Raw genomic sequence first — 55,003 nt, forward strand, 5'->3', positions numbered from 1 at the left:
GGTCCACCGGTGACCGCCACCCGATGGCCGGCGGCGGTGAGCACCCGGACGATCCGGGCGGCCAACTCGGGTGGCACGGCCCGGCTCGGCACCGCCGAACCGGGGTGCAGCACCAGATAGCCGGGGCCGCCGAGCCCGGCCGGAGTGGCCGGCAGCCGGTCGGTGCGCACCCGCAGCCGCAGGTCGTCGCCGTCGGGCAGGGCGAAGCCGGCGGCGACGGCCAACGACAACGCCCGTTCCGGCTCGGGCAGCCCGTCGGGGACCCGGTGCCGGACGTCGAGCAGGGAGCCGGGGTAGTCGTCGCTGATCGCGCTGACCCTCGGCACACCGGCCATCCGCAGCAGCAGGGCCAGCGGCAGGGGCGACTGGTGGAAGGAGGTGAAGACGACCGCCTCGTCGGCGCGGACGGCGCGCAGCCGGGTGGTGAGCCGGTCGATGTCCTGCGGGTCGACCGGGGCGGGTGCGCCGTCGATCCAGGGCAGCGGCCACTCGATGATCTCGTCGACGCCGGGCAGCAGGGCGGCGGCGTCCCGGCCCCGGGGACCGCAGAGCAGCACGACGCGCCCGGCGTACCCGGCGACGGCGCGGATGGCCGGGCCGGTGACCAGGACGTCCCCGGCGGAGTCGCTGCGGACCACCAGCACGGTGCCGGTCCGGCGCGGCGGCGGACCGGCGACCAGGGCGGCGCGGCGCAGGATCAGGTCCACGGCGGCGGGCAGGTCGGCGGCGACGTGTCCGGCGGCGGCCACCTCGGCGGCCCGGGTGGTGGGGGTGGGCACCAGGATCGCGGCGGCGCCGGCCGCGGCGGCGGCGGCCTGGTCGGCGTCGATGTCCCCGACCAGCACGCAGCGGTCCGCGGTGGTGCCGAGCGCCCGCGCGGCGGCGTGCACCATGCCGGGGGCGGGTTTACGGCAGCCGCAGCCGGCCCGCTCGTCGTGCGGGCAGTACTGCCAGGTGTCGAAGGGGCCGAGCAGCTCCTCGACCCGGGCGTTGACGGCGCGCAGCTGGGCCGTGGAGAACAGCCCCCGGGCCAGCCCCGACTGGTTGGTGACCACCCCGAGGCGCAGACCCGCCGCACGCAGCCGGTCCAGTGCCGCCCGGGCCCCCGGCACCGGCCGGACCTTGTCCGGGTCGCCGTTGTAGGGGACGTCCTCGATCAGGGTGCCGTCGCGGTCGAGCAGCACCGCGTCGTACAGCGCGGGACGACCCCGGCCAGTGACCGGGTCAACCCGGCCTGACCTGCACTGATAAGGCTCCGCGTCCCGTCGCACGGGCGGCGGGTTCCCGAGGCCCAGGGGAGTAAACCTGACCCTACCGGGCGGTACGACGGCTCACCCGTGCCCTTACCCCCCGACCCGGAGAAGCTAACGCGACGGGTTAGGCCCGGGCGGCCCGGGTACAGGGCAGCGGTGGCGATTGTGGAGAGAGTGATCGATGCACCCCCGCAGCAGGTCTTCGACGTGCTGGCCGACGGTTGGACGTACAGCGACTGGGTGGTCGGCACGGTGCACGTGCGGGACGTCGACGCGCAGTGGCCCCGGGTGGGCACCCAACTGCACCACCGGGCCGGGCCGTGGCCGTTCTCACTGGAGGACGCCTCGACGGTGCTGGTCTGCGAGCCGCCCCACCGGCTGATGCTGCGGGCCGGGCTGTGGCCGGCCGGAGAGGCGGTCGTGGTCTTCACCCTGACTCCGGAGGGTGACGGCGCGACCCGGGTGCGCATCGGCGAGGACTTCGCCGCCGGCCCACTGCGCTGGTTCCGCACCAAGCTCAACGATCTGGTGCTGTACCAGCGCAACAAGGAGACCCTGCGCCGGCTCTCCGACATCGCCGTCCGGCAGAAGGCCGACGAGCGCGCCGATCGGTGACGGGACGGTCGCGGGGAGCCTAGGCGGGGTCCCGGCCGACTCTTGGCTACCCTGTGGGGGAATGCCGTCCGCCGACTGAGGATGTCCGACATGATCGAACCCGTGGAGCTGCCGTCACCGTGGCGGGACGCACGCCTGACCGTCGTGGTCCCCACCTACAACGAGGCGGGCAACCTCCCGGTGTTGGTCGACCGGCTGCTGGCCCTGCCGCTGCCGGGATTGAAGGTGCTCGTCGCCGACGACAACTCGCCGGACGGCACCGGTGAGGTGGCCGACAAGCTGGCCATCGAGCACCCGGACAAGGTGCAGGTGGTGCACCGCGCCGGCAAGGAGGGCCTGGGCCGGGCGTACGTGGACGGCATCGGCCGGGCCCTGGACGGCGGCGCGGAGTACGTGGCGCAGATGGACGCCGACCTGTCGCACCCGCCGGAGGCGCTGCCCGGGATGCTGGGGGCGCTGCTCTCCACCCAGGCCGGCGTGGTGATCGGCTCCCGGTACGTCCCCGGCGGCCAGCTCGACGAGGCGTGGCCGCTCTACCGTCGCGCGCTCAGCGGCTGGGCCAACCTGTACGTGCACACCCTGCTGCGGGTGCGCATCCGCGACCTGACCGCCGGTTTCAAGATCTGGCGGGCCGACGCGCTGCACGACATCGGCCTGCACCGGGTGCAGTCGAACGGCTACAGCTTCCAGGTGGAGATGCACTACCTGGCCACCAAGCTGGGGCACACCATCCTGGAGGTGCCGATCCGGTTCGAGGAGCGCCGCGACGGCTTGTCCAAGATGACCACCGCGACCAAGGTGGAGAGCGCGCTGATGCCGTTCAAGCTGCGTACCCGGCACCGCAACCTGGACTCCTGACACCCGCGACGTCGGCCCGGCGCGACCCGCCCCGGGCCGGCGGGGTCGTCACCGGTGAACGCCCCGGCCGGCCGGCTCAGCGGTCGTCCCGGTAGAGCGTCCGGTGCGCGGCGTCGATCACCCCGGCGTAGAGGCCACCGGTGACGGCCCGGTCGCGGGCCAGCGCCGCCCGGGCGGCGTTGGCGCCGGGCGCGCCGTGCACCCCGCCGCCGGGGTGCGCCGACGCGCTGGCCAGGTAGAGCCGGTCGATCGGGGTGTCGGCCCGACCCAGGCCGGGGATCGGGCGCAGGAACAGCTGCTGGTACGCCGCCGCGGTGCCACCGCCCAACGCCCCGCCGACCAGGCTCGGGTCGCCCTGCTCCAGTTCGGCCGGCCCGGCCACGTGCCGGCCGACGATCCGGCTGCGGAACCCCGGGGCGGCGGCCTCCAGCACGTCCTCCATCCGGTCCACCTGCCGGGCGATGTCCTCGGCCCGCCAGTGCCGCCGGAACGGCAGGTGGGTGTACGCCCAGAGCGACTCGGTGCCGGCCGGCGAGTGCGTCGGGTCGGCGGTGCTCATCTGCCCGACCAGCAGGAACGGCGTCGCCGGGATCTCGCCCCGGGCCAGTTCGGCGGAGTAGGTGGTGAGCCCGTCGAGGTCGGCGCCCAGGTGCACGGTGCCGGCGTCGGCCACCGCCGGGTTGGTCCACGGCACCGGGGCGGACAGCGCCCAGTCGACCTTGAGGGTGGAGCCGTCCCAGCGGAAGTGGGCCAGGTCCTCCACCAGTCGGGGTGGCAGCAGTGCGGCGCCCACCAGGTCCAGGTAGAGGGCGGGGGCGGGCACGTCGGCGAGCACCGCCCGCCGGGCCCGCCAGGTGGCCCCGCCGACGGTGCGGACCCCCATCGCCCGACCCCGGGCGGTGAGCACCCGGTCGACAGTCGCCCGGTAGGAGATCCGGCCGCCCCGCTCGGTGAGCCGGGCGACCAGCGCGTCGGTGATCCGCTGGGCGCCACCGACCGGCACCGGCCAGCCGACCTGCTGACCCAGCATGGCCAGCAGCCAGCCGTACACGCCGGAGCCGGCCTCCTCGGGGGACAGGTCGGTGTGCAGGGCGCAGCCGGCCAGCAGCACCGGGCCGCCCTCGCCGGTGAACAGCTCGGCACCGAGCTTGCGCACCGGCAGGACCAGCCGGCGGGCCAGCCGCAGCGCACCGCCGACCCGTAGCTGGCGCAGCAGGCCGAGCCCGCCGCGCACCGGTGGGAACGGGGTGGTGATGGCGTCGAGCATCGGCCCGGAGACCTGCGCCCAGTCGGCGTACGCGTGCCGCCAGCGGTCCCCGTCGCCGGGGGCGAACGTCTCCAGCGAGGCCGCGGTGCGGTCCAGGTCCCGGTTGATCACCGCGGCCCGTCCGTCGGGCAGCAGATGGGCCAGCACGTCGGGGGCGTGCGTCCAGGCGAGACCGTAGCGGGGCAGGTCGAGGCCGGCCAGCACCGGGGAGGCGTACCCGAGGGGGTAGAAGGAGCTGTAGAGGTCGCTGAGGTAGCCGGGGGCGGTGACCTCAGCGGACTGGACCGCCCCACCGGGCATGGCGGTCGCCTCCAGCACCACGACGTCCCAGCCGGCGTCGGCGAGCAGGTTGGCGGCCACCAGGCCGTTGTGGCCGGCGCCGATGACGACGGCGTCCGCGCTGTCCGTGCCGGTCGAGATCATCAGATCCGGCTACCCGGCCGGCAACCGGGCGAAACGCGTTTGCATCGCCGGGAGCCGGGCATCCCGCCGCATGTACCGGGTGGAGCAGCTCATCGGTGGAGTATGGGGCGCGGGCGGTGCGGGCGGTGAGTTGACGGTCCACGATCCGGCCGACGGCTCCCCGTTCGGCACGGTGCCGGTGGCGACGGTGGACGAGGTGGCCAAGGCGGTCGAGGCGGCCCGGGAACTGGCCACCGAGTGGGCGGCCACCCCGACGGCGCAGCGGGCCGAACTGCTGGCCCAGGCGGCGGACGCGGTGGCCGCGGGGGCGGAGGAGTTGGCCGCCGCGACGACGGCGGAGATGGGCAAGCCGCTGGGTGACGCCCGGGGCGGGGTGGCGGCCGGCGTGGGCACCCTGCGCCAGTACGCCGAGCTGGGCCCGCTGCGGGGTGGTCGGACGCTGCACGGCGGCGTCGACGCGATCGACTTCATGACGCCGCAGCCGCGCGGGGTGGTCGCCGCGATCACCCCGTGGAACGACCCGGTCGCGGTCTCCTGCGGCCTGCTCGGCGCCGCCCTGGTCACCGGCAACGTGGTGCTGTTCAAGCCCAGCGAACGCACCCCGGTGACGGGTTGGCTGCTGGCCCGGCTGCTCGACGGGGTGTTCCCGGCCGGGGTGCTGTCCCTGCTGACCGGGGGTGCGGAGGTGGGCGCGGCGCTGGCCGCCCAGCCGGTGGACGTGGTCGCGCACGTCGGTGCCACGGCGACCGGCCGGGCGATCGCGGCGGCCTGCGCCCGGAGCGGGGCCAAGGCCCTGTTGGAGAACGGCGGCAGCGACCCGCTGGTGGTCGACGCCGGGGTGGACCCGGGCTGGGCGGCCGGGCAGGCGGCCCTGGGCGCGTTCGCCAACGCCGGGCAGCTCTGCACGGCGGTGGAACGGATCTATGCGCACCGGGACATCGCCGAGGACTTCGCCGACGCGCTGGTGGAGCGGGCCGGGGCGCTGGTCGTCGGGCCGGGGCGCGACCCGGCCACCGAGCTGGGCCCGCTGGTCGACCGGCGACACCGCGACCAGGTGCACGGGCAGGTCACGGCGGCGGTGGCGCAGGGGGCGACGCTGCGCGCCGGTGGGGTGCTGCCGGACGGGCCGGGGGCCTTCTATCCGGCGACGGTGGTCACCGACTGCCGCCAGGAGATGACGCTGGTGCGGGAGGAGACGTTCGGGCCGGTGGCGGCCGTGGTGACGGTGGACTCGTTCAGCGAGGCGCTGCGCTGCGCCGCCGACTCGCCGTACGGGCTGGCCGCGACGGTGCTGACCGGGTCGATGAGCCACGCCCAGCGGGCCTGGCGGGAGCTGCCGGTGGGCACCGTCAAGGTCAACGCGGTGTTCGGGGGCGCGCCGGGTGGCGCCGCGCAGCCACGCCGGGGCAGCGGCCACGGCTTCGGGTACGGCCCGGAACTGCTGGACGAGTTCAGTACGGTCAAGGCGGTCCACCTGGAACCGCCGGCCGGCGGCCACTGGTGAGCCGGGCCGCCCCGGTCGGGGCGGCCCGCGTCGCGCGTACCCGCTGGTCAGTCGCCACGGGCCTTCCGGGTGGCCCGGTCGTTGGCCTTCCCGATCGCCGTGACCAGTTCCGGCTTGGTCATCCGGCTGCGGCCCGGCACGTCCAGTTTCCGCGCCACCTCCATCAGGTGGTCCTTGGTGGCGTTGGCGTCCACCCCGCCGGCGGTGGGGGCCCGACGGCCCGGACCGCCGCCTTCGGCCTGCCGGTCGCTGGGTCCCTTACGTCCCTTGGGCTCCCAGTGGTCGCCGACCTTCTCGAAGCTGTGCTTGACGGCGGCGAAGGCGGCGCGGTGCGCCCGCTCCCCCTCGCCGTAGGTCTCCACCGCCGAGTCGTGCGTCTTCTCCCAGGTGCGCTGCGCCTTCTCCGGGGAGCGTCGCAGCGTGCTGGGCAGTACCTCGCGCCCGGGCATCTCGTCCTCCTCCGCGTCGACTGTCCGGCTGCCTGAACGGTTCCCTGCGTCCGCACCGGCAAACGCCGGCGTCGGGTTTGTCGATTTCCGCCGCCGGGTACCGCCCGGCCCAGACGCGCGCCGGACGTCGGGTCCGTCGGGTCGTCGGGTGACGAGGAGCCGAGCATGGCAGCGACGACGGAGCCGACCGCGCTCGCCGATGACGGACCGCAGCTGCGGCTTCCCCGGCGGATGCGCCAGTTGAGCTGGTCCACCTGGCGGGGTGTGCTGATCCGCAGCGGGCAGGGTTTCGTGAAGGACAACTGCGCCGACTGGGCGGCGGCGTTGACCTACTACGGGGTGCTCGCCCTGTTTCCGTCCACGGTCGTGGTGGTCGCCCTGGTCGGTCTGGTCTCGGACGGCGAGCGGACCGTGGACACGGTGCTGGACCTGGCCCGCGACATCGGGGCCGGTTCGGTGGTCGGCAACGAGGGTTTCGTCTCGGTGGTCCGCACGGTGGTCGACCAGCAGAGCGGCACGAAGGTGCTGCTCAGCTTCGGGTTGGCGGGCGCGTTGTGGTCGGCGTCCGGGTTCATCGGCGCGTTCACCCGGGCCTCCAACGCGATCTACGGGGTCGAGGAGGGCCGGCCGTTCTACCGGTTGCGCCCGTTGCAGATCGGGATGGCCGCGCTGTCGCTGCTGTTGCTCGCGGTGGTGGCGCTGGGCCTGATCGTCAGCGGCCCGGTCACGAACGCGGTGGGCGACCTGGTGGGTGCGGGCGGAGTGGCCCGGACGACGTGGAGCGTCGTGAAGTGGCCGGTGCTCGCCATGGTGGTGATGGCCCTGTTGTCGCTGATGTTCTGGATCGCGCCGAACGTCCGGCAGCCCCGGTTCCGGTGGCTCACCCCGGGCGGGGCGGTGGCCCTGCTGTCCTGGATCGTCGTCTCCTTCGGCTTCGGCCTGTACGTGGCCAACTTCGGCTCGTACGACGTCACCTACGGCAGCCTGGGCGCGGTGATCGCCTTCCTGGTGTGGCTGTACCTGTCCAATTCGGCGCTGATGTTCGGGGTGCAGATCAACGCCGAGTTGCAGCGGGGGCGCAGGTTGCAGGCGGGCCGGGACGCCCCGGGTGAGCCGGCGCTGCCGGCGAAGGCCACCGCCGGCTCGTGACCGGTCGGGTTCCGTGTCCGGCCCGGCGTTTCCCCGCACCGACCGCGGGTAGCACACCAGACATGGAACGTGGCAGCAGCAAGCACGCGCCGAGGGTCGACGACCAGATGAGCCAGGAGGTCCGCGGCCTCGTCCAGGGGCCGGGCACCGGGGGCTCGCGGGTCGAGGAGTTCCGCGAGGCGGAGCCGGCCGGCGAGGACCAGCCGGGTGCCACCACGGCCCCGGCGGGCGACCTGCGGACCGGCACCCCGCAGGGGATGACCTCGCAGGACGTGGAGGCGCGCAGCCGGTTGGGCCGGTTCATCACGATGACGGCCCTGCCCGGGGACCGACTGGCCCTGATCGCCAACGCCCGGGAGAACGAGGCGCCCGACGACCTCGTGGCCGCCCTGGAGCGGCTACCGGAGGGCACCCGCTACCAGACGGTTTCCGAGGTGTGGGCCGCCCTCGGGCATCGAAACGAGACGACACGCTGGTGACCGGATCGGCCCACGGTCCGGACGACCACCAGCGGGCAGAGGAGGACTTCCAATGAGCGGCGTTATCGAGCATGTGGACGTGTCCGTACCGGTACGGACCGCCTACGACCAGTGGACCCAGTTCGAGGAGTTCCCCCACTTCATGGAGGGGGTGCAGGAGGTCCGGCAGTTGTCGGAGACGATGACCCACTGGACGGTGGAGATCGCCGGGGTCAAGCGCGAGTTCGACGCCGAGATCACCGAGCAGCTGCCCGACGAGCGGGTGGCCTGGAAGTCGACCGGCGGCACCCAGCAGGCCGGCGTGGTGACGTTCCACCGCCTCGACGAGAGCAACACCCGGGTGACCCTCCAGATGGACTTCACGCCGCACGGCGTGGTCGAGCAGGCCGGCGACAAGCTCGGCGTGGTCGACCGGCGCACCAAGGGTGACCTGGAGCGGTTCAAGCAGTTCATCGAGCGTCGCGGTCAGGAGACCGGCGCGTGGCGCGGGTCGGTCGACCGCCCGCAGCCCTGATCCACACCCCCGCACGCATCCTGCGCTCCACCGACGGCCGCCGGCTCCCCCGGCGGCCGTCAGCGGTGCCGGGGGTGTTGCGGTCCGCCCCGGAGTTGGCCGTTTGCGATCATCGGGTCGGGGTACCGCGAAGGGATGACGGACAACGACGGCAGGGTCTGGCGGGACGAGGAGAAGACGCCGCTGGAGGAGTTGGACCGGGCGATCGCGCGGTCCACCATCGACGGGCAGGCCGACGATCCGACCGGCAACGACGCGGGTGAGGAGGCCGCCTTCGGGCACGGCCCCGAACCGGTGGACCGGGGCGCCGGCCCGGAAGCCGAGCGTCGGGAGATGACCGACACCGAGCGCGCCTACCGCCCCTCCACGACGGGACGTACCGGCCCGGACACCATGTGACCCACCGGTCCCCTCAGTCGGCCGGTGCGGCGGTGCGGCGGGCGGCTGCCGCGTGCGCCACCAGCAGCGCCACCGCCAGCACCGTCAGCACCGGGCCGAGCAACCGCACCGACGTGTCGCCGAGCAGCACCCCGAGCCCGGCCGGGATGAGGGCCGCCCCGATCCCGGCGGCACCGATCTGCACACCGATCACCCGGTCCGCGTGCTGCCGGCCGACCCGCTCCGCCGTGGTCAGGGTGAGCAGCGGGAAGACCGGCGCGGCGGCGAAGCCGAGCACGACCAGGCCGGCCACCGACACCCAGCCCGGGGCCGGCAGCGCGATCAGCACCGCCCCGGCGGTCATTCCCAGCAGGCTGCCCCGTAGCACCCGTGCGGTGCCGAGCCGCTCGGCGACGAGGCCCTGCACCACCCGGCCGACGAAGAGGCTCCCCCAGTAACCGGAGACGCTCAGCCCGGCGACCGTGGCGGGCAGCCCCCGCCCCTCGGTGAGCAGCAGGAAGGCGTAGAGCCCGGCGGACACCTCAATGGCCACGTAGATGGCGAAGGCGAGCGCGCCGAACCAGACGGCGGGCAACCGGAGGGTCTCGGCGATCCGCATCGCGGCCGGCTCCGGCGCCCCGGCCCGCGCCGCCGCGTCGTCGACCGGCCCGCCCGGCACGTGGCCGACGGGCCCGCCTGTGGTGTCGTCGAGCGGTGCGCCTGTGGTGTGGTCGGCGGGCGCGGCGCGCTGCGGCGACGTCGGGCCGCCCGTGCGGTCCCGCCACGCGCTGACGGTGAGCGCGAACGCGGTGGCCAGCACGAGCTGGGCGGCGGCGGTGACCGCGTACCCCCAGCGCCAGCCCGCGCCGGTGCTCAGCATCGCGGTCATCACCAGGGGACCGATCGCCACACCGAGGCCGAAGAAGGCGTGCATCCAGTTCATGTGCCGCGCGCCGAACGCGCCGGCGGCGTACGCGTTGAGGCCGGAGTCGATGGCCCCGGAGCCGAGGCCGAGCACCAGCGCACAGCAGATCAGCACGGTCAGGGCCGGCGCGGTGGCGTATCCGGTCAGGGCCAGGCTGGCCAGCAGGGTGCTGCCGGCCAGCAACCGGCCCACGCCGAGCCGGGCGAGGGTGAACCCGGCCAGGACGCTGGAGGTGAGGTACCCGATCGTGCCGGCGGTGAGCACCAGGCCGACCGCTGCGGTGGGTACGCCGAACTCGGCGCTGATCGAGGGCCAGCCGACGCCGAGCAGCCCGTCGGGCAGGCCGAGGCTGACGAAGGCGAGGTAGGCGAGCAGGAGCAGGGCGGGACGGGGTGGGGCGACGGACACGGAGGCTCATCCTGCCGCATCGTCTCCTGCCGCATCATCGAGAACGGGTCGACGTGATTGTCGCCTCCCCCGAACCGGCACTCTGGAACGCCCGGACGGGCAGGAAACCGGACAGGTCGTCCAGAATCCTCCGTTCGGCTGACGGCAATCCGAGGCGCTCGCGCAAGACTTTCGGGATGCAACAGGGTTCCGGTTTCCTCACCCCTCGTCAGCGCCGCCTGGCTTGGCTCGGCTTCCTGCTCGCCGCCGTCCAGGCCCCGGTCGCCGCCAGGTTCGCCTCCGACGACTCGTGGCTGTTCAGCCTCTGCGTCGCGCTCATGGTGGCCACCGTGATCATCGCCGACGACGCCGGCCGTCGTCGGCCGGCCGACGCCACCCCCGTGGAATGACACCCGCCCGGCGGCACCGCTGATCAGGGGGTCGGGCCGGGAAACTCCCGCTGCGGGCAGCTGAGCGGACGGGCCGGGTCGACCCGGTGCAGGGCGTACCCGGTCCCCTGGGTCGGGACGTGCGTGCTCGGCGCCCGGTCGCCGAGCTGGACCAGGGCGTGCCAGCCGGTGTGCTGGGCGGTATAGAGCGTGCAGCCGTCGAGGACCTGGGTGTGCTGTCGGGCGGCCACGGTGGCCCGGCCCTGGGCGAAGGTGGCCGGATCGGCCGGGTCGCTCTCCGCCAGCAGCAGCGACGACGCGGCGGTCGTGGTGTTCGCCCAGAACGACTCCCCCGCCGCCAGGTAGAGATCGGCGACGGTGACCACGTCGTGGTCGACCAGGCTGGAGAAGGTCAGGTCGGGGTCGGCTGCGCCGGTGGTGCCGGGGTGGGTCACCGGCGGCAGGGTGATCGTGGTGGTGTCCGTACGCTGCTGCACCCAGTACGGACCGGGCGTGTACGCGGTCACCACGGCCGTGTACCCGCCGAACGGCCGGTGCCCGGGCGTGGAGTCGACCACCACGAAGTCGGTGCGCCCGACGCCGTACCAGCTGGTGGCCAGGGTGGTGCCGGCGCTGTCGCGCAGGGTCAGGTCCCAGTCGGCCGTCGCGGTGGGCTGGACGGCGACCACCGACCAGCGACGCTGGTAGGTGCGGTAGGTGTAGTCCTGCGCGGTGCGGGCGATCAGCACGTCGCCGTCGCCGAGCCCGGTGCCGGCGACCGCCGCCCCGGGGTACGGCAGCGGCGCGGCGAGGGCCACCACGAGGAGGCCGGCGAGGTGCGCGCCGCACCACCGGCGGCCGGTTCGGGACAATGCCATCGGTGGGATTCCTTCCAGGCGGGATCTGGACTGTAGCGACGTCGGGCCGCTGCGGGACGCTCCCGCGTTGTCGGATATCGGCCCCGCCGCGCCGGCCGCGCCTGTGCGACCTTGTCCGCATGCCGCCGCGCCCCGGCACCCCCCGACCGACACCCGCCGACCGCCGCACCCCGGCACCCGGACCGGCGCGCGCCCATCGCCGCGCCGGCACCCGGATCACCGCCGACCCGACCGCTGAGGAGCGCCGACCGTGACGAGACGACCGACGGTATGGATGTGGTTGCTGAGCCTGCTGGCGGCCGTGCTGCTCGCCCCGACACCGGCCTCGGCCGCCCCGGTCGGCACGGAACGGGACGCCCGCGACCGGGCCACCACCCGCAGCGCCGCGCAGCAGGCGTCATGGTCCACCGGCCCGGTCGCCGCCGGTGCCACCCAGGGCTGGGTGTGGAACAACGCCAACCCGCTCCACGCCGTCTACCAGGTGGGCTTCTCCCCGACCGGGGCCAACTCCACGACCCCGTGCGAGTTCGAGGTGACCCGGAGCTGGTACTCCCGGCAGCCGAGCGGCGAGCGGCGCTTCCACTTCGTGGTCCGCAACAGCGGTACGACCAACTGCGGGGCCACCGTCCTGCTGTCCTGGCTGACCCCGACCCACGACTGGTCGACCGGGACGTTGGCGCCCGGAGCCACCGGCAACTACGGCTGGGTGGAGCAGATCGCGCCGACGGTGTCGTACCTGCTGGGGCTGACGCCGACCGGGGCGACCGCGACGGCCGCCTGCCAGCTGGAGATCACCCGCAGCTGGTACCGGCAGGAGCCGGACGGGGTCCGGAAGTTCTACTTCGTGCTGCGCAACGTCGGCACGATCGCCTGCTCCGGGCAGTTCCAGCTCGCCCAGGCCGGTCCGTCGGCCTCCTGGTCGACCGGCACCCTGGCCGTCGGCGCCTCGGCCAGCTGGACCTGGAACAACGCCAACCCGCTGAGCACGGTCTACCTGTCCGGATTGTCCCCGACGGGTGCCGGCGGCGGCACCGCCTGCCAGTTGGAGGTGACCCGGAGCCGGTACGTCCAGCGGATCAACCCGGACGGCACCAGCCAACGGCAGTACCTCCTGACCGTCGGTAACGTCGGGCAACTCCCCTGCGCCGGCACCGTCCTGCTCGGGTCGCTCACCCCCTGAGCCGGGCCGCTGCCGTCCCACACCCGGACCGGGTGTGGGACGCGGCCGGCACCCGGCCCGGCGTGCGGCACGCCCCGCGCCACCACGCCCCCGGCGATCCAGCACGATGCCCCGCCGCAGGACGGCCTGCCCGGGTCCGGCGGTCCCGGCCCACCCGGGGTCGCCGTCCCGTCGACGCCCGCGCGTCGGGGTCGTCCCGTTGCTGCCCACCCCTGCCGCTAAGGCCGCCGGTGCGCGTGCTTCCCCCTCTGTTCACCGGGGACCGGGTCGGTGCGCGTGGCGGAGTCCGGCCGGGCCGGAGGGTGTGCCGGTACCGGCCGAGCGGCCGACTCCGCCCCGGTTACCCGGTGGTTAACCTCGGTCCTCATGCGAGTGCCGTATCCCCAGGTCGCGACCGGGACCGCCGTGAGCGCGGCGCGCTCCCGCCTGGCCCTGCTCACCGCCTCGGTCGGTGCTCCCGGCCTCGCCGCCGCCCGGGTCCGACCGGGCCTGCTGGCCCTGGTCGACCAGCACGCCGCGGCGATCCGGGACAGCCTCGACGGTGACCGCCGGCCGCTGACCCCGGCCGCCCTGGCCGGCTACGCCGAGGGCGTCCGCGACACCGCCGGCGCGTACGGCCTGCTCCCCGCCGGCGCAGTCGACTTCGCCGCGCCGGACTGGGTGCTGGTCCGGCTGCTCGCGGTCTGCGCCCTGGCCCGCACCCTCGACCCCCGGTACCTCGACCCGGCCTGATCCGATCCGGCCCGGCCCCTTTCGGCCCCGCCCGACCGGGCCGACCTGAGCGTCGGACCGGGGGCAGCCCGGGCCCGGACCGCGCCCGGCGCAGCGCCGACGGGAGGGCGCCCGCGTCGCGCGGACACCCTCCCGGTGGTACGTGCCGACTCAGCTGCCCGGACGACCGAACTGCTGGGTCTCGTCGCCGGGCTGACCCGACTGGTAGGTGCCCCGGCCGCCGGCCATCGTCCGGGCCTCGTCGACGCGCGGCATGGCCTGCGTCCGCTCGCCGCCCCGGTCGGCCATCTGCCGGTTCATGTCGCCCTGCCCGGCCGCGCGGGCCCGCCGGTGCTCCTGGACCGCCCGCGACTCCTCGGCCACCCGGTCGAGCCAGCCGTCCCAGCGGGACTGCATCGGCTTCACCAGACCACCGCCGACGCCCACGATCAGGATGCCGGCCACGGTGGCGAGCACCGCGATCAGGACCGGCGTGGTGACCGTGGTGGCGATGCCCACCTGGTTCAGTGCGGCGATCACCCCGAGCGCCAGGATGAAGACGGCCACCAGGTCGGCCAGCACCTTGCCGTACGACAGGCCGCCGAGCGCTCCGGAGACCAGGTCCCGGACGGCGTTGGCGATCGCGGCGGCGACGACCACGATGACGATCGCGATGAACGCCCGCGGCAGCCAGGCCACCACCCCTCGGATGAGGTCGCTGATCGCGTTGGGTCCCCACACCCCGAACGCGAACTGCAGGGTGAACAGCAGCACCGCGTAGTACGCGAGTCGGGCCAGGATGTCACTGGCGTCGTACTTGGTACGTTCCAACGCGCGTTTGATTCCGCCCCGTTCGACCGCTCGGTCGAAGCCCACCCGTTCCAGCGCCGCGTCCACGATCTTGAGTACCGCGCGGGCGATGAGCCAGCCCACCACGAGGATGACGATGAACGCGATGGCCCTCGGCACAAAGAGCAGCACCGACCGCCACATGTCGGTCAAGGCGCTACCGATGTCGACCTGCCTGACCGCAAGGGTTTCCGGCATGATGTCCCTCCTGTCCAATGGACTGCGCCGCCCGGTTACCCGTCCGCCGCACCAGCACGCCGCAGAATCCGTACGGATTTTCCCGACATGTCTTTAGAAAGGCCCCTGACCTGCACGAACATCTCCGGCAGAGGGGTCGGACAGGCGGCGCGGGGCGTGATCGGTTCACCCCGGGACCGCTCCGGATAGGCTGCGGACATGCCAGGCACGGTCGGGCGGGTCCCGACGTCACCAGCCCCCGTACCGGGACCGGCCGGGGTCCCACCGGCGGTGGCTGCCGTACGGGCCCACCCGTGGGCCGACACCGCGCTGGGCCCGCAACAGGCTTGGGACGTGACGGTCCGCGTACTGGTCGACGTGATCCTGTCCTCTCCCGTGCCGATGGCGTTGCACTACGGCGACGACTTCGTGCTCCTCTACAACCAGGCGTACGCGGAGGTGATCGGCGACCGGCACCCCGGCGCGTTGGGCCGGCCGGCCCCCGAGGTCTACGCCGACCTGTGGCACACCCCCGGCGTCGGTGAGGTGATCGAGCGGGCCTACCGGCACGGGGAGTCGTTCCTCCAGAAGGAGTCGGTGCTCCCGGTCCACCAGCACACCGGCGAGCACCCGGTCTTCACCCGCGGCCACTCCCCGGTGCGCGACAGCACCGGTCGGATCGTCGGCGTGCTCACCGTCGCCGCCCAGACCACTCAACTCACCCAGCAGCTGCAGAGCCTGTCCGACTTCGCCGCGGCCCTGTCGGGCACCCTCACCCTGGACGACGTGGCCCGGGTGACGCTGCGCTACGCGCTGCACTCCTTCGACGCCGACCAGGTGTCCTTCGCGGTCGACGACGGCCCCGCCTGGCGGCTGGTCCGGCGTATCCGGGGCGAGTTGCTCGACGAGGCCGACGAGCGGCTGCCCCCGCTGTGGCGGCCGGTCCCGGCGGACACCACCGCGCCGGTGGTGGTCGGCGCCCGCAGCGGGGTGCCCTTCTTCGCCGGGGACGGCCAGCCGCTGCGGGACATCGCGGTCGACCGGCACGACCAGAAGATCCGCTCGCTGGCCGCGGTGCCGCTGCGCTCGTCGGTGATCCGGGGTGGCCTGGCCGTCGGCTACCAGACCCCGCACGGCTGGTCGGCGGCGGAACGGGCGTTGCTGGCCGCCTCGACCGAGCTGGTCGGCCAGGCGGCGGAGCGGGCCCGCCGGTTCGAGACCCAGCACGGCACGGCGCAACTGCTGCAACGCAGCATGCTCCCGGAGCAGTTGCCGGCCCTGCCCCGGCTGCGCATCGCCGCCCGGTACGACCCCGGTGTCGACGGCAACGCCGCCGGTGGTGACTTCTACGACGCCTTCCTGCTGCCCTCCGGCGATCTGGGCGTGGTGCTCGGCGACGTCGCCGGGCACGACGTGCAGGCGGCAGCCCGGATGGGGCAGGTACGCGCGGCCCTGCGGGCGCTGGCCCTGACCGATCCGCGACCGGACGCGGTCCTGGCCGGCCTGGACCGGCTGGTGGCGAGCCTGGGCACCGAGACCGGCACCCACGAACTCTTCGTGACCGTGGTGTTCGGGGTGGTCGACGCCGACCGGGGTGAGATCACCATGGCCAGCGCCGGGCACCCCCCGCCGCTGATCCGGCGGAGCGGGCCGGGCGGCGTCGCCACCGCCACCTTCGTCGACCTGCCGACCGGCGCACCCCTGGGATTGGGCTGCCGGCCCCCGACCGCCACCGTGCCGTTCGCTCCCGGCGACACCCTGCTGCTCTACAGCGACGGGGTGGTCGAACGACGACGGCAGAGCCTCACCACCGGCCTGGCCGGGCTGGCCACGGCGGTGACCGGGGCGGCCAGCGGTGACCCCCGGGCGCTCTGCGCGGTCGCCACCGGCGCGGTGCCCGGCGCCACCGAGGACGACGTGGCGGTGCTGGCGGTGGAGCACGCGCTCAAGCCGAGCCGGTCCACCGGGATGGAGATGCCCGCCGAGCCGACCGCGCCCAGCCGGGTACGCCACTGGATGACGGCGCAGCTGGGCGAGTGGCAGGTGCCCGAGGCGGTGATCGGCGCGGCGGTGCTGTGCACCAGCGAGCTGACCACCAACGCGTTGCTGCACGCCGGTACCGCCGCCCGGGTGGAGATAGACCTCAGCCCGGAACGCCTGCTGGTGTCGGTGGCCGACTCCGGCACCCGGGGCACGGTGACCCGGGCCCAGACCGACACGCTGAGCAGCCGGGGCCGTGGCCTCGGGTTGATCGAACAGCTCTCCGACGCCTGGGGCACCGACCCGACGGTACGGGGCTCGACCGTCTGGTTCGAGATCCTCCTGCCCCCCGGCTGACCGGTCGGTCAGCGCGGGCGTCCGCCGTCCTCGCGGGAAGAGGGTCAGCGGCCGGCGGGACCGGCCGGCCGGGTGGCGGGCCAGCGGTGGCCACGGATCGGCGACCGCCCGTGGGACAAGCCGGACACCCACGCTTAGCCCGGCCATCCACGGGGCACAGTCCCACCCCCGCCCACTCCCGTGGCCGGGGGTGAGAGGTGGTCGGGGTGGAACTGGTCGATGTCGAGTTCGCGCTGGTCGGCGCGGGGGCCCTGCTGGCCGGGGTGCTCCCCCGACTGCTGGAGCGCCGCCCGCTGTCCATGCCGATAGCGTTCCTCGGCCTCGGGATGCTGGTCTTCGCCCTGCCCATCGGTCTGCCCGCCCCGGACCCGCTGCGGTACCCGCAGATCGCCACCCACCTGACCGAGATCGGCGTGATCGTGGCGCTGATGGGTGCCGGGTTGAAGATCGACAGACCGTTGAGCTGGAAGCGCTGGTCGTCGACCTGGCGGTTGCTGGCGATCGCGATGCCGCTCTGCATCGCGGCGGTGGCGCTGCTCGGCTGGTGGTGGGCGGGTCTGGTGCCGGCCGCCGCGCTGCTGCTCGGTGCGGCCCTCGCCCCGACCGATCCGGTGCTCGCCTCGGACGTCCAGGTCGGCGAACCCACCGACGCGGAGGACTCCGAGGACGAGGTGCGCTTCGCGCTGACCTCCGAGGCCGGCCTCAACGACGGCCTGGCCTTCCCGTTCGTCTACGCGGCCATCGCGATCGCCAGCGTCGGACTGGCCCCGTCGGGCTGGATCACCGAGTGGTTCGCCGTCGACGTGCTCTACAAGCTGGCCGCCGGCGTCGGCGGTGGTCTGCTGATCGGCTGGCTGCTCGGCAAGCTCTTCTTCCGTGCCCCGAGCGAGCTGCGGCTGGCCCGGCACGCCGAGGGATTCCTCGCGCTGGCCGCCACCTTCCTCGCCTACGGACTGGTGGAGGTGATCGGCGGGTACGGGTTCCTGGCCGTCTTCGTCGCCGCGCGGGCGATCCGGGCCGCCGAGCGGACCCACGAGTTCCACGCCGTGCTGCACGACTTCGCCGAGCAGACCGAGCGGCTGTTGACCGTCCTGCTGCTGCTGCTCTTCGGCGGCGCGGTGATCACCGGCCTGCTCGCCCCGCTGACCTGGCAGGCGGCAACCGTCGGGCTGGCCCTGGTCTTCGTCATCCGGCCGCTGGTCGGTTGGCTGTCGCTGCGCGGCGCACCCGGTCGACCGGCCGAGCACTGGGTGATCTCGTCGTTCGGCATCCGGGGCGTCGGCTCGTTCTACTATCTGGCGTACGCCACCACCAAGGCGGATTTCGCGCAGGCGGACCTGATCTGGGCGACTGTCGGCCTGGTGGTGGTCGTCTCGGTCGTGGTGCACGGGATGGCCGCGACCCCGGTGATGCAGTTGCTGGACCGGGCCGGTGAACGCACCTCCGACCCGTCGGAGCAGGGTCGACGCGACGCGCCGGCCCTGGACGGCGTCCGGGGCTGACCGGGGTCCCACGCGAGAGCCCCGGCCGGCAGGGACCGGCAGCATCAGCCACCGGCCACGCCAGACACCGGCCATGTCAGCGACAGAGCGCGGCGGCGACAGGGTCAGCGACCGGCGGTGAGTCGGCGGGCCAGTTCCCGGCCCAGGTCCCGGCCGGAGCACCAGGCGCTCTGCACCCGGGGTTTGCCGAAGGCGTCCCCGGCCAGCCCCACCAGGTCGTCGTCGAGGTAGAACGTCCCGTCGGGAGCCGGCTCGACCGGGCGGGCGTACGTCCACCGGTGCACGTGGGTCAGCTCGGCCGGGTCCGGCAGGCCGAGCAGGTCGCGGACGGCCTCCTCGATCGCCGGGCCGGCGGCCCCGGGCTGGGCCAGGTGACCGGCGGCGAACTCCGGCGTGGTGTGGGCGACCAGCACCGGGGCGGCGTCGCCACGCCGGTCGCCGTCGTCGCAGACCAGGGCGAGCACGGGGTGCCCGTTGACGAAGGCGCCCCGGAAGTCGGCCCACCGCCGACCGGGGAACCGCAACACCGCCGCGAGCACCGGCGACCACCGCTGCCGTGCGGCGGCCCCGGTGACGCCGGTCAGCGCCGGGTCGAGCAGCAGGGCCGCCTGCGGACCCGGGGTGCACAGCGCCACGGCGGCGGCGGGCCCGCCGTCCACCACCGGCCCCGGCCCGACGCCCGACACGAACCGGTCGACGGTCACCGGCAACTCCCGGGCCAACTCCTCGACCAGGGACCGTAGGCCGCGCGGGGCGGCCCAGCGGACCGGGCCGGGCACCTCCCGCCGGCCGTCCGGGCCGTACGCGACGAAGGTGTCGGTCCATTCGCGCACCAGCCCGGTGGCCTGCCAGCGCCGGACGACCTCGACGAAGTCCGGGTCGTCCGCGGTGAGGTACGCCGCGCCCAGGTCGGCGGGGCGGCCGTCGAAGCGTCTGCTGGCCATCCGGCCGCCCGCCACCCGCCCGCGCTCCCGGATCTGCACCGGGACACCCGCCCGGACCAGCTCACCGGCGCACGCCACCCCGGCGATGCCGGCACCCACCACGATCACATCCGCGTCCACCGGTTGATCGTAGGCACCTCGACCGGCATGACGGGGCGACCCGCGGGGTATTGGCACGGCTGTTCGAGGAGAGGTGAACGTGATGACCGACCGTAACGACCAGCAGCCCGACCCACGTGGGGCGATCAAGAACCCGGAGCAGTGGGTGACCGGTGACGAGCCGCCGACCGCCGCCCAGGAGTCCTACCTGCACACCCTCGCCCGGGAGGCCGGCGAGGAGGTGCCGGACGCCCTGACCAAGGCGGAGGCGTCCCGGCGGATCGACGAGTTGCAGGAGGAGACCGGCCGGGGCCGGTGACCTCAGCGGGGCGGCAGGCGGTGCAGCGCGACCCGGTCGAGCTGTCCCGCCGCCGCCTCGGCGGTCAGGTAGGTGGCGTACGGCTGGGCCCGCCGGTCGGTGGGCGAACCGGGGTTGAGCAGCCGCAGGCCGCCCGGCGCGACGCTGTCCCACGGGATGTGCGAGTGGCCGAAGACGAGCAGGTCCCGGTCGGGGAACCGGGCCGCGCAGCGCTGTTCGCGCCCGGTCTTCGGCCCGGTCTCGTGCACCACGGCCACCCGCAGCCCGGCCAGCTCCACCTCGGCCACCTCGGGCAGTCGGGCCCGCAGTTCGGGGCCGTCGTTGTTGCCGTACACGCCGACCAGCCGACGGGCCCGCCCGGCCAGCCGGTCGAGCAGTCCCACCTCGACCCAGTCTCCGGCGTGCAGCACCACGTCGGCGGCGTCCACCGCCGCCCAGACCTCGTCCGGCAGGTCCCGGGCGCGACGGGGCAGGTGGGTGTCGGCGATCATGAGCAGCCGCATCGGACGGGCCTTCCGGTGCCGGGAGTGGGGGCCGGGCGCGGCCGGGTCGGCTCAGGCGCCCTGGCCCTGATTCTGCATCAGGCCACCATCCATGAAGTACGTCGACCCGGTCACGTAGTCGGCGTCGTCGCTGGCCAGGAAGACGGCCAGTCTGGCGATCTCGGCCGGTTCGGCGGCCCGCTTCCACGGGATGCTCTGCACCTGCTCTTCCAGGTACGCCGGGTCGTCGATGGCCTGCTGGTTGAACGGGGTGAGCACCATCCCGGGCCCGATGTTGTTGACGTTCATCCGCATCGGGGCGACCTCCAGCGCGAGGCTCTTGGCCAGTTCGCGCATGCCGCCCTTGCTGGCGTCGTAGTCCGCGCCGCCGGCCCGGGCCACCTCCTGGTGGATCGAGGTGATGTTGATGATCTTCCCACCCCCGCCCTGGTCACGGCGGTGTCGCACGAACCGGCGGGCGCAGAAGAACATCCCGTACAGGTTGGTGCGGATGCACCGGTCCCAGGTCTCGGTGTCCAGGTCGGCGACGCCGATGCCGGAGGCGTCGACCCCGGCGTCGTTCATCAGCACGTCCAACGCGCCGAACTCCGCCAGGGCCTCGTCGAACATCGCCTCGACCTGGTGTTCGACGCTGATGTCGCCCTGCACCACCACGGCCCGCCGACCGGCCTTCTCGATCTCGGCCCGGGTGTGGTTCGCGCCGGCGTGATCGTCCAGGTAGTGCACCACCACGTCGGCGCCCTCCCGGCCGAACTCGATAGCGGTGGCCTGCCCGATGCCCGAGTCCGAGCCGGTGATCAGGGCGGTCCGGCCGGTCAGTCGTCCGTTCATCAGCGTGCTCCCTCCGTCGGTCCCGTGCCGGTCGGCACGGCTCGCGTCGACGTCGCCACGACCTCCGCGCCGGTCGCCACGAGGTGCGGCCGGTCCGCCGAGACCTCGTGCCGTCGTTCGGCGACGTCGGTGAGCAACCCGGCGGCGTTGATCAGGCCGATGTGCGAGAAGGCCTGCGGGAAGTTGCCCAACTGCTCGCCGGTGGTCTGGTCGATCTGCTCGGCATAGAGGCCGAGGTCGTTGACCCGACCGGCGAGCTGCTCGAACAGCCGGGCCGCCCGCTCCTGCTCGCCGGCCAGGGCCAGGCAGCTGGCCAGCCAGAACGAGCAGATCACGAAGCCGGCCGGGTCGCCGTCCCAGCGGCGCAGCACACCGTCACGCGACAGCCCCCGCTCCACCACGTCGATGGTGGAGCGCATCCTCGGGTCGTCGGCCGGCAGGAAGCCGACCAGCGGCATGAGCAGCACCGAGGCGTCCAACCGGTCGGAGTCGAAGGCCCCGGTGTACGCGCCCAGCCGGTCGTTCCAACCTCGCTCCAGCACCGCCGCACGGACCTCGTCGCGGGCCCGGGCCCACCGCCGGATGTCGGCCGGGTCGCCGAGCCGGGGGCCGAAGCGCACCGCCCGGTCCAACGCCGTCCAGCACTGCACCTTCGACGACAGGTAGTGCCGTTCGGCGTCGCGGGTCTCCCACATCCCGGAGTCCGGCAGGTGCCAGGCCCGGACCGCCTGGTCGGCCAGGGCGCACAGCAGGTGCCGCACGTCGGGCGACATCGGGTCCAGGTAGTGCCGCATCAGCCAGGCGGCGTCGAGGATCTCGCCGAGCACGTCGTTCTGCCGTTGCTTCCACGCGTCGTTGCCGACGAGCACCGGCCGGCTGTCGGCGTACCCGCGCAGGTGGTCGAGGGTGTGTTCGGTGAGGTCCCGCTCCCCCTCGACGCCGTACATGATCGGCACCCGGCCGTCGTCGATCCGGCCCATCGCCCGCGCCACCCAGGAGAACTGCCGGTCGGCCTCGTCGGGGCAGGCCGAGCGCCACAGCGCCTGGAGGGTGAGGCTGAAGTCCCGCACCCAGACGTAGCGGTAGTCGTAGTTGCGGTCACCGCCCAGCCGCTCCGGCAGCGAGGTGGTCGCCGCCGCGACGACCGCCCCGCTGGGCTGGTAGGTCATGCCCTGCACCACCATCGCGCTGAGGCGCACCTGGTCGCGGTAGTGCCCCCGGTAGTCGTGCAGGTCGGCCCAGGAGCGCCAGCCGGCCACCGCGTCGGCCACCACCCGGTCGGCGTCGGGCAGCGCCGGGTCGTCGCCGCCGTAGGTCGGGGCGTACCCGAGGGTGAGCCGCAGGGTGTCCCCGGCGCGGACCGTCGCCCGGCCGACGGCGTCGCCGTGCCGGCAGGCCAACGGCACGTCGGAGCGCAGGCTGAGCCGGCAGGCGCCGGCCCGCGCGTCGATCACCCCGTCGGATCGGGTCAGGTACGCGGTGACCCGGCCGTACTCGAACCGGGGTACGAACTCGACGCGCACCGGCACCTCGCCGGAGAGCCCCTCGACCAGCCGGGCGAGCACCCGGGGCGAGCGCAGGCCGATGTCGTGCCCCCGCGCGCCGGGCTCCAGCGCCAGCGCGTCGGTGACCGCCACCGACCCGGTGCCGGTGTGGAAGACGGTACGCAGGACCAGCGTGTCGTCCAGATACGAGCGGGTCACCCGCACGTCGTCGCCCTCGGGCGCGATCGTGAAGTGCCCGGCCCGGTCGTCGAGGATCCGTCCGAACACCGAGGGGCTGTCGAACCGGGCGGGGCACCACCAGTTGACCGAGCCGTGCCGGTCCACCAGTGCGGCGCTGCGCCCGTCGGCCAGGAAGCCGTGCTCGCTGATCCGTCCGCTGTCCACGGGCCGGGGTACCCGGACACCTCGTACCGCATTCCTCGACCGCCCGGCGTTCTGGCCCACCGGGTCGTCGGCGCGGCGGGCCCGGATTACCGCGCCGACCGGCGTTACCTCGGCGGGCCGGCGGGAACGCCGGTCGTTGACGAAGGAGGATGCCATGACCAGAGCATCGAACCCGACCGCCACCTGGCGACCCGGGATGCCGGGCGGCGACAACCTCCCGTCCGGTCCGGCCGGTCGGCCGGCGACGCCCCCGGGCGACGGGTACGGCCCACAGGCCGGCCCGCCCACGGTGACGATCGGCTCCTACCCGGACTATCCGTCCGCGCAACGGGTGGTGGACTACCTGGCGGACAACCGGTTCCCGGTGGAGCACACGGCGATCGTCGGGACCAACCTCACCCTGGTGGAGACGGTCCTCGGCCGGCTCACCACGGGACGCGCCGCCCTGTTGGGCGCCGGCACCGGCGCCTGGTTCGGCCTCTTCATCGGCCTGCTGTTCGGCATCTTCACCGTCGGCAACTGGCTCGCGGTGATCCTGGTCGGACTGGTGATCGGCGCGATCTGGGGGGCCGTGTTCGGCGCGGTGGCGCACGCCATGTCCGGCGGCCAGCGCGACTTCACCTCGGCCAGCTCCCTACGGGCCGGCCAGTACGCGGTGACCGTGGACGCCGCCCTCGCCGACCAGGCGCGGCAGCTGCTCGGCCGGATGCACCTGACCCCGACCGGGGCCACCGCCCGCTGACCCACCCGCTTCGCCGCCGCCCCGACGCTTCCAGCGCCGGGGCGGCGGTCGCGTCGTCGGCCCGCGATCGGGCGAGCGGCCCGACCACGACACCCCGGGAGCACCCATCACTCGGGCAGCGAAGGGTGCCCCGCTGCCGCGTCGGCCCAGAGCGCCTCGAAGTGCTCCACATACCTGCTGAACGGCCCGTCGCTCTCCCTGCGGCGAAGGTGCAGCGTGACGGAGTCCTGTCCCAGTGCGCCGCCGATGTGGGTCGCCACAAGTGCGTCGTCGTCGAACACCCAGACAGACATGGCGATATGACGGTCAGACAGGCGGACGGGCAGCGGTGTGGGCGACTTTCCGATCTCGGCTTGCGTCATGGCGATCCGAGTTGCGAGGTTGAGCGGCGTCGCCTCGATCAGGTCCCGGCTGGCGGTGACCTGGCTCGCTGCGTCGCCCAGCAGGAAACGCACGTCCGCACCTGCCTGGGCCTTCGCGCCGATGGTCTCCGCCGCGTGTGGCACTTCGAGCCACACGAAGTAGCTCGTGTAGCCACCGAACCACAGGCGGGAGCGCGCCCCCTCGATCAGCTCCCGAAAGAGAGAGCGAGGCAGGTCAGAGCGTCGCGGGTAGACACCGACCAGCTCACGGTCAGCGCCCAGCTTGACCGCACGACGCACAGCTTCAGGCCACAGCACGTCTACATCCTTACCCAGGACCCCCGCCGCCCGCACCCGCGAACGTGGATGCGGAAGACGGCCCCGGCTGACCCACCGCTCGACGGTTTTCGCATCGACGTCGCACTTGGCCGCGAGTTCACTGGCCGTCATGCCCGCAGCAGCGAGCACGTCCCGTAGGCGATCGTTCCTTGGCATCACAGGGACCTTTCCTAGACGTCCCTCGATGGTTGCACACGGGCGGTTAAGGCGTCCGTTACTCGCTGGCAGTGTTTCAGGCAGAGCGACGCCGCCGGTTGGAGGAGACACCCGCCGGCCGCGTCTGCTGCGGGGGCCGTCTCCTGTGGAGGGGCAGGAGGCGGCCCCCCATCCATCCGCCACGACGAAGGGGGAGCACCGTGCCGGACACGCCGGAGCCCGACAGCTCACCGCAGCCCGCTCCGCGCCGGAAGCCTGACGACGACCCACCGCCGGCACGCCCGTCGGTGCCCGGCCCGATCGGGCCGTTCATCCCACCGTGGCGGGGCCCCGGCCGGCTGGCGAACGCCGTCCCCCGGCACCGCTGGGCCGCCGGCGGGAACGGGAGCTAGCCCGGTGACCCCGCACCTGATCCGCCCCGGCGACGTGCTCCACCTGACGCGCGCCGCGAGCGTGCAGTTCATCCGCCCGATCACGGTCCGGGTGATCCGGGTGCTGACCGACTGGCACACGTACGACGGTTGGCTGTGGATCGACGCCTACGAGCTGGACGCCGCCGGCGACGCGGTCCGCCGCCGGACCCTGTTCCTGATGCCGTCCGGAGCCGCGCACCTGGAGCCCACACCCCGTCGACCGGCTCCGCGCAGGCCGGTCTCGCGAAAGGTCGTGGTGGCGTGACCGACCTGGTTCCCGGCCGGCACACGCCACTGCCACCCACCTGGCTCTGCCGAATCGACGCCCACCCGTGGCCTTGCGGGGAAGCGAAGCTCGCGCTCCTCGCGGCGTACGCCGACGACCGGCCGGGCCTGCTGACCCTGCTGTCGACGCTGAAGGAGGAGGCGGAAGACCATCTCACCCAGCTCGACAGCGGCAGGTCCGTGGACGCCACCGACCGTTTCCTGACCTGGACCCGCCAGCCCGGCCGCTGACTCAGCCGTCGCGGCGAGGGTAGGACAGCTCGCCGGCCCGGATCGGCATGTCGACCCGGTTCTCCGGAGGTGCCAGCGGGCAGGCCCAGGCGTCGTCGTACGCGCAGGAGGGGTTGTAGAGGTAGTTCGGGTCGAGCCGGACCCGCCGGTCGGAAAGCACGGTCAGACCCCGGCCGAACGTTCCCTTGACCGTGTCGGTGAGGTACCGACCACCGCCGTACGTCTCCCGACCGCTGGTGCCGTCGCGGACCGGCACGAACAGCCCGCCGCCGTACGCCTCGATCCACCACAGGGTCAACGGCCCCCACGGGGTCTCGGCGACCGCCACCCGCCGGTAGCGCACCACGCCGTCCGGCCCGCCGGTGTCGATGGTCTCGGTGCCCGAGGCGGGGCGTAGCGGGGCCTCGACCACCGCCGCCGGGTCCGGCGGAAACCACCCCAGCCCGGGAAAGCCCACCCGGTCGGCCGCCGCCAACGGGCTGGCCGGATGGGTCCGGAACAGCTCGTCGCGGCCCTCCCGGAAGCCGACCAGGTCGACGTCGGACAGGTACAGCGCCGCAGTACGTTCCCGCCAGTCGAGCACATCAAGGTCGTCCACCCAACGACCCTAACCAGCCACCCGGCCCCACCCCCGCCGTCCCCGGTGATCAAGAGGTTTACGCCAAAACTCCGCCGAAAAGTGACCCAAACCTCTTGATCACCGAGCCGAGCAGCGGGCGGCGAGCCGGGCAGCGAGCGGCGAGCCGGGCAGCGGACGGCGAGCCGAGCAGCGAGCGGCGGAGTGGGGAGGGCGGGGTAGGGGTCAGCTGTCGGTGGTGAGGCGGGCGTGCAGGTGTTCGTCGTGTCGACGGCCGTCGCCGTAGCGGTGGGATTCGCGCAGCGTCCCCTCCAGCCGGTAGCCGGCGCGCGCGGCGACCCGGCAGGAGGCGGGGTTGTCGACGGCATGCCACAGTTCGATCCGGTGCAGGTCGAGCCGGGCGAAGGCCCAGCCGGTGAGCGCGGCCAGCGCCCGCCCGGCGACCCCGCGTCCCCGGGACGGGGCGGCGGTCCAGTAGCCGACTGCGGCGTTGCCGTCCCGGATCTGGTGTACGGAGACCGCACCGAGCAGCGCCCCGTCGGCGTCCCCGGTCACCGCGAGGGAGACGTGGCTGCCGTCGCTCCGGTCGGCACGTCGGGCGATCCACGCGGCGGCCTGTGCCAGGTCGGCCACCCCCTGCCCGTTCCACCGGACGATGTCGGGGTCGACCAGGGCGGCCAGCACGGCCGGCGCGTCCGCCGCCCGCCAGGGGCGCAGCAGCAGGCCGGGGGCGGTGATCTCCACGGGTTGCACCCCGGCAGTCTGACACCCCGCCGACGCCGGTCGCCCATCCCCTTCCGGCCCATCCTTCGAATTCTGAAGTTCCACTTCTCAAGCGATGCTGTCTCCCTGCTCACACGGGCCATCGACGGCTTGTTAAAATTTGAAGGAGTGCTACTGTTCGGGGCATGACGGAGAGCCTGGACAGCGAGCGGATGGCCTGCTGGCGGGCCTACATCGAGGCCAGCCAGCGGCTGTTCACCCAGCTGGAGGACGATCTGCGCGCCGACGGGGAGCTGAGCTTCGCCGACTACCACGTGCTGGTCCTGCTCTCCGAGGCACCGGGCCAGCGGCTGCGGATGGGTGAGCTGGCCGGCCGGCTGGTCTTCTCCCCCAGCCGGCTCACCTACCAGATCTCCACCATGCAGCGGCGGGGCCTGGTCACCAGGCAGTCCTGCCCCGGGGACCGTCGGGGCAGCGAGGCGGTGCTCACCGCCGCCGGGCTGCTGACCCTGCGCGAGGCCGCGCCGGGGCACCTCGCCTCGGTCCGCCGGCACCTGATGGACGACCTCGACGACGCCGAGGTCACCACCCTGACCCGGGTCTTCGACCGACTCGGCCGGCGACTGCGCGCCGACCGGGACGCGACGTCCACCCACCGCGACACCTGAGGAGCCTGAGATGCCCGCGATCACCGTCGACGACGTCCTCGTCCTGCCCCGCCTGCCCCGGCTCGACGAGACCACCAGCTACCGGCCGGTCCGCCGGCTGACCACCGCCCCCAGCGGCTACGAGGGTGAGGGCTTCCCGGTCCGCCGGGCCTTCGCCGGGGTGCCGATGTCGGATCTCGACCCGTTCATCCACCTCGACCAGATGGGCGAGGTGGACTACGCGCCGGGCGAGCCGAAGGGCACCCCGTGGCACCCGCACCGCGGCTTCGAGACCGTCACCTACATGATCGACGGCATCATGGACCATCAGGACTCGCAGGGTGGTGGCGGCACCATCACCGACGGCGATACCCAGTGGATGACCGCCGGCAGCGGCCTGCTGCACATCGAGGCCCCGCCGGAGCACCTGGTCAGAAGCGGTGGTCTCTTCCACGGCCTCCAGCTCTGGGTCAACCTGCCCCGGGTGGCCAAGATGATGCCGCCGCGCTACCAGGACATCCGGGGACGGGAGTCGACGCTGCTGACCACGCCGGACGGCGGCGCGCTGATCCGGATCATCGCCGGTGAGGTCGCCGGGCACCAGGGGCCGGGGTCGACCCACACCCCGATCACCATCGCCCACGTCACGCTCCAGCCCGGCGCGGAGCTGGACCTGCCCTGGCGGGCCGACTTCAACGCCCTGGTCTACGCGCTCTCCGGTCGCGGCACGGTCGGCACCGACCGGCGTCCCTTCCAGGGCGGCCAGTTGGCCGTGCACGGTCCGGGCGACGCGCTGCGGCTGACCGCCGGCGGCAAGCAGGACGGCAACACCCCGGCCCTGGACCTCTACCTCATGGGCGGAAAGCCCATCCGGGAGCCGGTGGCGCACTACGGGCCGTTCGTGATGAACACCCGCGCCGAGCTGATGCAGGCCTTCGAGGACTTCCAGGCCGGCAAGCTGGGCGTCGTCCCCGCCCAGCGGCTGCCGCACACCGGCGGCCAGGGCGACCGCCCCTGACCGGGCGTACGCCGGCCCCGAGGGCCGGTCGGTCCGACGGGCGTCCCGGTCCTCCGGGACGCCCGTTCCCCGTCCCGGACGGGGTGTCCCGGCCCGCCGACGCGCCCGTTCGGGCAGGGCGGAGCGCAGGTGGTGGCGGTGCGGGTGGCGACCGTCAGGAGACCGCGAAGATCCCGGCCACCCCGAGGATCACCATGAGCAGCACCGCCAGGATCGCGCCGCGTTCGCTCTCGACCGCCTGAGTACGGTCCTCGGTCGCGGAATTCGTCGTCTCGGCGGGCATTGCGGTGCCTCCTCGGCGTTCGCGGCTCTGCGGGGTGCGGCAGGCCACCGTCCGGGCGTCTTCCGTGGTACCCGGAATGCGCATCCGCGGCGGGGGTCCTACCGTGAGGACGTCGTCGACCTCGGGAGGTGGGAGCGTGGCGATCGAGGACTGGTTCCTGACCGCTGAGGAACGCGCCAACCCGGTCTCGGGGTTACCCGTCTGGACGACCGGAAACCTCGCCGAGCCACTGATTCACGGTGCGGCGTACTTCGACCGCCTGGTCAGCGCGGTGGAGGCCCTCGGCGCGGGCGACCACCTGTTCTTCACCGACTGGCGGGGCGACCCGGACGAGCGGATGCGCCCGGACGGCCCGACCGTGGCCCAGCTCTTCGCGCAGGCCGCCCAGCGTGGCGTGGTGGTCAAGGGGCTGCTCTGGCGGTCCCACCTCGACGCGCTGTCCTACAGCGAGGCGGAGAACCGGGACCTGAGCGAGACGGTCAACGCCGCCGGTGGCGAGGTGCTGCTCGACCAGCGTGTCCGGCGGGGCGGATCGCACCACCAGAAGCTGGTGGTGCTGCGCCACCCCGACGCTCCGGAGCGGGACGTCGCCTTCGCCGGCGGGATCGACCTGTGCCACAGCCGCCGCGACGACGCCGACCACCACGGCGATCCGCAGCCCCTCGCCATGTCGCCCCGGTACGGCCCGCACCCGCCCTGGCACGACGTGCAGCTCGCCGTCCGGGGGCCGGCGGTCGGCGCGTTGGACACCACGTTCCGCGAGCGGTGGACCGACCCGATGCCGTTGGACTCGGAGAACCCGCTGGCCTACCTGCGGGACCGGCTGCGGGGTTCCGACCTCCGCCCCGACCCGCTGCCCACCCAGCCGGCCGACCCGCCGCCCTGCGGCCCGCACCACATCCAGGTGCTCCGCACCTATCCGGCGGTCCGCCCCCGCTACGCGTTCGCCCCGGACGGCGAGCGCACGGTGGCCCGCGGCTACACCAAGGCGGTACGCCGGGCCCGCCGGCTGATCTACCTGGAGGACCAGTACCTCTGGTCGACCGAGGTGGCCGAACTCTTCGCCGAGGCGCTGCGGGCCAATCCGGACCTGCACCTGGTCGCCGTGGTCCCCCGCTACCCGGACGTCGACGGCGCGTTGGCGCTGCCACCGAACATGGTGGGTCGGGAGCAGGCGCTCTCGCTGTGTGAGCGGGCCGCCCCGGACCGGGTGCACGTCTTCGACGTGGAGAACCGGGCCGGCGAACCGGTCTACGTGCACGCCAAGGTCTGCGTGGTCGACGACGTCTGGGCGAGCGTGGGCAGCGACAACTTCAACAGGCGGTCCTGGACGCACGACAGCGAGCTGTCCTGCGCGGTGCTCGACGACACCCGCGACCCGAGGACCCCCGCCGACCCGGCGGGCCAGGGTGACGGTGCCCGGGTGTTCGCCCGGGATCTGCGGCTGCGGTTGTGGCGGGAGCACCTGGACCGCGACCCGGAGGGTGCCGACGACGCCGACCTGCTGGACCCGGCCGGCGCGGTGGCGGCGATCACCTCGACGGCCGACGCCCTCCAGCGGTGGTACGACACCGGCCGGCCGGGTCCCCGGCCACCGGGCCGGCTGCGCCCGCACCGACCCGAGCGGCTGCCCTGGTACACCCGGCTCTGGGCGCTGCCGGCCTACCGGCTGGTCTACGACCCCGACGGCAGGCCGCTGCACGCCCGGCGGAAGGGCACCTGGTGAGCCTCCGGCGCGGTCGGCCCGCAGGACGCGGGCCGGGTGGGTGCGGTGGCTGACGTCGCCGGGGGCGGCGGAGAATACCGGGTCAGTCCGCCCGGATAGGCGAACGAGGTACGCGGCGCGTAGAAGCCCCCGACGATGAGCAGGGGGTTCTCCGGGCGCAGCGCGTAGCTCGGGTGCGCCGGGTCGAAGAACTCCACCGACTCGATCTCGAAGGGGCTGACCGGCTCCGAGACGTACGGGTAGATGCCGCTGACCAGTTCGCCGTCGCGGATGGTGAAGTACCGGTGGTGTCCGGCACGCACCTCGTGCCCGGTCTGACCGACCCGGGCCCGGGTCCGGATCAACGGGAGGCCACCCACCTCGGTGTCGGCGACCAGCAGGTCACCCCGCAGCCGCAGGGTGGTGCGCCCCAGCACGGCCGGGGCGCCCCGGGCGGCGGCGTAGTCGCGGACCCGGGGGCTGGAGGTGACGTAGTGGGTCCACCAGCCGCCGGGGGTCTTTCCGTCGGGCGCGTCGACCCCGGCGAGGGCCACCCCGAGGTAGGTCAGCGTGTACGCGCCGAAACCGGAGGTCTGGGCGGCGTCCTCGACGACGTACTGGTTCATGAAGACCTGCCGGTCGGGCCGGGGGCGCAGACCCGGGGGAACCAGGGCGGCGACCGCGTCCGGGTCGGCCGGCAACCAACTGAAGTGCAGTGTGCGGCTGTCGACGACGAGCTGCGGGTCCGCGGGGTCGAGCACGGTGCTTCCTCCGTACCGGGATGGTCCCCCGCGACGCTACGGGCGGTCCTGTCGGCGGGACAAGGACGGAAACCCGACACCGCCCCCCGCATGTCGGGTTTCGGGTCGACGGACGGGTTCACCGGTTCACCGCCGGCAGCGCCCGGGTGGGCCCGTCCGCAGGGCCACCGGTGGGGGTGGCGCCCACCTCGCCCTCCGGCGGGTCACGCAGCGGTGCCGGTGATCACCATTCGGTCAATCTGTGCCCGATTTGGCCGTTTAGTGAGCGGAAATCACTTAAGTACATCAGCCTTTCGGCTAGATTTCCGCTCACCGATCAGGCTATGGTGGCTTCCGAACGGCCCATCTGAAGCTAAACCAAAGCGTCACGCCTTTTTCCGCGGACGAGGTGCAGGGAGGACCACCAATGACCGCGCCAACCATGAGCGAGCAGGCGACCACCACGCCACCCACCACCGAGAAGCTGGACCCGCGCGCCCTCACCGACAGCGCTGCGGACCTGCTGAACGCGATGGCCGCGCTGCCCGCCAACCACCCGTCCCGGCCCACGCTGCGGGACCGGGCGATCGAGGCCTGGCTGCCGCTGGCCAACCACCTGGCCCACCGCTACAGCGGCCGGGGCGAGCCCACCGACGACCTGGCCCAGACCGCCGCCGTCGGCCTGATCAAGGCGATCGACAAGTTCGACCCGACGCGCGGCGTCGACTTCGCCGGTTACGCCATCCCGACCATCATCGGTGAGCTGAAGCGGCACTTCCGCGACCGCACCTGGGACATCCGGGTGCCCCGTCGGCTCCAGGAGCTGCGACTGGCGATCTCCGACGCCAACAGCTCGCTGTTGCAGACCCTCGGCCGCTCGCCGACGGTCGCCGACATCGCCGCCCACCTCAAGCTCACCGAGGAAGAGGTCCTGGAGGGCCTGGAGGGCGCCCGCGCCTACAACGCGGTGTCGCTGTCCACCCCGACCGGTGACGGTGACCGGGCCACCGAGCTGGGCGACATGCTCGGCGGCGAGGACAACGAGTTCGAGCTGGCCGAGCTGCGGGTCGCCCTCGGCCCCGCGTTGGCCACCCTCGACGAGCGTGAGCAGAAGATCCTCACCCTGCGCTTCTACGGCAACCTGACCCAGTCGCAGATCGCCGACCAGATCGGCGTCTCGCAGATGCACGTGTCGCGGCTGCTCGCCCGGGCCCTGACCAAGCTGCGCGGTCAGCTCGACGGCACCTACTAGGGGTGGAGGCGGTCGCCGGCCCGGTGGGCCGGTGACCGCCGCGACCACAAGGCCCGGTCGGCGGTTCGCCGGCCGGGCCTTCCCCGGTCCGGGGCACCCGACCGGACGGACCGGCCACGGCAGCCGACCGACCCCCGCTCCGACGGCCACCACACCACGAAGGGGCCCCGACGCGCTCGCGTCGGGGCCCCTTCGTCGTCGGTACGGTCAGCTGCTCACCGGGTCCCGCCACATCGGATAGAACGGCGTGCCGTCGGGCAGCCGGAAGACCTCCCGCAGCCGGTAGCCGTGCCGGGCGTAGAGGTCCCGCCCGGCCTCGCTGCTCGCCTCCAGGTAGCCGGGCACCCGGTGGGCGTCCAGCCAGGCGTGGTGGTGCCGCAGCAGTGCGGTGCCCAGTCCCTGGCCCTGCCGTCCCGGCCGGACGGCCAGCAGCGCCAGGTGGTGGTGGTCAGGGTGCGGATGGTTGGCCGCGAACAGTTCGTCGAGGTGCTGGAACCGGGGAGTCCACTCCCCGCAGGCGGCGGCCAGCCGGTCGTCGTAGTCCACCGGAGCGGGCGACTCGTCACCGACCTGCGGCAACCAGACCGCCACCCCGTCCCGGTCGGCGGTGCCGAAGACCAGGCCGTGCCGCATCGCGTGGTCGACCAGGATCTCGAAGTTGTCGGCGAAGACGGCTTCCCGCTTGGCCTCGTCCGGCACCAGCCACCGGGTCGCCGGGAGCACCAGGAACGCCTCGGCGATCCGCTCGGCGACGAGCCGGGTGTCGGCGGTGTCGAGTCGCTCGACGGTGACCGTGCTCATCGCCGGGCCTCCGCCGGCACCGGGCCGTCCACCTGCGGGGCGAACAGTGAGGTGGCCGCGCTCTCCGCACCGCGCCCGATCCGGGCGTAGACGTCGGGACGGTTGGACCGCAGCACCATGCCCCAGAGGAAGCCGATCAACGCGGCCACCGGGTAGACCCCCGGGATGATCCAGCGCAGCGGTGAGTCCGGTGCGACACCGAGCAGGGTGGCGAAGTTCGCCACCGCCACCGCGACGATGGCGGCCAGCGCCACGGTGGCCAGCGCCGGCGCGATCGCCCGCCGCCACAGCGACTCCGAGGTGTCCGACCGGGCGAAGTAGACGATCACGGCGACGCTGGTGGTGGCGATCAGCAGCAGCACGCCGAACCCGCCGCCGGTGCCGGCGTAGTAGAAGAGCTGCACCACCGGGTCCCAGCCGTTGACCGCGTACAACACGATCACCAGCAGACCGAGCAGGCTCTGGGCCAGCGACGCCACCCGGGGTGCACCGGTGCGCGCCGAGGTCTGCCCGAAGGCGGCCGGCAGCACCCGCTCCCGGCCGAGCGCGAAGGCGTACCGGGCGGTGGTGTTGTGGAACGAGATCATGGCGGCCAGCACCGAGGTCATGAAGAGCGCCTGGCCGATGGTGACGGCGGTGTCGCCGAGGTGCGCGGCGGCCAGGTTGAAGATCAGTTCGATGCTCTGCTCACCGGCGGCGGCAGAGATGTTCTCCGGCCCGACGGCCACGGTCATCGACCAGGAGGAGAGGGCGTAGAGCCCAGCGATGATCGCCACCGAGAGGTAGGTCGCCAGCGGGACCGTCCGCTTGGGGTCCTTGCTCTCCTCGCTGAAGACCACCGAGGACTCGAATCCCACGAACCCGGTCATGGCGAGCACCAACAGCGCACCCGCCCCCGGCACCAGCAGGTTCGACGGGGCCAGCGCGGCGAAGCTGGTGGTGCCGCCCGCCGGGTTGCTGAGCTGCCCCAGGTCGAACACGAGGATCACCACGATCTCGGCGATCAGCAGCACCGCCAGGACCTTGCCGTTGACGTCTACCCGCAGCAGGCCGAGGAAGGCGACCAGCGCCCAGGCCACCAGGGCCACCACGGCCCAGTGCGGCTCGACGCCGAAGAGGGTGCCGAGCACGGGGGCGGCGGCGGCGCCGATGGCGCCATACAGACCGACCTGGAGCGCGTTGTACGCGATCAGGGCGACCCAGGCCGCGCCGACGCCGGCCGGCCGGCCGATGCCGCGCGAGACGTAGGCGTAGAACGCGCCGGCGTTCTCCACCCGGCGGGCCATCGCCACGTAGCCGACGGAGAAGAGCGCCAGCACGACGCCGACCGCGAGGAAGGCCAGCGGCATACCGGTGATGCCGGTGACCGCGTAGCCGGTGGTGACCACGCCGGCCACCACGGTCAGCGGGGCGGCGGCGGAGAGGACGAAGAAGATGACCGACGGCACACCGAGGCGGCCGCGGGCCAGGGCGTCACTGACGTTACTGGGTCGTGCGACTGTCGAATGGGGGGGCATGGGGCTGCTCCGGGAGAGGGGAGAGGAGGGGGAAGGCGGTGGCGCGGCGAGATCAGGGGATGCCGCGCAGCACCGCCGCGCCGACCGCGGCCTCGGTGTGCACGACGAGTTCCTTCAGGGGGGCGGGCAGCGACTGGACGAGGGTGGCCAGCCGGTGGTGGGCACGCGGGCCGGCGCTCCACAGCACCTCGCGGGTCAGCCCGGCGGCGGCCACCAACCCGAGCAGGGTGGTATCCGACACCAGGGGCTGCTCCGGTCGCTCGACCAGTGCGCGCAGCCGGGTCGCCGGCCAGGCGGCGGCGTTGAGGTCGATCGGCAGGTAGCTGACGGTGGTGCGCAACAACCGGCGGTTCTCCTGTCGACGCAGCACCCCGGCGCGGGCCAGCCGCTCCCCCACCGAGGTGGTGGACGACTGGGCCAGGAATGAGAGCCAGGTACGCACCGCCTGGTGCTGCGACTCACCGATCAGTTGGTCGAGCACGGTGTGGGCCAGCGCGTCAGCCGGGGGACGCCGGTCGATCACGGTGACGAGTCCACCGGAGACGGTGATCTGTCCGAACAGGATCAGCTCGGCCAGCAGCCCGGCGGCGAGGCTGAGCCCGGTGGCACTCGGATGCAGCTTGGCTTTGCCACGGCTGTCGTTGTGCGCAATCAAAAAGAACTCGTCGGCGATCAGCAAACGAGCCTCCCACGCATTGTCCACAGGTGATCCACGCCGGGTGACAGGATGCCCGCAGACCTCCAGCTTTGCAACTCCCAGATTCGATGGTTGCACTCCGTACTCAGGCGACCTGCGGATCTTGTCGTGACAGACTCGGAGGGTGACTGCCAGCCCCACCGTTCGCCGCCGCCGCATCGCCCGTGAACTCCGCCAACTGCGAGAACGTGCGGGGATGACCCTCGACGTGGCCGCCCGCCAACTCGACATGTCCAAGAGCAACCTGTCCCGGATCGAGAACGCCCAGATCGGGATCAAACCCCGCGACGTCCGCGCCGCCCTGGCCCTCTACGAGGTGACCGGCGTCGATGCCGAGGCGCTCATCGAGATCGCCCGGGGCGCGCAGCAGCGCGGCTGGTGGCAGAACTACAGCGACGTGCTGCCGGAGTGGTTCGAGTTCTACGTCGGCCTCGAGGCGGAGGCGGAGAGCCTGCGCACGTACGAGGCCGAGTCCGTCCCCGGACTGCTGCAGACCGAGGCGTACGCCCGAGAGATGTTCCGGCGCACGGCCGGCGAGGAGGGGTTGGAGCGCAAGGTGGCCGCCCGGTTGCGCCGGCAGGAGATGCTGCACCGGGAGTCTCCCGCGGTCGAGCTGTCGGTGGTGCTCAACGAGGCGGTGCTGCTGCGCCCGGTGGGCGGGCGGGCCGTGATGGCGGAGCAGCTGACCCACATGACCCAGGTGGCCCAATCACCGAACGTGACATGCCACGTACTGCCGTTCGCGTCTGGCGGCCACCCGGCGATGAGCACCCCGTACGTGATCATCACGTTTGCCGACGCGGCCGACAATTCCGTGGTTTACCTGGACAATCTCACGCTGGGTCTGGCGCTGGAGGAAACGGGACACGTGCGCGGGTATACCCTTGTGCACGAGGAGCTGTGCCGGATGGCACTGGATCCGGCGGAGTCCTTGGCCCGCCTGGAGGAGGCTGCTCGTCACTTTGCGTGATCGCATTGCGGCACGCCCGGGGGGAACGGAAGGTACGGGAATGCAGGCGCTGCCTCTGTCCATGATGGACTGGCGGACCAGCAGCCGCAGCAGCGGCAACGGTAACTGTGTGGAGATCGCCGCCACCGACGACCGGATCGCGGTGCGCGACAGCAAGGACCGGTGCGGGCCCGCGCTGGTCTTCTCCGCCCACGCCTGGACAGCCTTCGTCACCGGCATGGAGGCGGTACGACCGGGCTGACCCCGGGCGTGCCACAGTGGCAGCCGTGCTCTCCGACGTACCACTCGACCTGCCGGTCCGGCCGGCGCTGCCACCGCTGCTGCGGGCGCTGACCGGCACCGGCAGCGCGGTCCTGGTGGCCCCGCCCGGGACCGGCAAGACCACCCTCGCCCCGCTCGCGGTGGCCGACGGGGTGGCCGGCCGGGTGCTGGTCGCCCAGCCCCGCCGGGTGGCCGCCCGGGCGGCGGCCCGACGGATCGCCGACCTGCTCGGCGAGCGGGTCGGCGACCGGGTCGGGTACGCCGTGCGCGGCGACCGCCGGGTCGGCCCGGACACCCGGATCGAGGTGGTCACCACCGGTCTGCTGGTCCGCCGGCTGCTGCGCGACCCCGAACTGCCCGGGGTCGACGCGGTGCTGCTCGACGAGTGTCACGAGCGGCAACTCGACGCGGATCTCGCGCTGGCCTTCACCGTGGAGGCCCGCGCCGCGCTGCGCCCCGAACTGTGGCTGGTGGCGATGTCGGCGACCCCGGAGGCGGACCGGTTCGCCGCGCTGCTCGGCGGCGACGCCGCGGCCCCGGTGATCCGCGCCGAGGCGGCCCTGCACCCGGTCGCCCGGGTCTGGACGCCGCCACCGCGACCGGTCACGCCAGCGGGCGCGGGCCGGGTCGATCCGGCCCTGCTCGACCACGTCGCCGCCACCGTCCGGCGGGCGCTGCACGAGCAGGACGGCGACCTGCTGGTCTTTCTGCCCGGGGCGGGTGAGATCGGGGCGGTGGCCCGCCGGTTGGCCGACCTGACCGACCGGGTGGCCGTCCTGCCGCTGCACGGGCGGCTGCCCGCCAGCGCGCAGGACGCCGCGTTGCGCCCCGCCGGGCGTCGTCGGGTGGTGCTCGCCACCTCGGTCGCGGAGAGCAGCCTGACGGTGCCCGGGGTCCGGGTGGTGATCGACGCCGGGTTGGCCCGGGTGGCCCGTACCGACCTGTCCCGGGGGCTGGGCGCGCTGGTCACCGTGCCGGTGTCCCGGGCCGCCGCGACCCAGCGGGCCGGTCGGGCCGGTCGACAGGCTCCGGGGGTGGTCTACCGCTGCTGGTCCGAGGCCACCCACGGCCGGCTCGCCGCCCAGCCCGCGCCGGAGATCGCCACCGCCGACCTGACCGGGTTCGCGCTGGATCTGGCCGCCTGGGGCAGCCCGGACGGCGTCGGCCTGGCGCTGCCCGACCCGCCACCGGCCGCCGCGCTGACCGTGGCCCGGGGAACCCTGACCACCCTCGGCGCGATCGACGCCGAGGGTCGGGTGACCGCCCGGGGACGGGCCATCGCCGCCACCGGGACCCATCCCCGGCTGGGTCGGGCCCTGCTCGACGGCGCCGCCCGGGTCGGCCGGGACCGGGCCGCCGAACTGGTCGCCCTGCTCGCCGAGGACGGCCTGGTCGGGCGGCACGACGACCTCACCGCCGGATGGCGGCGGCTGCGCGACGACACCGACCCCGGTGCCACCGCCCGCTGGCGCGCGGAGGTACGCCGGCTGCGCGCCGCCCTGCCCACCACCACCGAGCGGGGCGGTGGCGGCGGACGGCTGCCGGATGATCTGGCGGCGGGGTTGCTGGTGGGGCTGGCCTACCCGGAGCGGCTGGCCCGGCTGCGCCGGGCCGGCGGGACGTCGTACCTGATGGCGGGTGGGACCGGGGCGGAGCTGGCAGCGGGGTCGGCGCTGACCGGGACGGCCTGGCTGGCCGTGGCGGTCGCCGACCGGTCGCCGGGCGCACCGACCGCCCGGGTCCGGCTGGCCGCCCCGGTGGACGAGGCGACCGCGCGGGAGGTCGGCGGCCCGCTGCTGACCGAGGTACGCGAGGTCGGCTGGGTCGACGGCGACGTGCTGGCCCGGCAGGTGACCCGGCTCGGGGCCATCGAGCTGATCAGCCGCCCGCTGGCCCGGCCGGCGTCGGAGCTGCTGGCGGCCGCCCTCGCCGACGGGCTGCGCCAGGCCGGCCTGGACCTGCTGACCTGGACCCCGGCGGCCCGGGCGCTGCGGGAGCGGTTGGCGTTCTGCCGGCAGGCGTTGGGGGCGGACTGGCCGGAGGTCTCCGACGCCGCACTGCTCGATGCCGCCGACCGGTGGCTCGGGCCGGAGCTGGCCGCCGCCCGCCGCCGTGCCGACCTGGCCCGGATCGACGTGACCGGGGCGTTACGTCGGCTGCTGCCCTGGTCGCAGGCGGGCCGGCTGGACGAGCTGGCCCCGGAACGGATCGAGGTGCCCAGCGGCTCCCGGGTCCGGGTCGACTACGCCGATCCGGCCGCGCCGGTGCTGGCGGTGAAGCTGCAGGAGACGTTCGGCTGGGCGGACGCGCCCCGGTTGGCCGGCGGACGGGTGCCGGTGCTGCTGCACCTGCTCTCGCCGGCCGGCCGGGCGGTCGCGGTCACCGCCGACCTGGCGTCCTTCTGGCGCACCGGCTACCCGCAGGTGCGCGGGGAGCTGCGGGGGCGCTATCCGCGCCATCCCTGGCCCGAGGACCCGACCACGGCCACGCCGACCCGGCACACCACGCACCGTCGACGTTGAGCCGGCCCACCCGCCGCGCACGGGGCGGCCCGTCCGTTGCCGGCAGGCCGGGTTCGCAGGTTGGCGGCGGACCGGGTCACTCGTCGACGACGTCGGCGATGAGCACGGTGATGTTGTCGGGGCCACCGGCCCGCAGCGCCAGGTCGATCAGGCGGCGGGCGCAGGCATCCCGGTCCGGGGTCTCCCGGAGCACCTCGGTGAGGGTGTCCGGGCGGACCACGTTGGAGAGGCCGTCGCTGCACAGCAGCCAGCGGTCGCCGACCCGCGGCACCATCGTCGCGTACGAGGGGGAGACCTGCTCGCCCTGCAACGCCTGGGTGACCACGGCCCGCCGGGGGTGGCTGGACGCCTCCTCGGGGCTGATCACGCCCTGGTCGACCAGCATCTGGACGAAGGTGTCGTCCCGGGTGACCTGCTTGAGGATGCTGTCGCGGAACAGGTAGGCCCGGGAGTCACCGACGTGCGCGAGCGCCAGGCAGCTGCCCGTCCGGGAGAAGAGCAGGGCGGTCAGTGTGGTGCCCATGCCCTGCCGCTCCCGGTCCTCCTCGACCGCCTGGTGGATCCGCGCGGTGGCCAGCTCGATGCCGGTCTGCAACGCCGCCACCAGGGCGTCCTCGGGGGTCTCCACGTCCAGTGGGGCGACCGCGTCGATGGCGATCCGGCTGGCCAGGTCGCCGGCCGCCATCCCGCCCATGCCGTCGGCGACGGCGACGAGCCAGGCACCGGAGTGCATGGCGTCCTGGTTTCCGCTGCGGATCAGCCCACGGTCGCTCGTCCCGACGGAACGAAGCTTCAGGGTCATGGATGGCAGCCTGCCAGGCGGAGGGTGTTGTTGTCTCTAGGAGATCAGGACGACTGCGCGTGGCGCGGTGAATCTCACTGCCGGACCCGGTCGATCCGGGACGGGCCGGCGCGCCCCGACCAGGCCGAAGGTCATCCAGTCGAATCGATTGACAGGGACGAGACGCGCTGGAAACATCTGGCTGATACCTGGGAGCGCTCCCAGTTGCAGGTAGCTTTCCGCCCGCACTCCACCACTCCCCCTTCCGCCCGGAAAGGAATCCCGTGATCCTGACCCGACGACGTCGGCGGCATCTCGCGGTACTGGCAGCGACGACCTTGATCCTCACCGGAGCCGGCGCCGGCGTGGCCCACGCCGAGGTCCCGCCGGACGCCCCCGAGCAGATCAGCAACGGCGACTTCAGCGAGGGCGTCTCGCCCTGGTTCTCCTACGGCACCGGCCCACTCGACGTGGTCGACGGCCGACTCTGCGTCACCATCCCGGCCGGACTGGCCAACCCGTGGGACGCCGGCATCGGCCACGACGGGGTCCGGCTCAACGCCGGCGCGGAATACAAGCTGAGCTTCGACATCTCGGCCACCCCCGGGTTGAGCGTCAACGCCGTGCTCCAGCTCGGCAGCGCCCCCTACACGTCGTACGCGAGCGTGCCGGCGGTGGCCGCCCCGACGAGCAAGCGGGTCGAGCAGACGTTCACCGTTCCGGACGACAACCCGAACGCCCAGCTCGTCTTCCAGGTCGGCGGGGCCGCCGCCGAGCAGCGGCTCTGCCTGGACAACGTCTCGCTGCGCGGCGGCGAGGCCGCCCCGCCGTACGTGCCGGACACCGGCCCCCGGGTCCGGGTCAACCAGGTCGGCTACCTGCCCGGCGGCCCCAAGAACGCCACCGTGGTGACCGAGTCGACCGGGGCGCTGCCCTGGCAGCTCAAGTCGGCGGCCGGCACGGTGGTCGCCAGCGGCACGGGCACCCCGCGCGGGGTCGACGCCGCCTCCGGGCAGAACGTGCAGACCATCGACTTCTCGGCCTACCGGACGGCGGGCACCGGCTACACGCTGGTCGCCGACGGCGAGACCAGCCACCCGTTCGACATCTCCGGTGACCTGTACGACCGGCTGCGCGCCGACTCGATGCAGTTCTTCTACGCCCAGCGCAGCGGCATCGCCATCGACGGTGACCTGATCGGCGAGGAGTACGCCCGCCCGGCCGGCCACCTCGGGGTGGCCCCCAACCAGGGTGACACCCAGGTGCCCTGCCAGCCCGGCGTCTGCGACTACTCGCTGGACGTGCGCGGTGGCTGGTACGACGCGGGCGACCACGGCAAGTACGTGGTCAACGGCGGCATCGCCGCCTACCAGCTGCTGAGCGCGTTCGAGCGGACCAAGACCGCGGAGACCGCCAACGGTGGCGCCGCGCTGGGTGACTCGACGCTGCGGCTGCCCGAGCGGGGCAACGCGGTGCCGGACGTCCTCGACGAGGCCCGCTGGGAGATCGAGTTCCTGCTCCGCATGCAGGTGCCGGCCGGCAAGCCGCTGGCCGGGATGGCCCACCACAAGATCCACGACAAGGCGTGGACCGGCCTGCCGCTCGCCCCGCAGGACGACGCCCAGCCGCGTGAGCTGCACCCGCCGTCGACCGCCGCCACCCTCAACCTGGCCGCCGTCGCCGCGCAGTGCGCCCGCCTGTTCGCCCCGTACGACGCGGCGTTCGCCGCCCGCTGCGGCACCGCCGCGTCGACCGCGTACGCCGCCGCCAAGACCCACCCGGTGATCCTCGCCGACCCGGCCGACGGCATCGGCGGCGGGGCGTACGAGGACAGCAACGTCACCGACGAGTTCTACTGGGCGGCGGCCGAGCTGTACCTGACCACCGGCAAGAAGGCGTACCTGGACGACCTGACCGCCTCGTCGCACCACACCGGCGAGGTGTTCGGCGCGGGTGGCGCATTCAGCTGGCAGAGCGTGGCCGCGCTCGGCCGGCTCGACCTGGCCACCGTGCCGAACGGCCTGCCGGCCGCCGACCGGGCCCGGGTCCGCGCCTCGGTGACCGCCGCCGCCGACAACTACCTGACCACCCTGCACGCCCAGGCGTACGGCCTGCCGGTGCCGGGTGCGGCGGGCAGCTACGTCTGGGGCAGCAACAGCAACATCATCAACAACATGGTCGTGCTGGCCACCGCCTTCGACCTGACCCGGGACGCGAAGTACCGGGACGGCACGGTGCAGGCCACCGACTACCTGCTCGGCCGCAACGCGCTGAACATCTCGTACGTGACCGGCTGGGGCGAGCAGAACGCGCAGAACCAGCACAGCCGGATCTTCGGCAACCAGCTCAACCCGGCCATGCCGCACCCGCCGGCCGGCTCGCTCGCCGGTGGCCCGAACGCCGACCTCCAGGACCCGTTCGTCGCCCAACTGCTCAAGGGCTGCGCGCCGATGTTCTGCTACGTCGACGACATCAACTCGTACTCGACCAACGAGGTGGCGATCAACTGGAACTCGGCGCTGGCCTGGCTCGCGTCGTTCCTCGCCGACCAGGGTGACGCCAAGGCGGTGGCCCCGCGCACCTGCGCGGTCAGCTACCAGGTGCACGGCACCTGGCCGGACGGCTCCAACACCCAGGTCGTCGTCCGCAACACCGGCGACACCGCGATCGACGGCTGGACCCTGCGGTACGCCTACACCGGCGACCAGAAGGTCACCCAGGCGTGGACGGCCACGGTGACCCAGTCCGGGGCCACCGTGACGGCGAAGAACGAGTCGTACAACGCGAAAATCGCACCGGGCGGCAGCGTGACCTTCGGTCTGCTCGCCAGGACCGGCACGCTGGCCAACCCGTCGCCGGACCTGATCACCGTCAACGGCGTCGCCTGCACGGTGTCCTGACCGGCACTCCCACCCTCGGGCCCCGGGCTGCCACCCGGGGCCCGAGCGCGCCGGGCGGTCGTCCCCCGACCGTCCGGCGCTCCCCCACCAGGCCCCACCACCCCGCGACACCCACCACACCCCACCACCCGGCACGCCCGAACACCGGCACCCCCACCACCCGGCACGCCCCACCACCCGGCACCCCCACCACCCGGCACGCCGACCACCCCGCCACCCGGCAAAGCGACCACCCGGCATGCCCACCACCCCCGCCAACCGGCACAGCAACCACCCGGCACGGCAACCACCCGGCACCCTCGCCACCCGGCAACGCCCCACTACCCGGCACCCTCGCCACCCGGCACGCCGACCACCCACGCCCAGCCCGACCCGCCGGCACGGCCAGCCCGCCAGTCCGACAGGCCCGCCGGACCCGACCCGACCCGACCGACCGGCACGTCCTGCCCGGTCCAGTAGTGGAGGCGAGTTCCATGCCCGAGCTGACCACGATCTCCGACGCCGAACGTCGGCGCATCGTCCACGAATTCGTCGACGAGACCGTCGGCGACGCCCACCCCGAGGTCGTGGCGATGGTCCGTGACCTCACCTTCCGGGTCCGCGACACCGTCGAACTGGCCCGCGCCGCCGGCATCACCCCCGAGTCGCCCCGCGCCGGCCACGTGGTGGCCGCGCTGGTCGCCGCGTACGGCGAGGTCTTCGACCGGGTCGACGACGCCGGTTACCGCAGCGCGCTACTGGCCCGCCTCGAGGTCGCGAACGACCCTCGGACCGAGCGCTACTTCCAACTCCTCGCCACGGTCAACGGCTGGACCCCACCCCCCACCCTGACCCCCGTCCTGGACTGGTTCATCGCCGCGCTGCGCCAGCACCCCGCACCCTGACCATCCCTCGCGCCCTAACCCGCCCGGGCCTGCCCTCCGCGCTCCCGCCCCATCGACGAAACGTGCCAGGCCGGGCGCGGTGCGGTCGCGCGGTGCGGTCCTGCAGTGCGGTCGCGCGGTGCGGTCGCGCGGTGCGGTCCTGCAGTGCGGTCGCGCGGTGCGGTCCTGCAGTGCGGTCCTGCAGTGCGGTCCTGCAGTGCGGTCGCGCGGTGCGGTCGCGCGGTGCGGTCCTGCGGTGCGATGCGATGCGATGCGATGCGCGCGGTGCGGTGCACTGCGGTCCGCGCGGTGCGGTTCATGCGGTGGGGTCCACGCGATTGGGCGTGCAGAACGGTCCGAGCCGTGCAATGCGGTCCGAGCGGTGGGCTGCGGTCCGAGCGGTCCCGTCTGGTGGGGCACGTCGGGCGGGTCAGCGTGCGGTCAACCGAGACCTAACCGCTACGGGCCGGGCATACACGTCTCCCACCCACACCTTGGCCCGAGACGTGTATGCCTGTCCGTCATATTTATGACCGACAGGCATACGTGTTCCAGGACAGTCATACTCACCTAGAGCTCACGCACGGTGACGGTCAGCACTACGCCCGAGTGGCTCAGCCTGGCCTCGTCGATGACAGCGACCAGCAGCAACGACCAACGGCGGCAGGCCGTCGCGTAGAGGCCGGACCAGAGCCCCAGGACGCCCCGCTTGGGTAGCGCGGCAACCTCGGCACGATGTCTCGTCTGCGGAATTCGCTCCTGGCTGGCCCACCGCTGCGGCGGTCTTCGGCACACTCCACTGCGGGCGCCCTTCACCCGCCCCGGGCTCCGCACGCCCGGCCCAGATGCCCCCCAGCCCGCACGCGCACCCCACCTCCAACCCCACCACACGCACGCACACGCTCCCCCGACCGGCACACTCCGCCCGCGCCTGCCCACACATGCAGCCCGAGCCGGTGGGTCCGGCAGGAGGCAGTCGACCGGGCAGAGCACGGCCGGGCCAAGCCGTGCAGGGCCGAACAGGGCCAAGCCGAGCCGGGCCGAGCCGAGCCGAGCCGGGCCGGGCCGGGCCGGGCCGGGCCGGGCCGGGCCAAGCCGGGCCAAGCCGGGCCGGGGCAGGGGCAGGGCAGGGCAGGGCAGGGGCAGGGCCGAGCGCCCGCTGTCACGGCACGACAGGCGGGCGCTCGGTCCAGGCGGGACTCAGCCGGGCAGGCCGCTGACGGCGGCGGGTACGGCGACGTCGCCGCCGGTCCAGACGTAGCTGGCGTCCACGGCCGAGGTGACGCGCCCTCCGGCGAACAGCGAGTTCACCCGGGATGCCTCGGCGGTGCTGGGCTTGGCGTTGCGGCAGGAGACCGGGGCGCTGCTGCCGGACATCAGGTCGGTGCACAGGCCGGTCCGGTTGTCCGGCAGGCCGAGGATGTGGCCGATCTCGTGGGTGGCGATGCGGGTCCGGTCGTACCCCTGGTCGACGGCCTGGGTGCCCATCCAGACCCGGCCGTTGCCCAGGCTGGTGGTCTGTGCGCGGGGCCAGCCGGTGTCGACGTAGATGGTGATGTTGCCCGGCGTGCGGGCGACCAGCCGGACATTGGTCACCGAGCTGTTCCAGATCGTCGCGGCCTGGTCGAAGTTGGTGCGGAACTCGCCGGCCCGGCTCGCGTCGTAGTAGACGGTCCGGGCGGCGGCGGACGCGGTGGTGCCGACCGAGGCGACCGCGCCGGTCGCCGCGAGCACCAGCGCCAGCAGGGTCCCGGCGGTACGCGAGAACTGTCGTCGGATCATCCGACCTCCCATCGATAGAAGTTCACCGATGTTATGCGGTCGGTCGGATCAGGGTCGAATAGCGGTTACGTCATACCGTCGGCCCACGGCACCGACAACACCGCCGGCCCACGGCACCGACGGCACGGACAGCTCAGCCGGGCTCAGCCGATCTCCTCGTCGAGGAAGCACCAGCGCCAGGCTTCCCCCGGCTGGATCGAGCGCATCACCGGGTGCCCACTCGACTCGAAGTGCTTCGTGGCGTGCTGGTACGGCGACGAGTCACAGCATCCCACCTGCCCACACTCCACACAGCACCGCAGGTGCACCCAGTCGTCGTTGCCGACGGCGACGCACTCCGGGCAGGCCTCGGCAACGGTCGGCTCGGTGGTCCCCGCCCCGGTCAGGTGCGCACAGCTCATCAGTCGCTCTCCCGTCGCAACAACGACTCCTCCAGGTCCAGGTCACGGTAGGCCCGCACCAGCACCTCCTCGGGAATCCGTCCCTCGTCGCGGGCGGCCCGGAAGACCTCCCGCTCGGCGTCGATCATCTCCTGCCGCAGCCGACCGTACGCCTGGGACGGGGTCTCCCGGTCGCTGCCGCCGAGCCGCTCCCAGGCCAGGTTGGTGCGGCTCTGCACCAGCCCGCGCAGCCGCTCCACCACGGCCGGCGGCGCGCCCTCGGCCAACTCGTCGAGCCGCTCCCGGGCCGCCCGGCCGGCCTGCTGCTGCACCGTCGCGGCGGAGAGCGCGTCGGCCACCGGGTCGTCCGGGGTCAGCTTCAAGCGGCGGGCCACCCACGGCAGGGTCGCGCCCTGCCCGAGCAGGGTCGCCATGATCACCGCGAAGGCCAGCCAGATGAACAGCGCCCGCTGGTAGGGCTGCTCCCCGGCCAGGGTCAGCGGCAGGCCCAGCGCGGCGGCCAGCGTCACCACCCCGCGCATCCCGGCCCAGCCGATGACGATGGGGAACTGCACCGGCGTGGCCGGGTCGCGCTGCCGGACCCGGGGCACCAGCCGGGCCAGGTAGGTGGCCGGGAAGACCCAGACGAACCGGGTCAGGAAGACCGCCGCCAGCACCGCCGCGGTGATCCCCACCAGCCGCCCGGTCGGCTCGTCTAGATCTTGCAGCACCTCGGGCAGTTGCAGGCCGACCAGCAGGAAGACCAGCCCCTCCAGCAGGAACTGCACCAGTCGCCAGAACGCACCGGTCTGCAACCGGGAGGCGGCCGACAGCAGCAGCGGCATCTTGTGGCCGATCCCCAACCCGGTGACCACCACCGCCACCACGCCGGAGGCGTGGATCGCCTCGGCCGCGAAGACCACCGCGAACGGCACGATCAGCGACAGCGCGTTGTCCAGCAGCGGGTCGGTGGTCCGCTTGTGCAGGTAGCCGAAGACCACCACGCCCAGCAGCCCGACCAGCACCCCGCCACCGGTGGCGACCACCACCTCCTGCGCCACGTACCCGAAGCTGACCGAGCCGGCGCTGGCGGTGGCCGCGACGATCGCCACCCGCAGCAGCACCAGCGCGGTGGCGTCGTTGACCAGGCTCTCCCCCTCCAGGATGGTCACCACCCGCCGGGGCAGACCCACCCGGCGGGCCACCGCGGTCGCGGCGATCGCGTCCGGCGGCGCCACCACCGCCCCCAACGCCAGGCAGATCGCGTACGGCAGGTCGGGCAGGAACAGGTGCACCACCGTGCCCACCACGAAGGCGGTGAAGATCACCAGACCCACCGCGAGCAGCAGGATCGGCCGCAGGTTGAGCCGGAACGCCGGGACCGAGGTGCCCAACGCCGCCACGTAGAGCAGCGGCGGCAGGATGCCCACCAGCACCAGGTCGGGATCGAGCCGGACGTGCGGGAAGCCCGGCAGGAAGGACAGCCCGAGGCCGAGCACCACCAGCAGGATCGGCGCGAGCAGGCCCAGCCGGCGGGCCAGCGCGGCACCGAAGGTCGCGATCGCCAGGAAGACCACGACCTCGAACAGAGCTTCCATGGAGTAGCAGCCTAGGGGTACGACCGGGCCGGGGTGATCACCCGGCGGCGCGCAGTTTCGGCAGCACCTCCGCGCCGAACGTGTCGATGAAGGCGCGCTGTTCCTGCCCGACGTGGTGCAGGGCGATCTGGTCGACGCCCAACGACAGGTACTCCTCCAGCCACCCGACGTGCCGGCCCAGGTCGGCCGAGACGTTCACCACTTCGGTGACCTTCTCCATCGGCATCCGCTCGCTGACCACGTCGAAGTGCTCGGCGGTGTCCAGGTCCCAGCAGACCGGCGGCGGAAAGACGTTGCTGCGCCACTGCTCGTACGCGATCGCCTCGGCCTCGGCCTGCTCCGGCGCCCAGCTCACGTGCACCTGGAGGTGCACCGGCCCCCGCCCACCGGCGTCCCGGTAGGCGTCGATCATCTCGCGCAGGTGTGCGGTCGGCGCGTTCACGGTGATCAGGCCGTCCGCCCACTCCGCGCACCACCGGGCGGTGGCCACGCTGACCGCCGCCCCGATCAGCGCCGGTGGTTCCTCCGGCCGGGTCCACAGCTTGGCCCGGTCCACCCGGACCAGGCCGTCGTGGCTGACCTCCTCGCCGGCCAGCAGCGCCCGGATCACCTCCACGCACTCCCGCAACCGGGCGGTCCGCACGTCCTTGCGCGGCCAGCCGTCGCCGGTGATGTGCTCGTTGCTCGCCTCGCCGGTGCCCAGCGCCGCCCAGAACCGGCCCGGGTACATCGCGCCCAGGGTGCCGATGGCCTGCGCGATGATCGCCGGATGGTAGCGCTGGCCGGGGGCGTTGACCACGCCGAACGGCAGCCCGGTGGCCTGGAGCGCGGCCCCCAGCCAGGACCAGGCGAACCCGGACTGGCCCTGCCGGGTGCTCCACGGCGAGAAGTGGTCCGACGACATGGCGGCGTCGAAGCCGGCACGTTCGGCGTGCACCACCGCCTCCAGCAGGCGACTCGGATGGATCTGCTCGTGGGAGGCGTGGAAGCCGAACACCGTCATGGCGTCCTTCCGTACCCATGACGGTGCGCGGTTAAAGCTCGCCCGCGCCGGCTTACCCGGCGGGGTCGCCCGCCGCCCGGACCGGGTCGCGGCGAGGCGGGGTCACTCGGCGTGCGCGCCGGCGCCGACGGTGGCGGCGCCCTCCCCCACCCAGACGGTCTTGGTGTTGCAGAACTCCCGCATCCCCAGCGCCGACAGCTCCCGGCCGTAGCCGGAGTTCTTCACCCCACCGAAGGGCAGCTCCGGATAGGAGGTGGTCATGCCGTTGACGAAGACGTTCCCGGCGTCCAGGTCGGTGGCGAACCGCTCCTGCTCGGCCGGGTCGGTGGTCCAGGCGTTCGCGCCCAACCCGAAGGGCGTGCCGTTGGCGACCTCGATCGCCTCCTCGTACGACGACACCCGGTAGAGCCCGGCGACCGGCCCGAAGACCTCCTCGGCCCACATCCGCATCTGCGGGTTCAGGTCGGTCACCACCGTCGGCGGATAGAACCAGCCGTCGCCGGTCGGTTTCTCGCCGCCGCAGAGCACCGTCGCGCCGTGGTCCACCGCGTCCTGCACCTGGGCGTGGATCTCGTCCCGGCCGCTCTCGCTGGCCAGCGGGCCGACGTCGGTGTCGGCGTCCATCGGGTCACCGACCCGCAGCGCGGCCATGTGGGCGGCGAACTTCCCGGCAAAGGCGTCGAAGACGTCGGTGTGCACGATGAACCGCTTGGCCGCGATGCAGGACTGGCCGTTGTTCTGGCAGCGGGCGGTGGTGGCCACCTCGGCGGCCCGGTCCAGGTCGGCCGAGGGCATCACCACGAACGGGTCGCTGCCGCCCAGCTCCAGCACCGTCTTCTTCAGCTCCCGGCCGGCGATCTGGGCGATCGAGCGGCCCGCGCCCTCGCTGCCGGTCAGCGTGGCGGCCCGGACCCGGGGGTCGCTGAGGACCCGGTCGACCGCGTCGGAGCCGACCAGCAGGGTGGTGAACGCGCCCTCCGGGAAACCGGCCCGACGGAACACGTCCTCCAGATAGAGCGCGGTCTGCGGCACGTTGGAGGCGTGCTTGAGCAGGCCGGTGTTCCCGGCCATCAGGGCCGGCGCGGCGAACCGCATCACCTGCCAGAGCGGGAAGTTCCACGGCATCACCGCGAGCACCGGCCCGATCGGCTGGTAGCGGACGAACGCCCGCTTGGCCTTGACGGCGGCGGCGTCGGCGGGCTCGTCGGCGAGCATCCGCTCCGCGTGCCCGGCATAGAACCGGCAGGCGGTCGCGCACTTGGTGACCTCGGCCTTCGCCGCGGCGTACGTCTTGCCCATCTCGGTGGTCATCAGCCGGGCGGTCTCGTCGCGCTCGGCGTCGAGCAGGTCCGCGGCGGCGTTCATCCACTGCGCCCGCTGGGCGACCGTGGTCCGGTACAGATCCCGGTACGCCAGGTCGGCCCGTTCGATGGCGGCGTCGATCTGCTCCGCCGACATCGGCTCGTACGACTTGAGCACCTGACCGGTGGCCGGGTTGGTGGTGGCGATGGGCATCTCGTGCTCCTGTCACTCGAAGAGTGAGTGCCGTGCGCCCGGCTGCTCACGGCGGCGGACGGCGCGGCGGCGCTGGATGACGACCAGGTCGACCACCGCCACGGCGGCGAACAGCGCGCAGAGCACACCCAGCCAGGCCAGGCCGGCCCAGAACGCTCCGACCGCGAAGACGGTCATGGTGACCAGGCCGAACAGGGCCAGCGCCAGGCGGAGGTTCAATGCGCTGTAGGCGTGGCCGACCGTGCCACGGGCACGCCGGGGCTGCGATCTCGTCATCGTCTCGGCCTACCCCGGCGTGGACGCCACTAACCGACCGCTGCCCGCACACTCCTACCAGATTGGTGTTTCTAGATGTCGACTCTGCCCGGAAGTCGACACGAGCGGGCCACCCCACCCCGTCCGGCCCGTAGAGTGACCGGGCTGTCGCTCTGCGCTGTCTGACCGGGGGAAGACGCATGCCTCGACGCTGGGTCGCCGCCGTGGCCTGCCTGTTTGCGCTGGTCGCGCTCGCCTGCGAGGAGGGCGGCGGGGCGTCCCCCCGCCCCACCAAGAGCGGGTCGACACCGACCGGCCTGCCCACCACGATGGCCGCCCTCGGCGACTCGATCACCACCGGTTTCGGCTCCTGCCTGGTGCTCACCTCGTGCCAACGCAACTCCTGGTCCACCGGGGACGGCATCCGGGTGGAGAGCCACTACCGGCGGCTGCTCGACGCCGACGCCCCGATCCGCAACCGGGCCCGCAACCACGCCGTGCCGGGTGCCCGCGCCGAGGCCCTCGCCGGGCAGGCCGGCGCCGCCGTCAAGGACAAGGCCGACTACGTGACGGTGCTGATCGGGGCGAACGACGCCTGCCGCGACGACATCGACCGGATGACCTCGGCGGCCACCTTCCGCAGCCAGGTCGACCGGGCGCTGCGGGTGCTGCGGGATGGCCGCCCCAAGGCCCGGGTCCTGGTGGCCAGCGTCCCCGACCTCAACCGGCTCTGGGAGATCGGGCACACCGAGTCCCGCGCGGTGCGGATCTGGAAGACCGGCATCTGCCCGGCCCTGCTGGCGAACCCCACCTCGGACGCCAAGGCCGACCGGGACCGGCGGACCCGCTTCGCCGAACGGATCGACGCGTACAACGGTCAACTCAAGGCGGCCTGCCGGGCGTACGGGTCGCGGTGCCACTACGACGGCGGGGCGGTGCACCGGGTGCGGTTCAGCCTGGACGAGGTCAACGCGCTGGACTGGTTCCACCCCAACGTGGCCGGGCAGAACCGGCTCGCCGACGCGACCTTCCCGGCCGCCGGTTGGCGACTCTGAGCCGTACCCGCCGCCGGCCGGCCCCCGACGGGACGCCGGTCAGGCCCGCGACGGGTCACGCCGCGCCCGGCGGTGGGCCGGACACGGCGGGCGCGGACGGCTGATCAGGGGCGGCGCGGTTGGGGCACCCCGCCCCGGTGTTCCCGGTAGAGCGCCTGGGCGCGCTCGGCGAGATCCTTGGTGGCCGACGAGTTGGCCCAGGTGCCGAGGATGATCGCGGCCCCCGGAACAACCTTGGCGAAGATCCGCTTCGCCGCCCGCACCCCGGCCATCCGGGCCAGCCGGACGCCCAGTTGCAGCATCACCCGGCCGAGCGGGTTCTGGGCGGCGTGACCGAACAGCGCGCCGGCCCGCTCCCGACCGGCCGCGACGCCCAGTGCCAGCCGGGCCGCCTCGGCCGCTTTGTGCACCTTCTGCAGGACGAGCAGGTCGGTGGCCCGGTCCGGGTGGGCCGGGTTCGCGCCGTAGGCGGCGGCGACGTGCAGCACCAGCCGGGCCTGGGTCCAGGCCAGCACGCCGACGTCGATGACGGCACCGGGCAGCCCGGCCGCACCGGAGACCGCGCCGGAGAGCCGGGCCCGATTGACGAAGCGCCGGATCGCCTGCTCGGCCAACTGGTCGGCGGTCGCGTCGGGTCGTTCCGCCCGCGCCTTGGCGATCCACTGCGCCGCCTCCGGGCCGAGCCGGCGGACCGCCTCCAGGGCCAGGTGCTCCGGCGCGTACTGCGGATCGTCCCGCATCCGGTCCCAGAGCCGGGCCGGCGGCGCCTCGGGCACGTCACCCGGATCACCGGCCGGTGCCCCCGGCACCGCCGAGACCACCGCTCCCGGCACCGCCGACACTGCTGTCCCCGGGACCGCCGGCTGCACAGCTGGCGGGGCGGTGGCTGCCGGTGCCGTGGTCGCCGGTGTCACGGGGACCGCCGGGCCCGGAGTGTCCGCCGGGACCGGCGGCGTGGGTACGGTCGGTTCGTCGTCGACGGGCACGGCGTCGGTCACAGAGGCTCCCGGTGGTGGAATAGGTTCAGGGGCGGTCAGCGACGGCGGCCCGACAGCTTGCTGGCCGCCTGCTTGAGCCGCGCCTGGTTCGCCGGCTTGGCCAGCTCGCGCCGACCCCGGTCGACCAACTGCTGCCCCTTGGGCGAGCGCAGGAAGGCGCTGATCCGCTGCATCAGTGCTGACATGTCGTCCTCCGATCGGATGTCCTGCGTCATGTGTACCCGATCCGAGCAATCGCCAACCGTCCACTGTGTCCGGTGGAGGATAGCCACCGATGCCGGTCCGACACGAACGGAGCCGGCCCGCCCGAGGCAGGCTCGGGCGGGCCGGGTCCCCGGGTAGGACCACTCAGGTCAGGACGGGGGGCTCAGGTCGGTGCGGGAGGGCTCAGATCGGGACGGGAGGGTCAGACCAGGACGGCGGCGACCACCTCGGTCGCCCGCCACTCGTGCTGGGCGTAGAGATCGGGGTAGGCGGAGATCTGCACGGCCTGCGCGGCGACGGTCAGCGGCAGGTCCTCCCAGCCGGGGATCTCCAGCAGCGCGTTGAGGAACGCCCGGGTGGCGAACGCCGGGTCCATCAGCTGCCCGACCTCGCCCCAGCCGCTGCTGGGCCGCTGCTGGAACAGCCCGACCGAGTCGTGGTCCCAACCGATGGCCTGGTGCGGGTAGTTCTGCGACTCGGGCAGCACACCGCTGGCGTAGTTGTAGAGGTTGCTCTCCTGCATCGCGGTGGCCACCGCGATGACCAGGGCCCGGCGCGGGACGCCCATCGCCCGCCCGGCCTTGACGATCTCCTTGGCGTTGTCCATCTGGGCCTGGTCGAGGCCGGCCACCGGGACGATCCGCTTCGGCCTCGGCTTGGGCTTGGGTCGGGGCTTGGGCCTGGTGGTCCTGGTCGCGCTCGGCGTGGGGGCGGCGGTGGTGGGGCTGGCGGTGGTCGGGCTGGCAGGGGTGGCGTCGGGAACGATGGTGACCGGGGTACGGACCTCGGCGCGGGAGGCGGCCTGCTGGCTGCGCTCGGCGAGCGCCGCCTCGGTGCCGGCCCGGTCGTCGGCCCGCTCGGCCGGCAGGGCCTGTGCGCCGGCGACGGCGGTCGCCCCGAGGCAGCAGAGCACACCGGCGGCGAGGGCCACCCGGGTCCGGGCCGGACGGCGTCGGAGGTTAACGAGTCCGCCGAGGCGGGTACGGAGGGAACGGCGGGTACGGGCTTCACCGAGAACGCCGACCTGAACGGACGAGGGGGTGTCGTCCGAACGGCCAGTCATGCCCCGGCGGGCGCCCTGGTCGTCGATGGTGTCGTCGTCACGCATCCGCCGAGGCTAGACATGCCCTCTTCCGGTGACCCACCGTCACAGAGTGGCCCTCATCACAATCGTCGACCCACCGGCGGGACGCCGGCCCTGGACGGACGGCCGGGGCGACAGACCGCCCGCAACCGGCATTACGGTCAGGAAAACCGGGGCATGTCGTCCCGCGTGGTCGAGCGCCCAGAGCACCCCGGCCGGCAGCATGATCCATCATGTCCCCCTTTTGGGTGACAGGCCCGAACCGTCCGACCGAGCCACCCCCGGCACCATCGGTGAATTGGTGGCTTCCTCCGGGTTTGGTAGCCGGATCGGTCACGACACGCCCAGTGATGGAATGGATGACGCCGACGGGTACGTTCCCCGAACCGGGTGCCGCCCGCGCACGGCCGCCCGTACGCGCGTTTCCTCAGGAGGTCCGACCGGTGCTCGACCCACACGAGCTGTACCAGCTCACCGACGATCTGCCCGACCTCGGTCAGCCGGTGCTGATCCAGGCGCTCACCGGCTTCGTCGACGCCGGCAACGCCAGTCGGTTGGCCCGCGAGCAGTTGCTCACCTCGCTGGACGCCCGCACGATCGCCACCTTCGACGTCGACCAGCTCTTCGACTACCGGTCCCGCCGCCCGGTGATGACCTTCGTCGAGGACCACTGGGAGGACTACGACGCCCCCGAGCTGGCCCTGCACCTGCTGCACGACGACGACGAGACGCCGTTCCTCCTGCTCACCGGCCCGGAACCGGACCTGCAGTGGGAGCGGTTCGTGGCGGCGGTCAGCGCGGTGGCCGCCCGGCTCGACGTCCGGCTCACCGTCGGGCTCAACTCGATCCCGATGGCCGTCCCGCACACCCGGCCCACCGGGGTCACCGCGCACGCCACCCGCCGGGAGCTGATCTCCGGCTACGAGCCGTGGTTGCAGCGGGTGCAGGTCCCGGGCAGCGTCGGGCACCTGCTGGAATACCGGCTCGGCCAGGCCGGCCGGGACGCCCTCGGCTTCTCCGCCCACGTGCCGCACTACGTCGCGCAGACCGAGTACCCGGCCGCCGCCGAGGTGCTGCTCTCCTCGGTGTCCCGCAGCACCGGCCTGCTGCTGCCCAACGACAGCCTGCGCTCCGCCGCCGAGGTGGTCCGGGTGGAGATCGACCGGCAGGTCGCCCAGACCGACGAGGCCGCCGCACTGGTCACCGCCCTGGAGGAGCAGTACGACGCGTTCGCCCGGGGGCGGGGCGAGAAGAACCTGCTCGCCGCCGAGACCGGCCCGCTGCCCACCGCCGACGAGCTGGGCGCCGAGCTGGAGCGCTTTCTCGCCGAGCAGACCCGGCCCGGCGACACCCCGGGCGCCTGACCCACCCGTACGCCGACGGCGGCGATCCCCACCCGGGACGCCGCCACGCGCGTGCCGCCGGGCGGGTCGGCGCCGGTCGGCGCACCGCCGCTCACCGGACGGCCGCGCGGAGTCCCGGCCCGGCGGAGTCGCCGGCACGCCGGGCAGCGACGCGGAGTCCCGGCCCGGCGG

Annotated in this window: 53 protein-coding genes and 2 pseudogenes (1 of these 55 running past the window's edge); 27 read left to right on the plus strand and 28 right to left on the minus strand. The window is 73.5% G+C overall.

What is annotated here, in order from left to right; translation table 11 throughout:
* Positions 1-1,271, minus strand: partial view of an HAD-IIIA family hydrolase gene (locus tag GA0070216_RS16140; protein WP_091246494.1) — the 5' portion only. It extends 457 nt beyond the left edge of the window; the window shows 1,271 of its 1,728 coding nt (coding positions 1-1,271); its start codon is at positions 1,269-1,271; the stop codon falls past the left edge of the window.
* Between the two features lie 156 nt (positions 1,272-1,427).
* On the opposite strand from GA0070216_RS16140, the gene GA0070216_RS16145 reads away from it, so the two are divergent.
* The gene (locus GA0070216_RS16145; protein ID WP_342670742.1) at positions 1,428-1,868 is read left to right on the plus strand and encodes an SRPBCC family protein; all 441 of its coding nucleotides are present in this window, start codon (positions 1,428-1,430) and stop codon (positions 1,866-1,868) included.
* A gap of 90 nt (positions 1,869-1,958) precedes the next feature.
* A complete protein-coding gene (locus tag GA0070216_RS16150) occupies positions 1,959-2,726 on the plus strand; it encodes a polyprenol monophosphomannose synthase (protein ID WP_091246498.1) in 768 nt (255 codons plus the stop codon).
* Positions 2,727-2,802: 76 nt separating this feature from the next.
* Here GA0070216_RS16150 and GA0070216_RS16155 read toward each other — a convergent pair whose 3' ends face one another.
* Entirely contained in the window at positions 2,803-4,416 is a 1,614-nt protein-coding gene (locus GA0070216_RS16155; protein WP_091246500.1) for a phytoene desaturase family protein, read from the minus strand.
* A 70-nt stretch (positions 4,417-4,486) separates the two neighbouring features.
* Here GA0070216_RS16155 and GA0070216_RS16160 point away from each other — a divergent pair, with 70 nt between their 5' ends.
* The gene (locus tag GA0070216_RS16160; RefSeq protein WP_091246860.1) at positions 4,487-5,920 is read left to right on the plus strand and encodes an aldehyde dehydrogenase family protein; all 1,434 of its coding nucleotides are present in this window, start codon (positions 4,487-4,489) and stop codon (positions 5,918-5,920) included.
* A 47-nt stretch (positions 5,921-5,967) separates the two neighbouring features.
* Here the strand turns inward: GA0070216_RS16160 and GA0070216_RS16165 are convergent, their stop codons facing one another.
* Positions 5,968-6,369 (minus strand): ChaB family protein, encoded by a 402-nt coding sequence (locus tag GA0070216_RS16165; RefSeq protein WP_091246502.1) that lies wholly within the window; start codon positions 6,367-6,369, stop codon positions 5,968-5,970.
* A gap of 165 nt (positions 6,370-6,534) precedes the next feature.
* On the opposite strand from GA0070216_RS16165, the gene GA0070216_RS16170 reads away from it, so the two are divergent.
* From GA0070216_RS16170 to GA0070216_RS16185, 4 genes are all read left to right on the plus strand, one after another.
* The gene (locus GA0070216_RS16170) at positions 6,535-7,518 is read left to right on the plus strand and encodes a YihY/virulence factor BrkB family protein (RefSeq protein ID WP_091246504.1); all 984 of its coding nucleotides are present in this window, start codon (positions 6,535-6,537) and stop codon (positions 7,516-7,518) included.
* Positions 7,519-7,580: 62 nt separating this feature from the next.
* Positions 7,581-7,997 carry a DUF2795 domain-containing protein gene (locus tag GA0070216_RS16175; protein ID WP_091246507.1) on the plus strand — a complete coding sequence of 139 codons (417 nt, stop codon included), beginning with the start codon at positions 7,581-7,583 and terminating at the stop codon, positions 7,995-7,997.
* A 52-nt stretch (positions 7,998-8,049) separates the two neighbouring features.
* Entirely contained in the window at positions 8,050-8,511 is a 462-nt protein-coding gene (locus tag GA0070216_RS16180; RefSeq protein WP_091246510.1) for an SRPBCC family protein, read from the plus strand.
* Between the two features lie 135 nt (positions 8,512-8,646).
* Complete coding sequence (locus tag GA0070216_RS16185) at positions 8,647-8,910, plus strand: hypothetical protein (protein ID WP_091246513.1); 264 nt, start codon at positions 8,647-8,649, stop codon at positions 8,908-8,910.
* A gap of 13 nt (positions 8,911-8,923) precedes the next feature.
* Here the strand turns inward: GA0070216_RS16185 and GA0070216_RS16190 are convergent, their stop codons facing one another.
* Positions 8,924-10,222 carry an MFS transporter gene (locus GA0070216_RS16190; protein ID WP_218108215.1) on the minus strand — a complete coding sequence of 433 codons (1,299 nt, stop codon included), beginning with the start codon at positions 10,220-10,222 and terminating at the stop codon, positions 8,924-8,926.
* 176 nt (positions 10,223-10,398) lie between these two features.
* On the opposite strand from GA0070216_RS16190, the gene GA0070216_RS16195 reads away from it, so the two are divergent.
* Positions 10,399-10,611: a hypothetical protein gene (locus GA0070216_RS16195; protein ID WP_091246516.1), complete on the plus strand. Its 213-nt coding sequence runs from the start codon at positions 10,399-10,401 to the stop codon at positions 10,609-10,611.
* A gap of 23 nt (positions 10,612-10,634) precedes the next feature.
* Here the strand turns inward: GA0070216_RS16195 and GA0070216_RS16200 are convergent, their stop codons facing one another.
* Complete coding sequence (locus tag GA0070216_RS16200) at positions 10,635-11,468, minus strand: hypothetical protein (protein ID WP_091246518.1); 834 nt, start codon at positions 11,466-11,468, stop codon at positions 10,635-10,637.
* Between the two features lie 250 nt (positions 11,469-11,718).
* On the opposite strand from GA0070216_RS16200, the gene GA0070216_RS16205 reads away from it, so the two are divergent.
* The gene (locus GA0070216_RS16205; protein ID WP_141723107.1) at positions 11,719-12,648 is read left to right on the plus strand and encodes a hypothetical protein; all 930 of its coding nucleotides are present in this window, start codon (positions 11,719-11,721) and stop codon (positions 12,646-12,648) included.
* 366 nt (positions 12,649-13,014) lie between these two features.
* A complete protein-coding gene (locus GA0070216_RS16210; RefSeq protein ID WP_091246523.1) occupies positions 13,015-13,380 on the plus strand; it encodes a DUF6401 family natural product biosynthesis protein in 366 nt (121 codons plus the stop codon).
* A gap of 150 nt (positions 13,381-13,530) precedes the next feature.
* Here the strand turns inward: GA0070216_RS16210 and GA0070216_RS16215 are convergent, their stop codons facing one another.
* The gene (locus tag GA0070216_RS16215; RefSeq protein ID WP_091246525.1) at positions 13,531-14,406 is read right to left on the minus strand and encodes a mechanosensitive ion channel family protein; all 876 of its coding nucleotides are present in this window, start codon (positions 14,404-14,406) and stop codon (positions 13,531-13,533) included.
* 198 nt (positions 14,407-14,604) lie between these two features.
* Between GA0070216_RS16215 and GA0070216_RS16220 the strand changes: the two genes are divergently transcribed.
* Together GA0070216_RS16220 and GA0070216_RS16225 are read left to right on the plus strand one after the other, a co-directional pair.
* Positions 14,605-16,722 carry an ATP-binding SpoIIE family protein phosphatase gene (locus GA0070216_RS16220; RefSeq protein WP_091246527.1) on the plus strand — a complete coding sequence of 706 codons (2,118 nt, stop codon included), beginning with the start codon at positions 14,605-14,607 and terminating at the stop codon, positions 16,720-16,722.
* A 206-nt stretch (positions 16,723-16,928) separates the two neighbouring features.
* Positions 16,929-18,224 (plus strand): cation:proton antiporter, encoded by a 1,296-nt coding sequence (locus tag GA0070216_RS16225; RefSeq protein ID WP_091246528.1) that lies wholly within the window; start codon positions 16,929-16,931, stop codon positions 18,222-18,224.
* A gap of 104 nt (positions 18,225-18,328) precedes the next feature.
* On the opposite strand, the gene GA0070216_RS16230 is transcribed toward GA0070216_RS16225, so the two are convergent.
* Positions 18,329-19,276 carry an NAD(P)/FAD-dependent oxidoreductase gene (locus GA0070216_RS16230; protein WP_091246530.1) on the minus strand — a complete coding sequence of 316 codons (948 nt, stop codon included), beginning with the start codon at positions 19,274-19,276 and terminating at the stop codon, positions 18,329-18,331.
* Positions 19,277-19,370: 94 nt separating this feature from the next.
* On the opposite strand from GA0070216_RS16230, the gene GA0070216_RS16235 reads away from it, so the two are divergent.
* A complete protein-coding gene (locus tag GA0070216_RS16235) occupies positions 19,371-19,586 on the plus strand; it encodes a DUF3072 domain-containing protein (RefSeq protein ID WP_091246864.1) in 216 nt (71 codons plus the stop codon).
* Positions 19,587-19,588: 2 nt separating this feature from the next.
* Here GA0070216_RS16235 and GA0070216_RS16240 read toward each other — a convergent pair whose 3' ends face one another.
* The 3 genes and pseudogenes from GA0070216_RS16240 to GA0070216_RS16250 form a co-directional block, all read right to left on the minus strand.
* Positions 19,589-20,089, minus strand: coding sequence for a metallophosphoesterase family protein (locus tag GA0070216_RS16240; protein ID WP_091246531.1), 501 nt, complete (start codon positions 20,087-20,089; stop codon positions 19,589-19,591).
* Between the two features lie 51 nt (positions 20,090-20,140).
* A complete protein-coding gene (locus tag GA0070216_RS16245; RefSeq protein ID WP_091246533.1) occupies positions 20,141-20,920 on the minus strand; it encodes a glucose 1-dehydrogenase in 780 nt (259 codons plus the stop codon).
* 125 nt (positions 20,921-21,045) lie between these two features.
* Positions 21,046-22,809: pseudogene (locus GA0070216_RS16250) on the minus strand (glycoside hydrolase family 15 protein); the annotation flags it as partial.
* A gap of 154 nt (positions 22,810-22,963) precedes the next feature.
* On the opposite strand from GA0070216_RS16250, the gene GA0070216_RS16255 reads away from it, so the two are divergent.
* Entirely contained in the window at positions 22,964-23,551 is a 588-nt protein-coding gene (locus GA0070216_RS16255) for a YflT domain-containing protein (protein ID WP_091246539.1), read from the plus strand.
* 107 nt (positions 23,552-23,658) lie between these two features.
* Here GA0070216_RS16255 and GA0070216_RS16260 read toward each other — a convergent pair whose 3' ends face one another.
* Entirely contained in the window at positions 23,659-24,408 is a 750-nt protein-coding gene (locus GA0070216_RS16260; protein ID WP_245722534.1) for a helix-turn-helix domain-containing protein, read from the minus strand.
* A gap of 396 nt (positions 24,409-24,804) precedes the next feature.
* Between GA0070216_RS16260 and GA0070216_RS16265 the strand changes: the two genes are divergently transcribed.
* Positions 24,805-25,086 (plus strand): hypothetical protein, encoded by a 282-nt coding sequence (locus GA0070216_RS16265; protein ID WP_245722535.1) that lies wholly within the window; start codon positions 24,805-24,807, stop codon positions 25,084-25,086.
* The gene (locus tag GA0070216_RS16270; protein ID WP_245722536.1) at positions 25,083-25,337 is read left to right on the plus strand and encodes a flavin reductase; all 255 of its coding nucleotides are present in this window, start codon (positions 25,083-25,085) and stop codon (positions 25,335-25,337) included. The genes GA0070216_RS16265 and GA0070216_RS16270 overlap by 4 nt, the downstream gene beginning before the upstream one ends.
* Position 25,338: 1 nt before the next feature.
* Here GA0070216_RS16270 and GA0070216_RS16275 read toward each other — a convergent pair whose 3' ends face one another.
* Positions 25,339-25,935 (minus strand): DUF1684 domain-containing protein, encoded by a 597-nt coding sequence (locus GA0070216_RS16275; RefSeq protein WP_091246545.1) that lies wholly within the window; start codon positions 25,933-25,935, stop codon positions 25,339-25,341.
* Between the two features lie 204 nt (positions 25,936-26,139).
* The gene (locus GA0070216_RS16280) at positions 26,140-26,667 is read right to left on the minus strand and encodes a GNAT family N-acetyltransferase (RefSeq protein WP_091246547.1); all 528 of its coding nucleotides are present in this window, start codon (positions 26,665-26,667) and stop codon (positions 26,140-26,142) included.
* Positions 26,668-26,822: 155 nt separating this feature from the next.
* Between GA0070216_RS16280 and GA0070216_RS16285 the strand changes: the two genes are divergently transcribed.
* The gene (locus GA0070216_RS16285) at positions 26,823-27,305 is read left to right on the plus strand and encodes a MarR family winged helix-turn-helix transcriptional regulator (protein ID WP_091246549.1); all 483 of its coding nucleotides are present in this window, start codon (positions 26,823-26,825) and stop codon (positions 27,303-27,305) included.
* 10 nt (positions 27,306-27,315) lie between these two features.
* The gene (locus tag GA0070216_RS16290) at positions 27,316-28,302 is read left to right on the plus strand and encodes a pirin family protein (protein ID WP_091246552.1); all 987 of its coding nucleotides are present in this window, start codon (positions 27,316-27,318) and stop codon (positions 28,300-28,302) included.
* 154 nt (positions 28,303-28,456) lie between these two features.
* Here the strand turns inward: GA0070216_RS16290 and GA0070216_RS36130 are convergent, their stop codons facing one another.
* Complete coding sequence (locus GA0070216_RS36130) at positions 28,457-28,585, minus strand: hypothetical protein (RefSeq protein ID WP_255597954.1); 129 nt, start codon at positions 28,583-28,585, stop codon at positions 28,457-28,459.
* Positions 28,586-28,721: 136 nt separating this feature from the next.
* On the opposite strand from GA0070216_RS36130, the gene GA0070216_RS16295 reads away from it, so the two are divergent.
* Complete coding sequence (locus GA0070216_RS16295) at positions 28,722-30,311, plus strand: phospholipase D family protein (protein WP_091246554.1); 1,590 nt, start codon at positions 28,722-28,724, stop codon at positions 30,309-30,311.
* On the opposite strand, the gene GA0070216_RS16300 is transcribed toward GA0070216_RS16295, so the two are convergent.
* Positions 30,260-31,051: a hypothetical protein gene (locus GA0070216_RS16300; RefSeq protein ID WP_091246556.1), complete on the minus strand. Its 792-nt coding sequence runs from the start codon at positions 31,049-31,051 to the stop codon at positions 30,260-30,262. The genes GA0070216_RS16295 and GA0070216_RS16300 overlap by 52 nt on opposite strands.
* A 406-nt stretch (positions 31,052-31,457) precedes the next feature.
* Here GA0070216_RS16300 and GA0070216_RS16305 point away from each other — a divergent pair, with 406 nt between their 5' ends.
* Positions 31,458-32,282 (plus strand): SigB/SigF/SigG family RNA polymerase sigma factor, encoded by an 825-nt coding sequence (locus GA0070216_RS16305; RefSeq protein ID WP_091246558.1) that lies wholly within the window; start codon positions 31,458-31,460, stop codon positions 32,280-32,282.
* A 207-nt stretch (positions 32,283-32,489) separates the two neighbouring features.
* On the opposite strand, the gene GA0070216_RS16310 is transcribed toward GA0070216_RS16305, so the two are convergent.
* Genes GA0070216_RS16310 through GA0070216_RS16320 form a run of 3 tightly spaced genes read right to left on the minus strand, consistent with a single transcriptional unit; the run spans position 32,490 to position 35,279 of the window.
* A complete protein-coding gene (locus GA0070216_RS16310) occupies positions 32,490-33,083 on the minus strand; it encodes a GNAT family N-acetyltransferase (RefSeq protein WP_091246559.1) in 594 nt (197 codons plus the stop codon).
* Positions 33,080-34,600, minus strand: a complete 1,521-nt coding sequence (locus GA0070216_RS16315) for an APC family permease (protein WP_091246562.1) — start codon at positions 34,598-34,600, stop codon at positions 33,080-33,082. The genes GA0070216_RS16310 and GA0070216_RS16315 overlap by 4 nt, the downstream gene beginning before the upstream one ends.
* A 52-nt stretch (positions 34,601-34,652) precedes the next feature.
* On the minus strand, positions 34,653-35,279 hold the full coding sequence (locus tag GA0070216_RS16320) for a GOLPH3/VPS74 family protein (protein WP_176739003.1): 627 nt from the start codon (positions 35,277-35,279) through the stop codon (positions 34,653-34,655).
* 142 nt (positions 35,280-35,421) lie between these two features.
* On the opposite strand from GA0070216_RS16320, the gene GA0070216_RS16325 reads away from it, so the two are divergent.
* The 3 genes from GA0070216_RS16325 to hrpB are packed head-to-tail and all read left to right on the plus strand — an operon-like array spanning position 35,422 to position 39,050.
* The gene (locus GA0070216_RS16325; RefSeq protein WP_091246566.1) at positions 35,422-36,267 is read left to right on the plus strand and encodes a helix-turn-helix domain-containing protein; all 846 of its coding nucleotides are present in this window, start codon (positions 35,422-35,424) and stop codon (positions 36,265-36,267) included.
* Between the two features lie 40 nt (positions 36,268-36,307).
* On the plus strand, positions 36,308-36,508 hold the full coding sequence (locus GA0070216_RS16330; protein ID WP_091246569.1) for a DUF397 domain-containing protein: 201 nt from the start codon (positions 36,308-36,310) through the stop codon (positions 36,506-36,508).
* Positions 36,509-36,533: 25 nt separating this feature from the next.
* Positions 36,534-39,050 (plus strand): ATP-dependent helicase HrpB, encoded by a 2,517-nt coding sequence (gene hrpB / locus GA0070216_RS16335; protein WP_091246874.1) that lies wholly within the window; start codon positions 36,534-36,536, stop codon positions 39,048-39,050.
* 76 nt (positions 39,051-39,126) lie between these two features.
* Here the strand turns inward: hrpB and GA0070216_RS16340 are convergent, their stop codons facing one another.
* A complete protein-coding gene (locus tag GA0070216_RS16340) occupies positions 39,127-39,852 on the minus strand; it encodes a PP2C family protein-serine/threonine phosphatase (RefSeq protein WP_091246571.1) in 726 nt (241 codons plus the stop codon).
* Between the two features lie 269 nt (positions 39,853-40,121).
* On the opposite strand from GA0070216_RS16340, the gene GA0070216_RS16345 reads away from it, so the two are divergent.
* Together GA0070216_RS16345 and GA0070216_RS16350 are read left to right on the plus strand one after the other, a co-directional pair.
* A complete protein-coding gene (locus GA0070216_RS16345; protein WP_091246876.1) occupies positions 40,122-42,731 on the plus strand; it encodes a glycoside hydrolase family 9 protein in 2,610 nt (869 codons plus the stop codon).
* 473 nt (positions 42,732-43,204) lie between these two features.
* Complete coding sequence (locus GA0070216_RS16350; protein ID WP_091246575.1) at positions 43,205-43,615, plus strand: hypothetical protein; 411 nt, start codon at positions 43,205-43,207, stop codon at positions 43,613-43,615.
* 1,185 nt (positions 43,616-44,800) lie between these two features.
* Here the strand turns inward: GA0070216_RS16350 and GA0070216_RS16360 are convergent.
* From GA0070216_RS16360 to GA0070216_RS16385, 6 genes and pseudogenes are all read right to left on the minus strand, one after another.
* Positions 44,801-45,376: pseudogene (locus GA0070216_RS16360) on the minus strand (snapalysin family zinc-dependent metalloprotease); the annotation flags it as partial.
* A 143-nt stretch (positions 45,377-45,519) separates the two neighbouring features.
* Positions 45,520-45,777 carry a UBP-type zinc finger domain-containing protein gene (locus GA0070216_RS16365; protein WP_091246582.1) on the minus strand — a complete coding sequence of 86 codons (258 nt, stop codon included), beginning with the start codon at positions 45,775-45,777 and terminating at the stop codon, positions 45,520-45,522.
* Complete coding sequence (locus GA0070216_RS16370) at positions 45,777-47,354, minus strand: Na+/H+ antiporter (RefSeq protein WP_091246585.1); 1,578 nt, start codon at positions 47,352-47,354, stop codon at positions 45,777-45,779. The genes GA0070216_RS16365 and GA0070216_RS16370 overlap by 1 nt, the downstream gene beginning before the upstream one ends.
* A 37-nt stretch (positions 47,355-47,391) precedes the next feature.
* Entirely contained in the window at positions 47,392-48,357 is a 966-nt protein-coding gene (locus GA0070216_RS16375) for a TIGR03885 family FMN-dependent LLM class oxidoreductase (RefSeq protein WP_091246587.1), read from the minus strand.
* Between the two features lie 102 nt (positions 48,358-48,459).
* A complete protein-coding gene (locus tag GA0070216_RS16380; RefSeq protein WP_091246590.1) occupies positions 48,460-49,872 on the minus strand; it encodes an NADP-dependent succinic semialdehyde dehydrogenase in 1,413 nt (470 codons plus the stop codon).
* A gap of 12 nt (positions 49,873-49,884) precedes the next feature.
* Positions 49,885-50,148 (minus strand): DUF6343 family protein, encoded by a 264-nt coding sequence (locus GA0070216_RS16385; RefSeq protein WP_091246591.1) that lies wholly within the window; start codon positions 50,146-50,148, stop codon positions 49,885-49,887.
* A gap of 179 nt (positions 50,149-50,327) precedes the next feature.
* On the opposite strand from GA0070216_RS16385, the gene GA0070216_RS16390 reads away from it, so the two are divergent.
* Entirely contained in the window at positions 50,328-51,182 is an 855-nt protein-coding gene (locus GA0070216_RS16390) for a GDSL-type esterase/lipase family protein (RefSeq protein ID WP_091246593.1), read from the plus strand.
* 104 nt (positions 51,183-51,286) lie between these two features.
* Here GA0070216_RS16390 and GA0070216_RS16395 read toward each other — a convergent pair whose 3' ends face one another.
* The 3 genes from GA0070216_RS16395 to GA0070216_RS16405 all read right to left on the minus strand — a co-directional run bounded on the left by GA0070216_RS16395 (position 51,287) and on the right by GA0070216_RS16405 (position 53,492).
* Complete coding sequence (locus tag GA0070216_RS16395) at positions 51,287-52,003, minus strand: EcsC family protein (protein ID WP_245722548.1); 717 nt, start codon at positions 52,001-52,003, stop codon at positions 51,287-51,289.
* A gap of 212 nt (positions 52,004-52,215) precedes the next feature.
* Positions 52,216-52,365, minus strand: a complete 150-nt coding sequence (locus GA0070216_RS34565) for a hypothetical protein (protein WP_176738988.1) — start codon at positions 52,363-52,365, stop codon at positions 52,216-52,218.
* A 221-nt stretch (positions 52,366-52,586) separates the two neighbouring features.
* Positions 52,587-53,492: a peptidase M23 gene (locus tag GA0070216_RS16405; RefSeq protein WP_091246597.1), complete on the minus strand. Its 906-nt coding sequence runs from the start codon at positions 53,490-53,492 to the stop codon at positions 52,587-52,589.
* 419 nt (positions 53,493-53,911) lie between these two features.
* Here GA0070216_RS16405 and GA0070216_RS16410 point away from each other — a divergent pair, with 419 nt between their 5' ends.
* Positions 53,912-54,832 (plus strand): proteasome assembly chaperone family protein, encoded by a 921-nt coding sequence (locus tag GA0070216_RS16410; protein ID WP_091246600.1) that lies wholly within the window; start codon positions 53,912-53,914, stop codon positions 54,830-54,832.
* Positions 54,833-55,003 lie beyond the last annotated feature (171 nt).

The organism is Micromonospora matsumotoense, assembly GCF_900091525.1.
In the GTDB taxonomy this organism is placed as follows: Bacteria; Actinomycetota; Actinomycetes; order Mycobacteriales; family Micromonosporaceae; genus Micromonospora; species Micromonospora matsumotoensis.

What these genes read in the sequence shown, in the direction of transcription:
- GA0070216_RS16150 (WP_091246498.1), top strand. Translation starts at nt 1,959, where the DNA reads ATGATCGAACCCGTGGAGCTGCCGTCACCGTGGCGGGACGCACGCCTG.
- GA0070216_RS16155 (WP_091246500.1), bottom strand. Translation starts at nt 4,416, where the DNA reads ATGATCTCGACCGGCACGGACAGCGCGGACGCCGTCGTCATCGGCGCC.
- GA0070216_RS16160 (WP_091246860.1), top strand. Translation starts at nt 4,487, where the DNA reads ATGTACCGGGTGGAGCAGCTCATCGGTGGAGTATGGGGCGCGGGCGGT.
- GA0070216_RS16165 (WP_091246502.1), bottom strand. Translation starts at nt 6,369, where the DNA reads ATGCCCGGGCGCGAGGTACTGCCCAGCACGCTGCGACGCTCCCCGGAG.
- GA0070216_RS16170 (WP_091246504.1), top strand. Translation starts at nt 6,535, where the DNA reads ATGGCAGCGACGACGGAGCCGACCGCGCTCGCCGATGACGGACCGCAG.
- GA0070216_RS16175 (WP_091246507.1), top strand. Translation starts at nt 7,581, where the DNA reads ATGGAACGTGGCAGCAGCAAGCACGCGCCGAGGGTCGACGACCAGATG.
- GA0070216_RS16180 (WP_091246510.1), top strand. Translation starts at nt 8,050, where the DNA reads ATGAGCGGCGTTATCGAGCATGTGGACGTGTCCGTACCGGTACGGACC.
- GA0070216_RS16185 (WP_091246513.1), top strand. Translation starts at nt 8,647, where the DNA reads ATGACGGACAACGACGGCAGGGTCTGGCGGGACGAGGAGAAGACGCCG.
- GA0070216_RS16195 (WP_091246516.1), top strand. Translation starts at nt 10,399, where the DNA reads ATGCAACAGGGTTCCGGTTTCCTCACCCCTCGTCAGCGCCGCCTGGCT.
- GA0070216_RS16200 (WP_091246518.1), bottom strand. Translation starts at nt 11,468, where the DNA reads ATGGCATTGTCCCGAACCGGCCGCCGGTGGTGCGGCGCGCACCTCGCC.
- GA0070216_RS16210 (WP_091246523.1), top strand. Translation starts at nt 13,015, where the DNA reads ATGCGAGTGCCGTATCCCCAGGTCGCGACCGGGACCGCCGTGAGCGCG.
- GA0070216_RS16215 (WP_091246525.1), bottom strand. Translation starts at nt 14,406, where the DNA reads ATGCCGGAAACCCTTGCGGTCAGGCAGGTCGACATCGGTAGCGCCTTG.
- GA0070216_RS16220 (WP_091246527.1), top strand. Translation starts at nt 14,605, where the DNA reads ATGCCAGGCACGGTCGGGCGGGTCCCGACGTCACCAGCCCCCGTACCG.
- GA0070216_RS16235 (WP_091246864.1), top strand. Translation starts at nt 19,371, where the DNA reads ATGACCGACCGTAACGACCAGCAGCCCGACCCACGTGGGGCGATCAAG.
- GA0070216_RS16240 (WP_091246531.1), bottom strand. Translation starts at nt 20,089, where the DNA reads ATGCGGCTGCTCATGATCGCCGACACCCACCTGCCCCGTCGCGCCCGG.
- GA0070216_RS16245 (WP_091246533.1), bottom strand. Translation starts at nt 20,920, where the DNA reads ATGAACGGACGACTGACCGGCCGGACCGCCCTGATCACCGGCTCGGAC.
- GA0070216_RS16255 (WP_091246539.1), top strand. Translation starts at nt 22,964, where the DNA reads ATGACCAGAGCATCGAACCCGACCGCCACCTGGCGACCCGGGATGCCG.
- GA0070216_RS16260 (WP_245722534.1), bottom strand. Translation starts at nt 24,408, where the DNA reads ATGCCAAGGAACGATCGCCTACGGGACGTGCTCGCTGCTGCGGGCATG.
- GA0070216_RS16285 (WP_091246549.1), top strand. Translation starts at nt 26,823, where the DNA reads ATGACGGAGAGCCTGGACAGCGAGCGGATGGCCTGCTGGCGGGCCTAC.
- GA0070216_RS16290 (WP_091246552.1), top strand. Translation starts at nt 27,316, where the DNA reads ATGCCCGCGATCACCGTCGACGACGTCCTCGTCCTGCCCCGCCTGCCC.
- GA0070216_RS36130 (WP_255597954.1), bottom strand. Translation starts at nt 28,585, where the DNA reads ATGCCCGCCGAGACGACGAATTCCGCGACCGAGGACCGTACTCAGGCG.
- GA0070216_RS16305 (WP_091246558.1), top strand. Translation starts at nt 31,458, where the DNA reads ATGACCGCGCCAACCATGAGCGAGCAGGCGACCACCACGCCACCCACC.
- GA0070216_RS16310 (WP_091246559.1), bottom strand. Translation starts at nt 33,083, where the DNA reads ATGAGCACGGTCACCGTCGAGCGACTCGACACCGCCGACACCCGGCTC.
- GA0070216_RS16315 (WP_091246562.1), bottom strand. Translation starts at nt 34,600, where the DNA reads ATGCCCCCCCATTCGACAGTCGCACGACCCAGTAACGTCAGTGACGCC.
- GA0070216_RS16330 (WP_091246569.1), top strand. Translation starts at nt 36,308, where the DNA reads ATGCAGGCGCTGCCTCTGTCCATGATGGACTGGCGGACCAGCAGCCGC.
- GA0070216_RS16340 (WP_091246571.1), bottom strand. Translation starts at nt 39,852, where the DNA reads ATGACCCTGAAGCTTCGTTCCGTCGGGACGAGCGACCGTGGGCTGATC.
- GA0070216_RS16350 (WP_091246575.1), top strand. Translation starts at nt 43,205, where the DNA reads ATGCCCGAGCTGACCACGATCTCCGACGCCGAACGTCGGCGCATCGTC.
- GA0070216_RS16365 (WP_091246582.1), bottom strand. Translation starts at nt 45,777, where the DNA reads ATGAGCTGTGCGCACCTGACCGGGGCGGGGACCACCGAGCCGACCGTT.
- GA0070216_RS16370 (WP_091246585.1), bottom strand. Translation starts at nt 47,354, where the DNA reads ATGGAAGCTCTGTTCGAGGTCGTGGTCTTCCTGGCGATCGCGACCTTC.
- GA0070216_RS16375 (WP_091246587.1), bottom strand. Translation starts at nt 48,357, where the DNA reads ATGACGGTGTTCGGCTTCCACGCCTCCCACGAGCAGATCCATCCGAGT.
- GA0070216_RS16380 (WP_091246590.1), bottom strand. Translation starts at nt 49,872, where the DNA reads ATGCCCATCGCCACCACCAACCCGGCCACCGGTCAGGTGCTCAAGTCG.
- GA0070216_RS16385 (WP_091246591.1), bottom strand. Translation starts at nt 50,148, where the DNA reads ATGACGAGATCGCAGCCCCGGCGTGCCCGTGGCACGGTCGGCCACGCC.
- GA0070216_RS16390 (WP_091246593.1), top strand. Translation starts at nt 50,328, where the DNA reads ATGCCTCGACGCTGGGTCGCCGCCGTGGCCTGCCTGTTTGCGCTGGTC.
- GA0070216_RS34565 (WP_176738988.1), bottom strand. Translation starts at nt 52,365, where the DNA reads ATGTCAGCACTGATGCAGCGGATCAGCGCCTTCCTGCGCTCGCCCAAG.
- GA0070216_RS16405 (WP_091246597.1), bottom strand. Translation starts at nt 53,492, where the DNA reads ATGCGTGACGACGACACCATCGACGACCAGGGCGCCCGCCGGGGCATG.